Consider the following 57,671-nt stretch of genomic DNA (forward strand, 5'->3'; position numbering starts at 1 on the left):
GCCGCGGGCCGGATGGGGGACAAGGTCTTCGCCGCCATCTGCCTGGGCGCCGGCATCCTCATCCTCCTCGTCCTCGCCGGGGTGGCGGCGTTCCTGGTCCGTGACGCCGCACCGGCGATCCTGGCCTCGCCGGACGAGCTGGGACGGGACACCACCTTCTGGGGCTACGTCTGGCCGCTGGTGGTGGGCACGCTGATCGCCTCCGGCATCGCCATCGTGGTGGCCACCCCGGTGGCGATCGGGATCGCGCTGTTCATCTCCCACTTCGCCCCCAAGCGGCTGTCGCAGCCGCTGGGCTACATGATCGACCTGCTGGCCGCCATCCCTTCGGTGGTCTACGGCCTGTGGGGGGCCACCTTCTTCGGCCCGCTGCTGGTGCCGCTGTACGCGTGGCTGTCCGAGAACGCCTCCTTCATCCCGATCTTCGGGCCCACCTACTCCGCGGCCGGACGCACGCTGCTGACGGCGAGCCTGGTGCTGGCCGTGATGATCCTGCCGATCGTCACCTCGCTGAGTCGGGAGCTGTTCCTGCAGACCCCGAAGCTGCACGAGGAGGCCGCGCTGGCCCTCGGCGCCACCCGCTGGGAGATGATCAAGGCGGCGGTGTTCCCCTTCGCCCGCGCCGGCGTCATCTCGGCCATCATGCTCGGCCTGGGCCGGGCGCTCGGGGAGACCATGGCGGTCACGCTGGTGCTCTCGCAGGGCCCGCTGACGGCCAACCTGCTCAATGCCGGCAACTCCACCATCCCGGCCGAGATCGCGCTGAACTTCCCCGAGGCGTTCGGGCTGCGCCAGAGCGAGCTGATCGCCGCCGGTCTGGTCCTCTTCGTCATCACCCTGGTCGTCAACATGCTGGCCCGGGCCATCGTCTCGCGCTACAAGGAATTCTCGGGAGCCAACTGATGACCACCACCTCCGTGGACGAGATCATCCCGTCCAAGAGCTCCCTCACCGCAGGCCAGCTGCCCCGGTGGACCCCGTTGGCCGTCGGCGGCGGCGCGCTCGCCGTGTCCGCCCTGGTGATGCTGCTGATCGGCTTCAACCTGCCCGGCTGGATCGTCATCGCCTGGCTGCTGTTCGTGCCGAGCATGTTCGTCGCGACCCGGGCCGTCGAGGGCCACCAGGCCGGCGTCGACCGGCTGTGGACCGTCCTCGTCTACTCGGCCTTCGCCCTCGCGCTGCTGCCACTGGTCTCGATCGTGGTGGAGGTGCTCACCCAGGGCCTCCCCGGCGTGGTCGACCCCGGCTTCTTCACCAACACCATGCAGTACGCCACCTCGCTGACCGACCAGCAGGCGGTGGAGGCCGGCACCGACATCAAGGGCGGCATCCTGCACGCCATCGTCGGCTCGCTGCTGGTCACCCTGGCCGCCACCGTCATCTCGGTGCCGGTCGGGCTGCTCACGTCGATCTACCTGGTCGAGTACGGCCGCGACGGCTGGCTCTCGCGCGCCATCGTCTTCTTCGTCGACGTGATGACGGGCATCCCCTCGATCGTGGCCGGTCTGTTCGGGGCCGCGCTGCTGCTCACCCTCGTGGGCCCGCAGGACAACCTGATGGGCTTCACCGCCGCCTGCGCCCTCTCGGTGCTGATGATCCCGGTGGTGGTGCGCTCGACCACCGAGATGCTGCGGGTGGTGCCGAACGAGCTCCGGGAGGCCTCCTACGCCCTCGGGGTGCGCAAGTCGCTGACGATCCTCAAGGTCGTCATCCCGACCGCCATCTCCGGCATCGCCTCCGGCGTCACGCTGGCCATCGCGCGCGTCATCGGTGAGACCGCCCCGATCCTGGTCACCGCCGGTGTGGCCACCCGCCTGAACGCCAACCTGTTCAGCGACTGGATGATGACCCTGCCGGTCTTCATCTACCGCCAGCTGCAGAACCCGACCGCTCCGGCCGCTCCCGGCCCGTCGCTGGAGCGGGCCTGGGGTGCGGCCCTCGTGCTGATCGTCATCGTCATGGTGCTCAACCTGGCGTCCCGGATGATCGCCAGGGCGTTCGCCCCCAAGAAGACCGGACGCTGAGCGTCACGCCCACTCGGAGAATCGAAGGAACCATGTCCAAGAGCATCGAAGCGATCGACCTCAACGTCTACTACGGCGACTTCCTCGCGGTCGAGGGCGTCAACGTCAAGATCGAGCCGCGCACCGTGGTCGCCTTCATCGGCCCGTCCGGCTGCGGCAAGACCACCTTCCTGCGCACCATGAACCGGATGCACGAGGTGCTGCCCGGGGCCACGGTGAAGGGCCAGCTGCTGCTCGACCAGGAGAACATCTACGGCTCGGCGGTCGACCCGGTGCGGGTGCGCTCCAAGGTCGGCATGGTCTTCCAGCGCCCCAACCCCTTCCCCACCATGACGATCCGGGACAACGTGCTCGCCGGGTTCAAGCTCAACGGCGTCCGGATGGGCCGCAAGCAGGCCGACGAGATCGTCGAGCGCTCGCTCAAGGGCGCCAACCTGTGGAACGAGGTCAAGGACCGTCTGGAGAAGCCCGGGTCGGGTCTGTCGGGTGGTCAGCAGCAGCGGCTGTGCATCGCCCGCACCATCGCGGTGCAGCCCGAGGTCATCCTCATGGACGAGCCCTGCTCGGCCCTGGACCCGATCTCGACGCTGGCCGTGGAGGACCTCATCGGCGAGCTCAAGGAGCACTTCACGATCGTCATCGTCACCCACAACATGCAGCAGGCGTCCCGGGTGTCGGACAAGACCGCGTTCTTCAACATCGCCGGCACCGGCAAGCCCGGCAAGCTGATCGAGTTCGACTACACCGACAAGATCTTCTCCAACCCGACCGAGAAGGCGACCGAGGACTACATCACCGGCCGCTTCGGCTGATCCTCCGCACCGGCCCCGGCACCCGCGAGGTGCCGGGGCCGTCTGCTGCCCGCAGGACGTCGGGGAGGTGGCCCGCCTGCTCATAGACTCGCGCCGTGGCGAATCCTGCGGCTGGTTGGTACCCCGATCCGGGCGGTCAGCCCGGCATGTTCCGCTACTGGGACGGCGCGGCCTGGTCGGCGGCGCTCTCCCCCACCCCGCACGCCGCCCCGCCCGCCCAGGGGCTGGTGCAGGGCGCGAGCGGGGCCGGCACCGGCCACGGCAGGCAGCCCGCGGCCGGCGCGGTGGCGGCCACCCCCGGCGGACGCAGCTCGAAGGGCTGGGTGGTCGCGCTGGTGGCGATCGGCCTGGTCGTCGTGGTGCTGGTGGGGCTGGGCGTCCGGGCGCTGTCGAGCGCGGTCGACCCCGGGAACAACCCGGGCCCGGGCAACCAGCCGACCTCCCAGGTGTGCCCCGACCAGCGGCCGCAGACCGCCTCGCCCGAGCCCGACCCGGCGGATGGTCGGGTGCACGGCGGCGCGCTGTCGTTCCCCCTGCTGCCCGAGCCGTTCGGCCCGCCGGAGCCGGACAACCGGGTGCCGTTCGGCCGCGACGTGCAGGTGCAGTCGGCCTTCGTCGAGGACTACAGCGAGGGCTCCTGGGTGGCCAGCGTGATGGTGGCCGAGCTGATCGCCGGCGACGGGTTCTTCACCCCCGAGCAGGGCTCGGAGATCGTGGTGAAGTGCGTGCTCGGCGAGTTCTACGGATCGAACACCGAGGTGCACCGCGAGGACCTGGTCAACGAGGCGCGGACGCTCGACGGCAAGGACGCCTGGCTGGTCGAGTCCCACCTGACCTTCGACATCCCCGGTCTGGAGACCAAGGGCGAGACGCTGATCCTCATGATCGTCGCCACCGGCGAGGCCACCTCGAGCCTGTTCTACGCCTCGATCCCCGACACCAGCCCGCAGTTCATGGCCCCGGCGCGGGAGGCGATGGAGAACCTGCGGGTGGACGCCTGACCCCCGCCTCCCCGCCGCGCGCGGGGCGGAGCGCCGGGTCTCAGTCGTCGGTGAGCAGGTCGAGCAGCTCGACGGTGCGCCGCAGGCTGGCCACGGCGTAGGCCTGGTGGCCGGCGGCGACCGACCGCCGGTGGCGGTGCTCCCAGCCGCTGAGGAAGACCAGCAGCGCCTGCGCCACCTGGTGCCGCCACGGCAGCGCGTCGACCCGCACCATCGCCGCGCGCACCGGGTCGGGCGGGACGAGCTCGGGCAGCAGGGCGCGGGGGTCGGGTGTGGTGCGCAGCACCTTGCCGACGTCGTGGCCGAGCAGCCGTTCGCGGGCGAGCTCCCAGTCGACCAGCCCGAGCCGGCCGTCGGGCATCCGCAGCAGGTTGCTCAGCGTCGGGTCGCCGTGCGTCGGGCCCACGGTGACCGGGCGGGTGCTGGCGAGCAGCCGGTCCACCCGGGCGCCGAGCGAGGCCTCGGGCACGCCGTGGGCCCAGGTGCCGGCCGGCGCCCGCTCGAGCAGCGCCGCGAACGCGGTCCGGGCCCGCTCGCGCACGCGGGAGGGCAGCGGGCGGTGCCGCAGCGACAGCCGGGTCCAGGTGGCGGCGAGCAGGTGCAACGCCTCCGCGGCGGCGTCCTGGCGCTCGGCGACGGCGACGGGTCGTCCGGGGAGCATGTCCTCGACCACCCAGTCCAGCACCCGGTCCTCCCGACGGCAGCTGCCCTGGTCACGGCAGCGCGGGACGACGAAGGCACCCACCTCGCGGAAGCGGCGCTGCACCTCGGGGCCGTCCACCATCGTGGTGGCCGTCGTGGGGTCGGGCCGCTCAACGCCGGCCACCGCCAGCGGGGACCGTCCGGTCAGACCGAGGCGGAAGGCGCGGAAGCGGGTGCGCTCCCGGTTGCGCCGCACCCCGGGGAGCAGAACGTCGACCGGCGCGCGGGAGCGCAGCGGGTCGGTCCGGTCACCGGTCAGCAGCGAGTCCCCGGTCCAGCGGTGGCGCAGCAGCGCCCCCAGCGGCCCGTCGCGACGCTCCAGGCGTCCCACCCAGGCGACGGAGTCGTCACCGAAGAAGGTGCGGGTGCGCGGCACCGGTGCCCGCAGCGCCCGGGTCTGGCGGCCGATCAGCTCGAGCCACTCGAGCCCGTCGACGAGATGGTCGCGGAGGTGTCGCCCAGTGTTCACCCGCGCATCGTCGACACGCGGGATGAGGCCCCGATGAGGCCGGCGTGAGACCTCCGCCAGACACCGGCGCCTGCGCCGGCTCCGTCAGCGCTCGCTGAGCCGCACCTGACGCAGGTAGCTGGAGTAGGGGCTCTTGCCGTAGCTGTCGGCGGCTCGCTCGAGCCCGGCGTCGTCGAGGTAGCCCATCCGCCAGCCGATCTCCTCGGGGCAGCCGATGGACAGCCCCTGACGGTGCTGGATGGTGCGGACGAACTCGCCGGCCTCGTGCATCGTGTCGAAGGTGCCGGTGTCCAGCCAGGCGGTGCCCCGCGGCAGCAGCTCGACCCGCAGCCGGCCCCGCTCGAGGTAGTGGCGGTTGACGTCGGTGATCTCGTACTCCCCACGCGCCGACGGCTTCAGCCCGCGCGCGATCTCGACCACCTCGTTGTCGTAGAAGTACAGGCCCGGGACGGCCCAGGAGCTCTTCGGCTGCGCCGGCTTCTCCTCGATCGACAGCACCCGGCCGCTGTCGTCGAACTCGACCACGCCGTAGGCCGACGGGTCGGAGACCCGGTAGCCGAAGACCGCCCCGCCCTCCAGACCCTCGAAGCGGCGCAGCCGGGTGCCCAGACCGGGGCCGTAGAAGATGTTGTCGCCCAGCACCAGCGCCACGGAGTCGTCGCCGATGTGGTCCGCGCCGAGGGTGAAGGCCTGGGCCAGGCCGTCCGGGCTCGGCTGGACCACCCAGCTGAGCGAGATGCCGAACTGGGAGCCGTCGCCGAGCAGCCGCTGGAAGGCCTCCTGGTCGTGCGGGGTGGTGATCATGAGGATGTCGCGGATACCGGCCAGCATCAGCGTCGACAGCGGGTAGTAGATCATCGGCTTGTCGTAGACCGGGATCAGCTGCTTGCTCACCCCCAGGGTGATCGGCCGCAACCGGGTCCCCGACCCACCCGCCAAGATGATGCCCTTCATCGCGACTCCCCTGTCGTGCGCGCTCCTCGCCACCGCGAGGTCCTAGGGTGGCGTCGTGCAGAGGGTACTGGTCACCGGCGGCGCCGGGTTCATCGGCGCGAACTTCGTCAACCACCTGGTCGCCCACACCGACCTGCAGGTCACGGTGCTGGACGCCCTCACCTATGCCGGTCACCGGGAGGCGGTCGACGGCTTCCCGTCCGACCGGGTCGCCTTCGTGCACGGCGACATCACCGACGCCGAGGTGGTGGACCGGGTGGTGGGCGAGTCGGACGCGGTCGTGCACTTCGCCGCGGAGAGCCACAACGACAACTCGCTGCACGACCCGCGGCCGTTCCTCGACACCAACGTCATCGGCACCTACACCCTGATCGAGGCCGCCCGCCGCCACGGCACCCGGTTCCACCACGTCTCCACCGACGAGGTGTACGGCGACCTCGAGCTGGACGACCCGGCGCGCTTCACCGAGCAGACCCCCTACAACCCGTCCAGCCCCTACTCCTCGACCAAGGCCGCCTCCGACCTGCTGGTGCGGGCCTGGGTGCGCTCGTTCGGGCTGCAGGCCACGCTGTCGAACTGCTCGAACAACTACGGGCCCTGGCAGCACATCGAGAAGTTCATCCCGCGCCAGATCACCAACCTGCTGGACGGCCGCCGCCCGCGGCTCTACGGCGAGGGCAAGAACGTGCGGGACTGGATCCACGTCGACGACCACAACAGCGCGGTGCTGGCGGTCCTGCAGCGCGGCCGCATCGGCGAGACCTACCTCATCGGCGCCGACGGCGAGCGCAGCAACAAGCAGGTGGTCGAGCAGCTGCTCACCACCATGGGACGCCCGAGCGAGGACTACGACCTGGTGGCCGACCGGCCCGGGCACGACCTGCGCTACGCCATCGACGCCACCAAGCTGAGCACCGAGCTGGGCTGGACGCCGCGCTACGACTTCGACTCCGGGCTGGCCGCGACCGTCGAGTGGTACCGCCAGCACGAGGACTGGTGGCGCCCGGTCAAGGAGGCCACCGAGGCCCGCTACGCGAAGTCGGGTCAGTGATGGCCGAGCTCGCCGTCGAGACCACCGCGATCGACGGGCTGCTGGTGCTCCGGCTGCCCGTCCACGGCGACGCCCGCGGCTGGTTCAAGGAGAGCTGGCAGCGGGAGAAGATGGTCGCCCTCGGCCTGCCCGACTTCGCACCCGTGCAGAACAACGTCTCGTTCAACGCCGAGGTCGGGGTCACCCGCGGCATCCACGCCGAGCCGTGGGACAAGCTCGTCACCGTCACCACCGGCCGGGTCTTCGGCGCCTGGGTCGACCTGCGCGCCGGGGACGGCTTCGGTCGCTCGGTCACCCTCGAGATCGATCCCGGCACCGCGGTCTACGTGCCCCGCGGCGTCGGCAACGGCTTCCAGACCCTCGAACCCGCCACCGCCTACTCCTACCTGGTCAACGACCACTGGAGCGCCGCCGCGCAGGACCGCTACACCTTCCTCGACCTCGCCGACGAGACCGTCGCCCTGCCCTGGCCGGTGCCGCCGGAGCAGCGCATCGTCTCCGACAAGGACCGCACCCACCCGCCGCTCTCGGCCGTCACCCCGGTCGAACCGCTGCAGACCGTCGTGCTCGGCGGCAACGGCCAGCTCGGGCGCGCGCTGGCCGCCCGACTGCCCGGGGCCCGCGTGCTGACCCGCGCCGAGCTCGACCTCGCCGAACCCCAGGCGGTGACCCGGCTCGACCTCACCGGCGTCGGCACCGTCATCAACGCCGCCGCGATGACCGACGTCGACGGCGCCGAGACCCCGCAGGGACGCCGGCTGGCCTGGCAGGTCAACGCCACCGCCGTGGCCGACCTCGCCGCGGCCTGCCGACGCCACCGGGCCACCCTGGTCCACGTCTCCACCGACTACGTCTTCGACGGCACCACCGCGGTCGCCGACGAGACCACCCCGGTCGCCCCGCTCGGCGTGTACGGCCAGTCCAAGGCCGCCGGCGAGCTCGCGGTCGGCGCCCTCGACCGGCACTACCTGGTCCGCACCAGCTGGGTGGTCGGCGAGGGGCGCAACTTCGTCGCCACCATGGAGTCCCTGGCCGCCCGCGGGATCAGCCCCTCGGTGGTCGACGACCAGCGGGGCCGGCTCACCCACACCACCACCCTCGCCGCCGGCATCCTGCACCTGCTCGACACCTCAGCGCCCTACGGCACCTACCACCTGACCGACGGCGGCGAACCCGTCACCTGGGCCGACGTCGCCCGCGCCGTGTTCGTCCGCTGCGGCCGCGACGCCGACGACGTCACCCCGGTCAGCACCGCCACCTACTTCGGCGACAAACCGCACGCCCCCCGACCGGCGAGCAGCGTCCTCGACCTCACCAAGATCCGCGGCACCGGCTTCTCCCCGCCGGTCGTCGCCCCCTGACCGGTCCCGTCCGCGGCCGCTGGGCCCGCACGTCGCCCGGGCCGCGCCAGACACACCACGGGTCGTCGCGGAACATTCTGCGTGCTGGCTCGTTGGGAGGGGTGGTGCGTCGAGACGCGACCAGCTTCCCCCGACCGCGAACCGTGAAGGTGGCCCCCGACCGTGCAGAACGCCCTCCGACGACTCGGGACCGTCAGCTACGCCGCCGTGATGTTCCTGGTGGTCAGCGTGCTGATGGGCCTGCTCGCCGCCCTGCTGGTGGTGCCGTTCGCGGCCGCGGCCGGCGCCGGCTCGCGGGTCACCGCCGACTCCCTGGAGGAGCTGCCGGAGGACCTGCAGACGACCCCGTCCCCGGAGCGCACCCGGGTGCTGGCCGCCGACGGCTCGGTGCTGGCCTACTTCTTCGAGGACAACCGCACCTACGTCGAGCTGGACGACATCGCGCCGATCATGCAGCAGGCGCAGATCGCCATCGAGGACCACCGCTTCTACGAGCACGGCGCGCTCGACCTGACCGCCACGCTGCGAGCGTTCCTGCAGAACAGCGCGGGCGGGTCGACCCAGGGCGGGTCCAGCATCACCCAGCAGTACGTGAAGATGGTGCAGGTCGAGCAGGCCCGGCTGGCCGGCGACGAGGCGGGGGTGCGGGCCGCCCAGGAGCAGACCTATGCGCGCAAGATCCAGGAGATGCGCCACGCCATCGCGCTGGAGGAGCGGCTGAGCAAGGACGAGATCCTCGAGCGCTACCTCAACATCGCCTACTTCGGTGACGGCGCCTACGGCGTGGAGCAGGCCGCCCGGCACTTCTTCGACACCTCCGCCGCCGATCTCGACCTGGCGCAGGCGGCGATGCTGGCCGGGCTGGTGCAGAACCCGGCCGCGACCGATCCGCGCCGGTTCCCCGAGGCCGCGGTCGAGCGGCGCAACGTGGTGCTGGACCGGCTGGCCGACCCGGAGGTCGCCGTGATCTCCCCCGAGCAGGCCGCCGAGGCCAAGCAGGTCGAGTGGGACCCTGACGGCATCGAGCCGGTGGCCAACGGCTGCGCCAGCGCGGAGTTCCCGTTCCTGTGCGACTACGTCCGGCGCAGCCTGCTGCAGTCGGAGGCGCTGGGCGCGACGGTGGCCGAGCGCGAGCAGACGCTGCTCCGCGGCGGACTCACCATCCGCACCGAGATCGACCGGGAGTCCCAGCGGGCCGCGGAGGAGGCGATCGCCGACGTGGTCGACCCCGAGGACCCGGTGATCTCCACCATGACGATGATCGAGCCGGGCACCGGCCTGGTGGTGGCGATGGCGCAGTCGCGCCCGGAGATGGGCGAGGAGGACGGCCAGACCTTCTACAACTACGCCGCCCCCACCAGCCTGGGTGGGGCGGAGGGCTTCCAGGCCGGGTCGACGTTCAAGCCCTACGTGGCCGCGGCCGCACTGGAGGAGGGCATCCCGATCGACCGCCGCTACGACTCGCCGGAGCGGATGGACTTCTCCGACGAGCCGTTCCAGACCTGCGACGGACGGGGCCGGGTGCCGGAAGGCTACGAGCCGGAGAACTCCACGCGTTCCGGCGACGACATGCCGATGGACTACGCGATGGAGTGGTCGGTCAACACCTACTTCCTCCAGCTCGCCCAGGACACCGGCATGTGCGACGTCACCGACATGATGGAGCGGCTGGGCGTGGAGCTGTCCAACGGCCAGCCGCTGAGCGAGGTGTCACACATCTTCTCGCTCCCCCTGGGCTCGGTGGACGTCACGCCGCTGTCGATGGCGGAGGCCTACGCCACCCTGGCCGCGGACGGGATCCACTGCGAACCGCGCATCATCGCCTCGGTGACCGACGGTGAAGGCCAGGAGCTCGACCTGCAGCAGCCCGGCTGCGAGCGGGTGATGGAGGTCGACGTGGCCCGCGGCGTCACCCAGCTGCTGGAGGGCGTGATGGGCGCCACCGGCCGCCCGGCACGGCTCGGCAACGGCCACGACGTCGCCGGCAAGACCGGCACCACCGACAGCACCGAGGCGGTCTGGTTCTGCGGCTACAGCCCCGAGCTGGCCGGCTGCTCCTCCATCGCCGCGGACAAGACCTCCGACTTCTGGGACGGCCGCCGACGCTCGCTGGCCGGGCTGCGGCTGCCCGAGAGCGGCAGCTACCTCAACGGCTCCGGCGGCGGCGACGCCGGCGCGCAGATCTGGCGCCCGGCGATGCGGGAGGCGCTGGAGGACCGCCCGCGCACCGGCTTCCGCAACCCGTCCCGCGACCTCCGCGGGGACGACGAGGACTGAGCGAGCCCGGGCCCCGGTATTCGGTGGGGCTCAGCCCTCGCAGTCCGCCAGCCCGTAGCGGGCCTTCATCGTCAGGACCCGCTCGACGTGCTCGGGCAGGGACGCGGCGAGCGCCTCGTCGTCCTCGGCCTGGTCGAGCACCCCCTGCACCATCGCGTCGACGGTCAGCGGGTCGGCGGTGATGGCCAGGTCTCCTCCCGCCTCGAGGAACTCCACCAGCCGGTCCTCGACGGGGGTGCTCGCCACCGCGGCGGCGACCCCCATGTCGTCGCTCACCACCACGCCGTCGAAGCCGAGGTCGCCGCGCAGCAGGTCGGTGATGACGTCGTCGGAGAAGACCGCCTGCTCGTCCTCGTCGATCCGGGTGTAGGTGACGGTGGAGACCATCACCGAGTCGGCGCCGGCGTCGACGGCGTCCTGGAACGGCCGCAGATCACCGCCGGCCACGGTGGTCTCGTCGTCGACCACGTCGGCGGTGAAGTCGGTGTTGCCGCGGACCCGGCCGATGCCGGGGAAGTGCTTGACGCTGGTGGCGACCCCGCCGGCCTGCAGCCCCTCGACCACCGCCTGCACCTTCTCCGCGACCACCTCGGGATCGCTGCCGTAGCCGCGGTCGAGCTTGCCGATCGGCTCGTTGACCTGCACCAACCCTTCCGGGACGACGTCGGCCACCGGCGCGAGGTCCATGTCGACGCCGGCGTCGGAGAGCTCCTCGCCCCACCCCTCGGCCGCCGAGCGGAGCTCGTCGGTGCCCAGCTCGGCCTGCTCGGCCGCGGACGGGATGGGCGTGAACCCCGGCCCCTGCAGCCGCTGCACCAGCCCGCCCTCCTGGTCGGCCGCGACCAGGGTGTCGATGCCCTCGGGGGTGTCGAGCTGCTGGCGCACCGCGTCGGTGAGCTCCTTGACCGCCTCCAGGCCCACGGTGGTGTTCTCCAGCAGCAGGATCGAGCTGATGGAGGAGCCCTCGACCTGCTCGACCAGGCCGTCCGACGGCGGCTGGTTGGCCGAGATGCCCACCATCAGCAGCTGGCCGACCTGCTCCTCGCGGGTGAGCGAGGCGGCCAGGTCGGCGCAGCTGGTCGCCGTCGGGGACGGGCTGGACGACGGCGGAGGCGACGCCCCGGCCGGCCCCTGCGTCGAGGTGGTCGGCGACGGCGGCGCGCTGCTCGGCGGCGGGGTCGCCTGCTCGGGCGCGCAGGCCGTGAGCACGGCGGCCACCGCCAGCCCGGCGGTGAGGCCGGGCAGCGGGCGACGACTCATGCGCTGCTCGGCTTCTTCCACAGGTTGATGCCGCCCTCGTTGGCGTGGCGGTCGATCTCGGCGAGCTCCTCCTCGCTGAACTCGAGGTTGCTGCGCGCGGCCAGGCTGTCCTCCAGCTGGGCGACGCTGGAGGCGCCGATCAGCGCCGAGGTGACCCGCGGGTCGCGCAGCACCCAGGAGATCGCCATCTGCGCCAGGGTCTGCCCGCGCCGCTGGGCGATCTCGTTCAGCGCGCGGATGTGGCCGAGGTTCTCCTCGGTGAGCAGCTCGGGGTCGAGCGACTTGCCCGCCGCGGCCCGGGAGTCGGCGGGGACGCCGTCGAGGTAGCGGGTGGTGAGCATGCCCTGGGCGAGTGGGGAGAAGGCGATGATGCCCATCCCCTCCTCGTCGCAGGCCTCGACCAGGTCGGGCTCGATCCAGCGGTTGAGCATCGAGTACGACGGCTGGTGGATGAGCAGCGGCGTCCCGAGGTCGCGGGCGATCGCGGCCGCCTCCCGGGTGCGCTCGGCGGAGTAGGAGGAGATGCCGACGTAGCGGGCCTTGCCCTGCCGCACCGCGGTGTCGAGGGCGCCCATCGTCTCGGTCAGCGGGGTGTCGGGGTCGAAGCGGTGGTGGTAGAAGATGTCGACGTGGTCCAGGCCCATCCGGGCCAGCGAGGCGTCGAGGGAGTCGAGCAGGTACTTGCGCGAGCCGAGATCGCCGTAGGGGCCGGGCCAGTAGTCCCAGCCGGCCTTGGTCGAGATCACCAGCTGCTCGCGCAGGCTCCTGAAGTCCTCGCGGAAGATCCGGCCGAAGTTGATCTCGGCCGAGCCGTAGGGCGGGCCGTAGTTGTTGGCCAGGTCGAAGTGGGTGACACCGAGGTCGAAGGCCCGGCGCAGCATGTCCCGCATCCCCTGCAGCGGCTTGTCGTCGCCGAAGTTGTGCCACAGCCCCAGCGACACCGCCGGGAGGTGCAGACCGCTCCGCCCGACCCGTCGGTAGGGCATCTGGTCGTAGCGGTCGGCGGCGGGCACGTAGGTGTCGAGGATCGGCATGGGCCCGAGTCTAGGGAGCGGCACCGACGGCACCGCACGGCCCTCGGGGCGCCCGCGGAACCCCACTAGACTGGCGCGGGCCCGCCGCACGCGGCGTCCGGACCGACCGAGCACGACACCGGGGAGACACGTGGGACGCCGACGGACGAGCACGGCCGCGCTCGCGGTGCTCACCGCCCTCTCCCTCACCCTGCTGGTCGGCTGCACCCCCTGGGACGGCCTCCAGCCCGACGGCCCCCCGCCCACCGGCGGGGAGGCAGGGCAGAGCACCGGACCCCTGCCCGAGCCGGAACCCGTCGACGCCCCGGTCGAGGTCTTCGTCGCCCCGCGTGGCCAGTGCGACCCCGACGCCTCCGGACGCAGCGCCGACGCGGCGGTCTGCGACCTGGAGGGCGCCCACCGGGTGGTCGAACGGCTGCACGAGCAGGGCCGGGCCCGCGGTGACCTCACCATCCGCTTCGCCGGTGGCCGCTACGACATGGGCACCTACTACTGGCGCACCTGGGCCCAGCCCGGGCACACCCTGCGCTTCGTCCCCGACTGGTGGGAGCCCGGTACGGAGGAGCCTGCCGGCCCGCTGCCGGAGTTCCACGGCGAGCCGACGTCGAGCCACTGGCTGTCGGTCGTGCGGGACGCGAGCTCCCCGCAGCCGGTCGGCACGGTGCAGATCGCCCACCTGGCCGTCACCGGCTACAGGAACGGCATCATGGTCAACGGCGGCCTGATCCTCGGCGGGTCCCCCGAGGAGCGGGCCGAGGCGATCGACCCGCCCGTGCCCTACGTCTCGGTCCACCGCGTGGTCATCGAGGACCTGGGCAACCGCCACGTCCCCGACGCCGCGCCGGCGGAGTGGGCGCTCGCGCTGCGCAACGTCGTCAGCGGCAGCGTCCGCGACTCCCGCTTCGAGTGGATCGCCAACGCCGAGGACGACGAGAAGTACGCCCACGCCGTCTACGCGATGGAGTCGGAGGGGGTCTCGATCACCGGCAACCTGTTCCACCGCATCTCCGGTGACCCGGTGCGGCTGCGCAACGACAACCGCGACTTCCTCGTGCTGCGCAACCACTTCGTCCGCTCCGGGACCCGGGCCGCGGTCTCGGACTGGCACGTCGACCGCGAGGCCGCGAAGGAGCGCGACCAGGGTTGGGAGGTCAGCAGCGAGGAGCCCGAGATGCGCGGCAACCGCGTCTACGACGGCGGCTACCGCGGCGGCCGCGTGGTGGAGTGGCGCCCCTCGGAGGAGGTCCGCTAGCGCGGCTCCGGCCGTGCCGCCGCGGGGGTTGCTAGCGTGCTGCGGTGCCCGTTGACGAGGACGTCCAGCTGAGCCACCACCCGGCGCTCCGCGAGGCCGACATCACCCCCAGCCCCGACCAGCGGCACCTGCTCTACGCCCGCGGCTACCTGCTCACCCGGACGCCGGTCGACCTCGACCTGGGTGAGCACTGGGGCCGGCTGCGGCTCGGCGACCGCCACCTCACCTGGGACCGGCGCACCCCGCTCGTGCTCGCCGAGCACCAGCAGGTGACGGTGCTCCTGCTCGGGCGCGTGGTGCACCCCCGCCGCGGCACCGCCGACCCCGCGGTGGTCGCCGAGCACCTGGTCCGCGCCCGGGCACGGGGACGCGAGGCGTACGCCCGCGAGCTCGACGAGGTGGTCGGACGCTACGTCGTCCTCGACCGCGGCCCCGAGGGCACCACCCTGCAGACCGACGCCGCCGCGATGCGCAGCTGCTACCACGACGAGACCGCCTCCGTGCTGGCCAGCCACTCCCGGCTGGCCGCCGAGACCGTCGGTGACCCGCGGCCGTCCCACTTCCCGGTCGACTGGCTGCGCCGCGCCCGGGCGCTGACCTACCCCGGCCGCTACACCGACTTCGCCGGCATCCACCTGCTGACGCCGAGCACCGAGCTCCGGCTGGAGGACGCCCGGATCTCCCGCACCGGCCCGCTGCCGGTGACCGAGCTCGTCTCCGCGTCCCTGGCGGCCAAGCGGCTGCTGCCCCGGCTGCAGGACCAGCTCACCCTGCTCGCCGAGGCCGCGCCGCCGCTGATCTCGCTGACCGGCGGGCTGGACAGCCGCACCACGCTGGCGCTCAGCCGTCCGATCGCCGACCGTGCGGAGTACTTCACCTTCGTCCGGCCCTACCTGGGTGCCGACGACGACTCCGTCGCCGACCTGCGCACCGCCCGCGAGCTGGCCGCCGCCTTCGGCCTGCACCACACCACCGTGCCGGTCGAGGGACCGCTGGTGCCCGGGCCGCTGGCCTCGGTGATGGCCCGCAACATCGCCCGCCAGCACGGCCGCAGCGTCGCAGCGGCCTACCGCGAGGTGCTGCCCCCCGACCGGGTGCACGTCCGCTCCAACCTCTACGAGGTCGGCCGGGCGGTCTACCTGCGCCGCGGCTACCGCGGCGAGCTGACCCCGCAGGTGATGGCCGAGACGCTGGTCGCCCGCGGCAGCGAGCCGCCGGAGCCGGCGGTGGTGGAGGCCTTCGAGGAGTGGGTGGAGGTGACGTCCTTCGCCGCGCCGGAGGGGGTGGACGCCTACGACATGTTCTACTGGGAGCACCGGATGGCGGCGTGGCTGAACTCCCACCTGACCGAGAGCGACATCGCCCACGACACCCACATCCTGGTCAACAGCCGGGCGATCTTCCGCCACCTGCTGTCGGTCTCGCAGGGTCAGCGCCGCTGGGGCAAGGTCTTCGACCACCTGGTCCGGCTGAGCTGGCCCGAGGTCTACGACCTCCCAGTCAACGGGCGGGACCGCGCCGTCCCGGAGGAGCCGACCCGTCCGGCCGCCGGTGCGGTGGGCGGGTCGGCCGCCGGCTGAGCCGGGTCAGCGACCGACGCCGCGGTAGGTCCAGCCGGCCTCGCGCCACTGCGCGGGGTCCAGCACGTTGCGGCCGTCGAAGATCGCCTTGCCCGCCACCTTCCCGTCCAGGTCGGCCGGGGTGAGGGCTCGGAACTCGGCCCACTCGGTCAGCAGCAGCACGACCTCCGCACCGTCGACGGCGGCGTCGAGGGAGTCGGCGTAGCCGAGCGCCGGGTAGGCCAGGGCCGCGCGGTGCATGGCCTTGGGGTCGTAGACGCGGACGTCGGCGCCGTGCACGTGCAGCCCGGCGGCGATGTCGAGGGCCGGGGAGTCGCGGACGTCGTCGCTGTCGGGCTTGAACGCAGCGCCGAGCACCGCCACCCGGCGCCCGCTCACCTGGCCGCCGAGCAGCTCGCCGGCCGCGTCGACCGCACCGGTGCGGCGGCGCAGGTTGATGCTGTCGATCTCGGTGAGGAAGGTGACCGCCTGGTCGACGCCGATCTCGCCGGCGCGGGCCATGAAGGCGCGGATGTCCTTGGGCAGGCAGCCGCCACCGAAGCCGACGCCGGCGTTGAGGAAGCGGCGTCCGATCCGCGCGTCGTGGCCGATCGCGTCGGCCAGCACGGTGACGTCGCCACCGGCGGCCTCGCAGACCTCGGCCATCGCGTTGATGAAGGAGATCTTGGTGGCCAGGAAGGCGTTGGCCGCGGTCTTGACCAGCTCGGCGGTCGGGAAGTCGGTGACCACCACCGGGGTGCCCTCGGCGATCGGCCGGGCGTACACCTCGCGCAGCCGCTGCTCGGTCTCGGAGCTCTCGGTGCCGAGCACGATCCGGTCCGGGTGCAGGGTGTCCTTGACCGCGAAGCCCTCACGCAGGAACTCGGGGTTCCAGGCCAGCTGCATGCCATCGCCGGCCGGTGAGACGCGGGTGATGAGCTCCTGCAGCCGGGCGGCCGTCCCGACCGGGACGGTCGACTTGCCGACCAGCAGCGCCGGACGCTGCGATGCCTCGGCGATCGCGGAGAACGCCGAGTCGACGTAGCTCATGTCGGCGGCGTAGGAGCCGGAGCGCTGCGGGGTGCCGACGCAGATGAAGTGCAGGTCGGCGAAGTCGGCGGCCTCGGCGTAGGAGTCGCTGAAGCGGAGCCGGCCGCTGGCGACGTGCTTGGCGAGCAGCTCCTCCAGCCCGGGCTCGAAGAACGGGGTCCGGCCCTCGCGCAGGGCGGCGAGCTGGGCGGGGTTGTTGTCGACGCCGAGCACCTCGTGGCCCAGCTCGGCCATCGCCGCGGCGTGGGTGGCTCCGAGGTAACCCGTGCCGATCACGGTCATCTTCGTCACCCGGGCATCCTAGGGGTGCGCGCGCCGGGAGGCCGTCGACGCTCCGGACGCCGCCCGCTCACTCCTGCCAGAGCGCGGCCGAGTGGTGTTCCGCGCGGACCCCGACCGACGTCAGCCGCTCCAGGTACTCCGCGACGGCGCGGTCGGCACCGTCCGGGGCCGCCGCGGTGCCGTCGACCTCCTCCTGCTCCGCGGCCAGCTCGACCAGCACGTCGCGGGCCTGCTCGGGGGTGGCGTAGCTGGCGGCGTCGCCGAAGGCGCGGGCGTAGCAGGGCGAGAGCACCAGCGCCGCCCCCCGGCCCAGCGCCTCGCGCGCCTGCTCCTCGATCCTCGGCTCGACCTGGTCGGAGAAGGCCACCCAGGCGTCCAGCGCACCGAGGTCGTCCGGCTCGGCGTCCACCTCGTCGGCGCCGAACACCCCGGCCACGACCAGGGCGGGCCCGGCCGGCCCGTCGGCGTCCCGCCCGTCGAGGGCCTGCTGCATCCACCCCTCGGTGACCTCGTTGCGGAAGCCGCCCACGAGGAAGCGGCCGGTGCCCGTCGCCGCGGCGGCCAGGGGTAGCGGTCCGACGTCCGGCACGGACTCCCACAGTCCCGGCCGCAGCTGGTCGCGCAGCAGCAGCGGCTGCAGCGCGTCGCGGATCGGCCCCTCGGTCGCCGCCCAGGTCGGGTCCACGCCGAAGATCCCCTGGACGCGGCGGGAGACGGTGGCGGCCTCGTAGGCCTGCCGGCGGCGCTGGGAGGGGGCCTCGTCGGCGACCACGACGACGGCGGACGGCCGGAGCCGGGCCGGCGCGTCGCGGCACACCTGCAGCAGCGTCGGCGGGCGGACCAGCAGCAGGTCGGTGGTGGCGTCGGAGGCGAGGGCCAGCCGGGTCACCGCGCCGGAGCGCACCAGCGCGGCGAGCCCGGGGTCGAACGCCAGCCGGGGGCGCTTGGTGGAGAGGAAGTTCTCCGCCGTGACGACACCGACCCGCAGTCCGGCCCGGACGGCGGCGGACACCTCCCGGAGCACCTGGCGGTCCCGCGCGGCCGGGGCGTCCAGCTCGACGAGGTGGACGACGTCGAAGTGCTCACCGGTCCGGCGGTCGGGCAGGAAGCTCTGCGGGGCCGGGAACGGCCGCTGGTCGGGGTGCCGCTCGAGGCGGACGCTGCGCCCGGCGGCGAGCTCCTTGTGCCAGGACAGGTAGGCCTGGCGGTAGGCGCCGCGGTCCTCGTGCTCGTAGCCGAGGCCGAGGTCGGTGGAGGTGAGGTTGGACTCCCCCATCAGGGAGAACGTCAGCGGGGTCGGCTCGGTGGGGTTGAGCCGGAAGCCGTAGGCCTGCTGCAGGCGGAACCGGAACTCGTTGTCGGCGCCCTTGCGCACGGTGTCCCAGTAGCCCAGGCGCTGCTTCACCTCGGCGTGGCGGAACATGATCGAGGCGAAGCTGGGGTGGACGACGCGGTCGGGGCCCCAGCGGACGAGGAAGCGGAGCACCGGGCTGACCCGGACCCAGTTGGTGAGGTTGGCCACCCGGGCGGGGTGGGCCTGCAGGTCGCGGACCTGCCACTCGATCTGCTGCGGGTGGTGCCAGTCGTCCTTGTCGGCGATGGTGACGAACTCGCCCCGGGCCTCGTCGTAGGCCTGGTTGCGCACGTAGTAGGCGCCGTGGTTCTCCTCGTTCAGGTGCAGCCGGATCCGCTCGTCGCGGGCGGCCCAGCCGCGCAGCTGGTCGGCGTAGGGGGTGGGCCGTCCGGCCTCGTCCACCCGGGGCGAGCCGTCGTCGACGATGATCAGCTCGAGGTTGCGCCAGCTCTGGGCGAGGATCGAGGCAATGGCCTTGTCGGTGGCGGCGTTGGGCTCGTAGATCGGCATCAGCACGCTGACCAGCGGGCCGTCGGTGACGGGCTGGGCGGAGTCGCAGGCGAGCCGGTAGAACGGCTCCTCGGGTCCGTCGGTGAGGGTGAGCGGCTCGAACCCGCCGCCGACCAGCAGCGCGTTCACCTGCTCCAGCCACCGCTGCTCGTCGGCGGCCGGGTTCTGCAGGTAGGGGTTGGCGGCGTTCGCGGCGAAGAGGGCGTGCGCGGCGACCCGGGCCGGGGTGTCGGCCGGACGTTCGCGCAGGATCTCGGTGGCCCGCTCGAAGCGGCCCTGGTCCACGCACAGGTCGGCGTAGTGGGAGCGGTCGATGTCAGTCAGCCGCCCGGTGCCGGCCAGCCGGACCAGGACGTCGTAGAGCAGCAGCGAGTCGAGCAGGTCGCGCTCGGAGCCGCGCTGGGAGTACAGCAGCCGGGCCAGGGTGCGCAGGGCGGGCGTCCACAAGCCCTTCAGCTCCTCCCGCGGCACCTGCTCCACGCCCTGGGCGCGCCAGCTCTCCATCACCGCGGCGAGGTCGTCGTAGCGGTAGCGGCCGCGGCTGGCGGCATGGGCGAGGACGTCGCGGGCCGAGCTGGAGCGGGTCCGCTTGGCCCGGTCCAGGAAGAGCTCCTGGCCGGCCGAGGTGGCGAGCAGGGTGCGCGACCAGTGCTCCAGCGCCGGCAGCCGTCCCGGCTCCGCGGCCCCGCCGTCGGCGGCCGGTGCCCACCCCGGGCCGCCCGCGAGCGGGGCCTTGCCGAGCTGGCGGGTGAGCACGGAGGTGTGGTGGTTGAGGCGGGCCGACAGCAGCCGGCTGGTGTAGAGCACCAGCGCGACGACGGCCAGCAGCAGCGCCACGCCGAGCGTCCAGGCCAGCCACCAGGTGTCGAGCACCGCCGCGACCACCGCGGCGACGCCGACCAGCCCGGTGACGGCGAGCACCGCCGCCTGCGACCGCGTCGGGAGCAGCCTGCGTAGCCTCATGGGGTTCCTCTCTGTCACCGCCCCACGGGGAGCGGCCTCCGGTGTCGGGCGCAGAGCCGGTCGGGGCCTGACTGTAGCGGCAGCGCCAGACCGCGGGGTCGCGCTGCGCCGGAGCGCTCAGCCGCAGTCGCAGCTCGCCGAGACCCGCACGATGGTCCGCAGGTACACCTGGGCTGCCGTCACGGTGGCGCACCCGGACCAGGCGGGCAGCCGCTCGTCGGTCCCGTTGGCTCGCCACCCACGCATCGGGTCCTCCGTGCCGCGGTACCAGCGGTAGGGGGCCTCGCACTCCAGCACGCAGTGCACCTCGCCGTCGCAGAAGGTGGCGTCGTCGAGCCTCTCGAACTCGGGCGCGAGGTGCAGCCAGAAGGAGAAGGAGCGGAACCGAGGGGAGGTGAGGCGGTCGTAGAGGACGAGGCGCTGCCCCGGCTTCCACGACAGCACCCGCTCGTGCCTCCAGTCCATCGAGACGTGGTCGACGGCGGCGCGCACCCGCACCTCGTCGGGTCGGGTCTCGACGTCCTGGATGCTCGACCCGTAGGCGTCGGTGCCGTCGCGCGGGTGGGACATCGCGTCGACCTCCACGGTGTTGTGCGCCGCCGTCGACAGGAAGTACGCCCGCGCCGACCCGACTCCGTACCCCTCGGCGCCGGAGTCGACGAGAATCCGCCGGCCACGGTCGAACAGCTCGAAGCTGAGGTCGTCCGCGTGCTTGTGCGCGCGGGAGTGGTAGCTGCCCTGGACGAAGAGCTGGCCGTCAGCGCTGCGCGCGACGGCGTACCCGCCTTTGCGGAACCACCGCATCTGGTAGCGGTCGTTGGCGAAGTCGGGCGTCGACACGGTGGCGGGCGGCCAGCCTCGGAACGACGCGGTATCACCGATCCGCACGACCCCGCCGTCGGGTTCGAGGAACCAGCCTCGGACCTCCTCGGCCCGCTCGAGCACCGCGGCGACGTCGAGGGCGTGCCAGCCCGACGCGGCGATGTCGGAGAGCTCTCCCATCATCCACTCGTGGTACTTGGGGCTGTGCTCAAGGTGCACACCCTCGTCGTTGAACTGCCGCCCGACCAGGTACTGCATCGTCTCGCGCGCGTAGTCGAGCGCGGGACGGGCGTCGGGGAGCGCCCAGAAGCACTGCGCCAGGACGGCGAGCCCGTGCATCTGGAAGATGCCGTGGTTGCCGTGGGAGAGGGTGTCCGGACGGACCAACTCCCTCAGGTGCGCCTCCGCCGAGGCCACCAGCACCCGCTGCTCGTCGACCGACGGCTCGAGGTCGCCCTCGAGCACCGCCGACAGCAGGAACGCCGTCTTGGTGGCCCGATAGCCGACCGGCATGTCGTACCACGACATGTAGGCCCGTTGGCGCTGCTGCAGGTGGTAGTCGCACCAGCTGAAGTAGATGTCGGCGGCCGGACGCAACCACCGCCGCTCGCCGGCCCGGAAGGCGAGCACGTAGGCGTCCATCGGCTGCAGGCACATCAGCCGGTTCATCCAGGCCCGGTCCCGGAACGGGTTGGCGCCCCAGTCGATCGGGATGGCCACCGGCGCGAAGCCCGGCTCGGCCCGGTACCCCTCGGCAGCCTGCACCTCGGCGGCGTCCGGTGCCTGGAGGAAGTTCGGTATCGGCCACGTGATGGGGCGCCCGTCCCGCACCGATCCCGCCTCCACGAGCTGGAACCAGATGCCGTCGGCGACACCGGGCTCGAACGACCGGACCATCGACAGGCGAGAGGTGGCGCTCCCCATGCGGCAGACCCTAGTGCAGCCCGGCGCGTCGGCCAGCACCCGGACGTGCGTCTCCGGACGACGCCGGCGATACTCTTTCGGCTTATTGTGCCCGCACCCCGCTGGGCGCGGAGGCGATGAGCCGGACAGAGGTGAGGTGCAGGATGCGAGTGGGCCTCGTCGGCTACTTCGGTTGGGGCAACTTCGGCGACGAGCTGATGTTCCAGCTGTGGCGCCAGCGACTCGGTGGGTCCGTCGACGCACACCGCGTCCACGACCTGCTGCACCGGCCCTACTTCCAGGCCTCGGCGCGCGACGCCGCCGCGCCGTTGGACGCAATCGTGATCGGCGGCGGGGACCTGATCCACCCCGACTCCATCTCGCCCCTCTACTGGAACCGGGCCTGGTTGGACAAGCCGGTCTTCGTGTCTGGTGTGGGCGTCGCCTTCGAACGCGGCGGCTTCCGGCAGGACGTACCCGGTCGGCTCACCGACTTCCTCGGCCACCCCGCGGTGCGCAGCATCGGCCTGCGGGACGCAGCCAGCGCGGAGTGGGTCGGCGCGCAGCTCGGGAGCGACCGGGTCCGCCAGTCCCCCGACCTCGCCTTCGCCTTCGAGCTGCCCCCGCCGCTGCCCCGCCACCGCGTCGTCGGGATCGCGCTGCGCAAGCGTCCCTCCGAGGACGACCGGGACACGGTCGCCCGGGTCGTCAGGTGGGCGCGGGAGAGGGGTCTGGGCACCGAGCTGCTCGTCCTGGCCACCGGGCACACGGCCCAGGACGAGCTGTCGCACCTGTCGCCGGCCTTCCCCGGCGTCTCGGTGCGCAGCGTCGGCTCGGTCGATGAGCAGTGCCAGGCCATCAGCTCCTACGCCGTCCTCTTCAGCGCCAAGTTCCACGGGTCGGTGGTCGCGCTGCGCTACGGCACCCCGACGGTCAGCCTGCGCGAGACGCACAAGATCCAGGGCCTCCGCGCCCAGCTGGGAGCGCACGCTGCCCCCGCCTTCTCCGCCGAGCTCCTCGACCGGGACGCCGAGGTCCTCCGCCCGGGCCGCCTGCCCGCTCTGACCGCCCTGGAGGCGGCGGCCGAGGAGGAGGTCGCCCACGTCAGCAGCCTGGTCGGCAGTGTCGGCGCCGCGGCGCCGAGGGCCTGAGCCGATGGCCAACTACCTCCTCGCGGTGACCGGCCCGTCGGCCGGCGGGCCGCTGGCCGAGCTTGTGGAAGAGGCGAGGGCCAGCCGACCGACCGACGTGGGATCGGTGGCGCTCACGCACGGGTGGACGCTGACCTGGATCGCCCGCCGAGCCGGTCAGGAGCTCCACCCGGACGGCGTCTTCACCGGATTCGCCTACGACGACGAGTCGCGGGCCTTCTACTTCGGCAGCCGCGGGATCCGCCGCCGCGAGCAGCAGACGGACGCCGCGCCGGACCTGCCGGGCTGCTTCTTCAGCGCCCGGTGGACCGCCGACACGCTGGACGCCAGCAGTGACCTCTACCGCTCGATGCCGATGTTCCTCACCACCGAGCCCGGGCTCACCATCGTCTCGGACTCGCCCTACGTGCTGCTGAGGTTGCGTCGCCGCCTCGGGTTACCGATCACCCTGGATCCGGTGGTCGCCCAGTCCCTGCTCTGGCGCAACGCGATGGCCGCGCAGCTACTGGGCACCCGGACCCTCGTGCAGGAGATCCGCTACCTGCCGCCGGGGCAGCGCGTGCGCCTGGCCCTGCCCGGCGGTCGGAGCAGCGCCGACGTCGTCGTGCGCCCTCTGGCCGAGCACTTCGCCTGGCAGGGGAACAGCTACGCGCAGACCATCAGGACCGCTGCCACCCGGATCGCCTCGACCATCAAGACCGTCGCCGGGCTCGGGCCGGAGAAGGCGCGTCTCTCGCTGTCGGGAGGCAAGGACTCCCGGATCTGCCTGGCGGCGACGCTGCTCAGCCCCGAGGCGAGCGCGGCGGCCCGGTTCAGCTGCCTCAACACCCACCCGTCCCACCAGCGCGACGCCGAGGTCGTCGAGCGCCTGGCCGCCGAGTTCGGCTTCCACCTCGGCTCGCGGCTCCCGCCCGAGCAGCGGCGGGCCGAGATCTGGCACGTGGCGGACCCCCTGGGGCTGTGGAGGACCGACTGCTCCCTCGCCTACTACGCACTCAAGATGCAGTCGTTCGGCTCGCGGAGCAAGGGGAACTTCGCGATCACGGGCATCGGCTCGGAGCTGTACAAGGGCAACTACGGACTGCGCAGCCTCGCCAGCGTCGTCAGCTCGGTCCGCGAGCGCACGGACGCCGACGTGGCGTCCGCCGTGGAGGAGGTCGCCGCTGAGGCGCTCGAGACGGCCGGAATCCCACGGGACCGGCACCTGAGCGCCGAGTGGCACTACCTGGCCTTCCGCAACGCCCTGCACGGAGGGCGCTTCGTGCCGGTCAGCAAGTTCGGCATCCGGCCGCTGCAGCAGCGGGAGCTCGTCGGACTGAGCAAGCTCGTCCCCGCCGAGCAGCCGGAGGGCATGGAGGGGCCGCGGAGCATCACCGACGACCTGCTCGTGGTGCTGGGCCCCGAGCTCGCGGTGCGGCCCTTCGACGACCCGCGCAAGACCATGCCGCCGGAACGCGTGGAGCAGCGACTCGCGGTCCTCGGCGGACCCGTCACCGATGAGGACTGCGACGCCTACTCGGTGCTCGGCGACCCCCGCGACGTGCATGACGGCCCGGTCCCCACCCTGACGCTGTGGGCCGAGCTGCGGCACCCGCGGAGCCGCCTCGACCGGGAGTCGGCCACCGCCGCCCTCGACGAAGCCGCCCGCAGCATCGAGCAGTCGCCGCTGGCGACGTCCTGGTCGGACCTCCTGGCGGCCGGTCGGCAGTACCTGCTCGACCCCGCCGTCCGCCTCGACCAGGCCCAGGGCCTCGCCGGGCGGGCCATCAGCCTCGCCGAGGTGCTCGAGGTGGCCTCATGACAGCCGCCAGCCCAACCGCGGGGCGAGGTCGCGGCACAGCTGCTCGCTGACCGTCTCGCTGTGCAGATGGCTGATCGACTGCAGCACGCTCTGCCGCGGCCTCGTCACGGCAGCCGCCTGGCCCGCCGCGGCCAGCGCCGAGGCGTACGCATCGGGGTCGCCGAGCTCATCCACGGGCAGCAGGGACACGTGCTCCGGGGGCAGGCTGCCGAAGGTGGGTGTCGCGCTGGCGAGCACCGGCAACCCGAAACTGAGGAACAGCAGCGCAGCCCCGGAGTTCAGCGAGCGGGTGTAGGTCACCAGCCCCAGGTCGGCGGCCTTGAGGTAGATCTGCGCCCGCTCCCCCGCGATGCGGCGTGGCTCGATCAGCACGCGCGGGTGCAGGCCGCACTCACGGACGAACCCGGCGACCGTCGCGTCGTCGTCGGGCATCCCGGCGACGACCAACCGGTAACGGGTGCCGTCGCCCTTCTCGGACAGGCGCCGGAACGCCGCCATGGTCTCCAGCAGCCCCTTGTACCGCTTCAACGCCCCGAACACCACGAAGACGACCTCGTCGTCGGCGATGCCGAGCATCCCGCGGGCCTCGGCCCGGCTCACCAGGTCCGGGTAGGCGCCGACGTAGCTGGGATGGGGTGAGACCACGACGCGGGAGCTGTCCATGGACAGGACCCCCCGCATCGCCTCGACCGTCGCCTCCGACATGACGTGCACCGCGTCGCTGCGGTCGGCGATCCCCTGCTGGAGGCTCAGCTCCTCCTCGAGGTGCACGGCGTCGTGGGGGTACACGTTGTGCACAGTCCAGACTACCTTCCCGCCGTCGTCGCGGAACCGGTCGACGCGAGCCAGGAGCCCGTTGAGCATCCGGCTGGCGGTGTCCCTGTCGGCGACATTGGCCAGCACCCAGGACAACCAGTGGAAGTGGACGGTCCGGCTGCGCGCCAACGCCCGGAACCCGCCGACCACGCGGAAGTCGTGCCCTCGCAGGATCGGGGCCACCGCCACCCCCTGTTCACTGAAGGAGCGGTAGAGCATGGACTGGTAAGGGTTCACCCGCGCCACCGGCGTGTACCCGAGGAGGTCGGCGCCGTCACGCCCGGCCGGGACCGCCCGGAGGGCCTGGTGGATCTCGGCAACGGGGCTGGCGGCGTCGGGCTTGAAGCCGGTCAGATGCGCGTACACCTCAGGAACCTCGCTGCTCGGTGACGGTGCGGAAGTACTCCCTGTAGCGGGGACCGTTGTGCAGCCACTGGCGCTCCCGCAGGATCCAGTCCGCGGCGGCCCGGACGCGCCGCTCCCGTTCTGGCGCGTCGTCGAGGACGCGGGTGACCACGTGGGCCAGGTCCTCCAGGTCGCCCTCCGCGTAGGACCAGCCCCGTACCGGCGGGTCGGCGATCTCCACCAGGGCGGGCAGCGAGCTGACCACCACGGGGACGCCCATCGCCATCGCCTCGAACGGCTTGAGGGGGGTCACGTAGGTGGAGGCGCGCTCGCCGACCCGCGGGACGACGAAGACGTCGATGAGCGAGTAGTAGTCGGGGATGCGGTCGTGGTCCACCCGACCGGTGAAGTGCACGCGTTCGGCGACGCCCAGCTGGGTCGCCAGCTGCTCCAGCGACGCCCGGCGCGGCCCGTCACCGACCAGCACGCAATGCTCGGGCCGGCCTTCGGCGTGCAGGCGGGCGCACAGCTGGACCAGCGCCTCCTGGTTCTCACGGTAGTGGTCCATGTTCGAGACGTAGCCGAACGTCGGTACGCCGGCGATGCCGTGCTGACGCGCCAGGTCCTCGTCCCGGGGGCGGGGGCTGAAGCGGCTGACGTCGACCCCGTTCGGGACGACACCGACCTTCTCCTCCGGGAGCCCGCGAGCCACCAGCTCGGACCGCATCGCGTCGCCGATGGTCAGCACCAGGTCGGCCCGCTGCATGCACTGCAGTTCCAGGTGGCGACGGGCCTCGTAGAGCTCACCGCTCGCCTCGTAGCGGAGGTCCGCTGTCCAGTTCGCCTCGAAGAACGAGCGCACCTCGTAGACGACGGGAAGGTCCAGCTTGGCACCCACTGCCAATGCCACCAGCGCGGTCTCGTATCCCCGGCGCCCGGAGCTGGCGTGGATGACCGCGGGCCGGATCTTCCGCACCCGCTCCAGCGCGAGGTCTGCGAAGAGCTGCAGGTAGCGGTCCAGCGGGAGCGCCTTGGCGTCGGCCGGACCGACATCGAGGTGGTAGTGGCCGATTCCCTCGAAACGCATCTCCCGACGTGCCTGGTCGCCCACGACGTCACGCGGGAAACCGGGCTCGGTCACCACGACAGGCTCGAGGCCCGCTTCCCGCTCGGCGAGGAAGTTGTAGTGGCTGCGCGAGGTGAACCCGTTCGACAGGTAGGGACGGCTCTCCTTGGTCAGGTGCAAGACCCTGTGCGGCGAAGCGGGTCGCACCGGTTCGACCGGTCCACCGAGGTGTGGGAACTCTCCCGTCAGCTCACGGAGCCTGCCCTCGAGGGTCGCCAGCGAGTCGTAGGACTGCTTGCCGAGCTCTGCCAGCCGCAGGCTGGTCCGCAGGGCCGCGGTCACCTCACCCCGCTTGCCCTGGTGCTGTCGGGCGAGGGTGAGGAAGCGGGGGTCGTCGCGACCCTTGTCCCACCACAGCTCGGCCAAGCGCACCCCGGCGTCGTACTCCCCCGCCTCCAGCAGCTCCGTCAGCACCGTCACGGCCGTGTCGACGGACACCGCCGACAATGCGAGGTCGTCGAACGGTGTGCGGGCTGCCGACCCGTGCGCGGATGTCACGACCCCGACGCAGCCTTGTAGGAGGGGCGGAAGTCCGCGTTGAGCTTCCCGACGAGGGTGCGGACGGCCGCGTTGGCCTCCACCTCGAGCTGGCGGACCGCTGCCGACGAGACGGGGGCCGCCGCGAGCTCCACCTTGCGCAGCATGTCGGGGTCCTCGTTGGTGGACAGGAGGTGCTCCCGGCTCAGCCGGCGGTACAGGTTGCGGCTCTTCGTCGTCGACGACAGCACCACCGACGACACGCCATACATCGTGGCGACCACGGTGCCGTGGAACTTGTTGGAGACGAGGACGTCAAGGCCGCCCAGGTAGGAGCTCAGCTCCGCGGTGTCCTCCGACTCCAGGATCACCTGCCGATCGAAGGGAAACGCGCGCGCCACCTCGAGGTCGGTGGTCCTGGTCCGGCCGGTGCCGAGGACGATGTTGACGACGTCGTACCCGCGGTCGGCGTAGGTCTGGCAGACCTTCACGAGCGCGGCGGGATCCGAGCCGGCGCGGTGCGAGCGCAGGTTGATGCCGATCGTCGGTCGGTCGAACTTGACCGCCGGCGGCAGCAGCAGGTTGAAGGCGAGGTCGGCGTGGGCCTCGACCGGCACCTTGGGCGCCAGTTCCCGACGCACCCAGTGCGCGCTCTCCTGGTCCCGGACGCCGATGTGGCGGACGTTCTCATGCTGGAAGAAGTTCCGCAGCCGCTCCATGACGTCTGGGGCCTGGTGCTTGATCCAGGTCGGGACTCCGACGCCGCTGATGTAGATCGGCTTGGCCAGCCAGGCGCGGTTCCAGTACAGCGGCGAGATCTTGTTGGGGATGACGAGGTCTCCACCGCCGATGACGAGGGCGTCGAAGTCCTTGACCACCTCGACCGCGGGGCGGGAGAAATAGGGCTGGGAGAGCATGTCGTGCACCACCTCGACCTCGTGGTGGAGGCCGATGGTGGCCCGCCAGTTCTCGAGGAAGAGCTCATCGCCGTAGTTGCCCCAGCCGAAGAAGCCCACGAGGCCGATACGCGCCATATCCGTCCGTTCTGGAGTCGGGGGCGCCGCGTGCTGACCCGCGGCGCGTGTCCTGCCTGCTATCCGCCGCATGCTAGCGGCTCGGCAGATGCGCGGCCGGGACGCGGCTCAGACCGTGACGTGCGGCACCGGGTCGCCGAACAGCTCGAGCCGCGCCGCACGGCTGAGCAGGTCGTAGTCGCTGATCGGCCAGGTGTGGGTGTCGGCCGCGGTGTGGCGGATGGAGACGAAGCTGAACCGGTCGGCGGACCAGACCCGGCCCCCCTGGCGGCGCAGCGCCTCGAGGAAGGTGGTGTCGACCGCCCGGGGCACGTCGGCGAAGGGGACGTCGGCGAGCACCTCCCGCGGGGTCAGGAGCGTGCCGCCCTGCACGAACGGGCTCCAGGCCAGCTCCCGGTCCGCGAAGCGCAGCATGGTCGCCCGCGGACCGGTCAGGTGGACGTAGTGCGCGCCCTTGCCGACCGTCTCGGCCCCGGTCTGCCGGGCGTGCGCGACCAGGTCGGAGAGGTAGTGGGGCCCGTAGTGGTTGTCGTCGTCCATCTTCGCGACCAGGTCGCCGGCGGCGGCGGCGACGCCGAGGCGCAGGCAGGCACCGAGGGTGAGGGACGCGTCGGCGTGCCGGACGACGAGGTGCTCGACCCCGCGCTCGGCCCGCCAGCGCCGCAGGTCGCCCTCGTCGGGGGTGAACCCGTGCGTGACCAGCACCAGCTCGACCGAGGGGTGCCGCTGTGCGCCGATGGTGGCCAGCACGTGCTCGAGCTGGTGCGGACGCATGGTGGGCACCACGGCGCTGACCGACGGCGTGGCCCCGGCCTCCTGGGACCCACCCGTCCCGGCGCCCTGAGCCTGTCGGAGGGCCCGCCACTGCTGGTGCGCACGCCGGTCCCGCAGCAGCGGCTGGGCGGCGAGCGCCCGGGCTTCGGCGAGCAGGGACGTCCGGTCGCCCGCGGGTGCCTGGCCGAGCACGGCCCGGACGTCGGCGTCCGCGCTGACGACAGGCACCCGCCGACCGGCCAGGTCGAGCAGCGCGTCGGTGCCAGACGGTCCATCGGCCAGGTGCAGCAAGACGTCCACCCGCGTCCGACCGCCGGGACGCCAGTGCCGCAGCCGGATCGCAAGGGGCAGCTCACGCTCCAGCGCGCGGACCTCGTCGGGGTGCAGGCCCGTGTGGCCGAGGAGCGTCTGCCGACCCGTCGCCCCCGCGCCGGAGGTCAGCAGGCCCTGCAGCTGCGGCACGGCGGCCGCCCGGCGCGCCAGCCGGCGCAGCAGCAGCGCGTCGCGGGCGCCGCTCACACGGTCACCCTGTCGACCAGGATCCGGGCGATCCGCTCGCCGCTGTGGCCGTCCCACAGCGGTGGCACCGGCCAGGTGTCGGAACGCCCGGCCGCGAGCGCCGCACGCACTTCGGGCAGCAGGCTCGACCGGCTGACCAGCCGGTTGGTGCCGTGGCTGATGGTGACCGGCCGCTCGGTGGAGTCGCGGAGCGTCAGGCACGGCACGCCGAGCACCGTCGTCTCCTCCTGCACCCCGCCGGAGTCGGTGACCACCAGCGCGCAGCGGCGCACCAGGGCGAGGAACTCCCGGTAGCCCAGCGGCTCGGTGAGGTGCACCCGCGGGTGACGGGCCAGGAGGGGGGCGAGGTGCTGGCGGCTGCGCGGGTGCACCGGCAGCACCACGTCGACGTCGTCGGCGACGGCCTGGACACAGCGGGTGAGCTCGACGGCGTCCTCGTGGCGGTCGACGTTGCTGGGCCGGTGCAGGGTGGCGACGACGAACGGCTCGGGCAGGTCGTCCAGAGGCAGCGGGGTGGCCTCGACCTCGGGCAGCTGGTCGAGCAGGGTGTCGATCATCGGGTTGCCGACGAGGTGGATGTCGTCGTCGGCGATGCCCTCGGCGCGCAGGTTGTCCACCGCGTCGGCACTGGGGGCGAGCAGGGTGCCGGCGAGGCGGTCGACCACCAGCCGGTTGACCTCCTCCGGCATGGCCCGGTCGAAGCTGCGCAGCCCGGCCTCGACGTGGGCCACCGGGATGTGCAGCTTCACCGCGGCGAGGGTGGCGGCCAGGGTGGAGTTGACGTCGCCGTAGACCACCACGACGTCGGGCTCGTGCTCCATCAGCACGGCCTCCATCTTCACCAGCACGGCCGCGGTCTGGGCGCCGTGCTGCCCTGCGCCCACCGCCAGGTTGAGGTCGGGCGGCGGCATGCCGAGCTGGCGGAAGAAGATGCCCGACAGGGAGTCGTCATAGTGCTGCCCGGTGTGCACGACGAGCTGCTCGACCGGGTGCTCCTGCAGCGCCCGCAGCACCGGCGCCAGCTTCGGGAAGTTGGGTCGAGCTCCCGCGACGTGCAGCAGCAGCGGGGCCATGGAGTCCCTTCGTCGTGGTGGAGCACTACGGTAGCGCCCGACCGCTCGTCGCATCGGCGTCGGCGAGCCGACGGGAGGACGGCGGTGCTGGGGTTCCGACGGTGGCCGTCCCGGCCGCGATTGAAGCACGGTGCCGATCACCCCCTCAACAGCGACGCGCCCCGGCGACCACACCTGGTCCTGGCCCTCAGCATCGTGGCCCGCCACCTCGGGCAGGGGTGGGCGAAAGCGGTGCACAGCGGTTGGCGGCTGCTGCCCCGCCGGCCGCGTGCGGTGCTGCTCCGGCTGCTGACCGGGCGTCTCCCGGTGGTGGCGGCGCTCGGCCTGCACGCGACGGGTCAGCGCGACCGTGCCCGAGCGCAGCTGCGCCGAGGTCACCGGGGCCGCGCCGTCGAGGCGGCCACGGCCTGCGGTGAGCTGGAGCTGGCCCGGGAGCTGGTGTCCGCCGGCGCCGTGCCGCCGGTCACCGAGGCCCGGTTGCTGCGCGCCGAGGGACACCTGGAGCAGGCGCTGGCGGTGGCGCGGCGGGGCGGACCGGGGACGCCTGCGTTGGTCGCCGAGCTCACCGGCGAGCTGGGTGCCCTGAGTCCCGACCGCCGGCTGGGCACGGCCCGGACCCCAGGTCCGCCGTGGCCGCGGCCCGGTGGGTCGGCAGCGCCGCTGCGGGTGCTGCACCTGGTGAGCAACGCCCTGCCGGAGGTGCAGGCGGGCTACACCCTGCGGACGGCCGGCATCGTCGCGGCGCAGCGCGAGCTCGGGCTGCAGCCGCACGTGGTGACCCGCCTCGGCTTCCCGGTCGACACCGGCCGGGTGCTGGCCGCCGACCGGGTCGAGATCGGCGGCGTCCCGCACCACCGGCTGCTGCCCGGGGTGCTGCCGCGCCGGCACGACGAGGCGCTGCAGCGGGCCGCCGACGAGCTGGCCGCGCTGGTCGACGAGCTGCGTCCCGACCTGCTGCACGCCCACAGCAAGCACGACAACGCCCAGGTGGCGCTCGCGGTGGGGGCCCGTCGCGGGCTGCCGGTGGTCTACGAGGTGCGCGGGATGCTCGAGGAGACCTGGCGCAGCCGCGGTGGTGATCCGGCCAGCGATCTGTACCGGCTGTCGCGGGAGGCCGAGACCTGGTGCATGCGCTCGGCCGCGCGGGTGCTCACCCTCGGCCCGGCGATGGCCGCGGAGATCACCGGCCGCGGTGTCCCCACCGAGCGGGTCGTCGTCACGCCCAACGCGGTGGACCGCTCCTTCCTCACCGGAGCCGACGGCGGTGCCGTGCGCGCCCGGCTCGGGATCGGCGCCGACGAGGTGGTCGTCGGCGTGGTCGGCACCCTCAACGACTACGAGGGCCTGGACGTCCTGGTGCGCGCCGCGGCCGCCGCCGGGGTGCGGCTGCTGGTGGTCGGCGACGGACCCGCCCGGTCGGAGCTGCAGCAGCTGGCCGCCGCGACCGGTGCCCGGGCCCTGCTGCCGGGACGGGTGCCGCACGCGGACGTCCCCGCGCACCTGGCCGCGCTCGACCTGTTCGCGGTGCCGCGGCGGCCCACGCCCGTGACCTCGCTGGTCTCGCCGCTCAAGCCGGTGGAGGCGATGGCCGCCGGGTTGCCGCTGCTGGTCAGCGACCTGCCGCCGCTGACCGAGCTGCTCGAGGGCGACGCCCACGGGTGGTCGGCCCCGGCCGGCGACGTCGACGGCTGGACCGCCGTCCTGACCCGTCTCACCGCCGACCGCGACGAGCTGCGCCGGCGCGGCCGGGCCGCCGCCAGCTGGATCGAGCACTCCCGCACCTGGGACCACCTCGCCCACCAGCACGCCACCCTCTACACCGAGGTCGTCGCCGAGGCCGCCCGCTGACCCGGGTCGAACGCCCCTGAGCCCGTCGAAGGAGCGCGGACCGCACCCGCACACCTGCCCCCCAGCGCCCTGAGCCTGTCGAAGGGCGATCCGCCCGGTGGCCGGACGCGCTCAGCGGCCCAGTGGTCCAGCTGTTCCAGCGCCCGCAGAACTTGCCGTCGCCGAACCACCGCCCGATACGGTGAGCCGGTCGGGCGGGCAGCGCCCGAGAATCAGCGGGCGCCGGCTCCGCTCTCGAAACCTGAGGAGGACCGATGCGCCCCCGCATCATGACCGTCTACGGCACCCGTCCCGAGGCCATCAAGGTGGCCCCGCTGGTCAAGGCGCTGAGGGCCAGCGACCAGTTCGAGTCGGTGACCGTGGTGACCGGCCAGCACCGCGAGATGCTCGACCAGGTCAACGAGATCTTCGACATCGTCCCCGACCACGACCTCGACGTCTTCGCCCACGGCCAGACGCTCAACGCCCTGATGGCCAAGGTGTTCGAGCGCCTCGACCCGGTGCTGGTCGAGGAGCAGCCGGACGCCGTGCTGGTGCAGGGCGACACCTCGACCGTCGCCGCGGCTTCGCTGGCGGCGTTCTACCGCCAGATCCCCGTGGTGCACCTGGAGGCCGGTCTGCGCAGCGGCGACATCAGCTCCCCCTTCCCCGAGGAGGCCAACCGCAAGGTCACCTCGCAGGTCACCGCCCTGCACCTGGCCCCGACCGAGACGTCGCGCGACAACCTCGTCCGCGAGGCGGTCGACCCGGCGACGGTCGTCGTCACCGGCAACACGGTGATCGACGCCCTGCTGCACACCGTCGGGCAGAAGCTGCCCTTCACCGACGAGCGGCTGCAGCAGGCCGAGGACGCCGGCCGCCCGGTGCTGCTGGTGACGACGCACCGTCGCGAGAACTGGGGCGGCGCGATGGAGGGTGTGGGACGGGCCCTGCGGACGCTGGCCGAGCGCTACCCCGACCACCTGGTCGTGCTGCCGGCCCACCGCAACCCGATCGTGCGCGAGGCCGTGCTGCCGCACCTGCAGGGTCTGGAGAACGTGCTGGTCACCGAACCGCTGGCCTACGGCGAGTTCACCCGGCTGCTGGCGCTGGCCACCATCGTGCTGACCGACTCCGGCGGCGTGCAGGAGGAGGCGCCGTCGCTGGGAAAGCCGGTGCTGGTGATGCGGGAGAACACCGAGCGTCCCGAGGCGGTGGAGGCCGGCACGGTGAAGCTGATCGGCGCCGACGAGCAGCGCATCGTCACCGAGGTCAGCCGGCTGGTCGACGACCCCGAGCACTACGCCACCATGTCGAACGCGGTGAACCCCTACGGCGACGGCCGCGCGATCGAGCGCTGCCTGGCCGCCCTGGCCCACCACTTCGGCATCGGTGAGCGGCTTCCCGACTTCGTCGGCCGCTGAACGCAGGACGGCCCGCCGCCCCTCGCGGGGTGGCGGGCCGGTCGGCGTCGGGCAGCCGGTCAGGCGCTGGCCCTCCTGGCCCCGAGGTCTTCGTAGATCTCGCTGATGCCGCGCGCCAGCACGTCCCAGCGCCGGTGCTGCACCACCCAGTCGCGGGCCTGGCTGGAGAGACGTCCACGCAGTTCCGCGTCGTCGAGCAGGGTGCGCAGCTTCGACGTCAGTGACACCACGTCGCCCTTGGTGAACAGCATCCCGTTGCTGCCGTCCTCGACGATCTCCGCGAGCGCGGCGACGTCCGAGGCGACCACCACCTTGCCCATGGCCATCGCCTCGAACGGCTTGAGCGGGGAGACCATCTCGCACACCGGCAGCGGGAGCCGGGGCAGTGGGCAGAGATCGATGACCGAGTAGTAGCTCTCGACCTCGTCGTGCGGCACGCGGCCAGCGAACTGCACCACCCCGCCAAGCCGCGCCTTGTCGACCTGGTCACGCAGACGCGCCGAGTCCGGGCCGTCGCCGACCACCAGGACCGCGAAGTCGTCCCGTTCCCGCTGGAGCTCGGCTGCCGCCTGCACCAGCAGGTCGAGACCCTCGTACTCGAGGAGCGACCCTACGTAGCCGATGACGACCTTGCCTTCGAGCCCGAGACGGCGGGCCAGTGCCTCGTCGCGCGGCACCGGGAGGAACCGCTCGGTGTCCACCCCGTTCGGCACCACGTCGATCTTCTCCGCCGGGATCCCGCGCCGCACCATCTCGTCCTTGAGCGCGTTGGTGATGGCCATGACGCGGGTGGCGCCGGCGGCCGCGTCGAGCTCGAGGCGGGAGGTCAGCTTGAACTTGTCCCCTTCGCTCCAGAAGGGGTCGCGGGAGACCCGCGTGATCTCCCACAGCCCGCGCACCTCGTAGATGCTGGGGATGCCGAGCCGCCGGCCGGTGACCACCGCAGCCAAGCCGTTGCGGTAGTTGGTGGCCGCGTGCAGGACGGCGGGCCGTCGGTCGTCGGCCAGCCGCTCCAGGGCGGAGCTGTAGCGCTCGATGTAGGCGCTGACGGGGTGCTTGGGCTCACGGTCAGGCGTCGTGGTCAGCCTGCGGTAGGTGACGCCGTCGACCTGGTCGACCGCGGGGATCTCCGACTCCGGCTTGCGACCCGCCATGTCGAAGGGGTAGCCGAGCCGGGTCACCCCCTCGACGTCCCAGCCAGCACGCCGGAGTGCCGACAGGACACCGTGGGTGCGGGCGGCGTACCCGGCCGAGTGGTACGGCAGTGAGGCGTGCACGTTGTAGAAGATGCGCTCCGGTCGCTTGGTGTAGGGCGCCGGCCGGCGACCGGTCGGAAACTGGAACCCCTTCTCGAGGATGCGCTGGCCCTCCTCGTCGCTGACCTCCGTCTCGAGCAGCTTCCGCTTGGCCCAGGCGTCATCGGGACGCGCGCGACGGTAGTGGCGCAGCAGGGTCTGCGCGCGACCGTTCTGCCCCTTCCGGAGCGCCTTGCGCAGTGCCAGCCGGACCGAGAAGACGGGGATCAGGTCGTTGGGCACTCCCTCGAGGGCTATCCCGGCCTTGTTGATGCCTCCGCGCGCCAGCAGGACGAAGACCTGCGCCATGGTGAACGTGCCGGTCTCGGCGTCTGTCGCGAGGCGTGGCCACTCCTCCTGCGGTGCGCCGTTCAGACGCAGGGCGAGCTTGACCACCGGGTCCTGACTGCTCGCCAGCGCAGCGAGGCCCTTCTGATGGTCCGACTGGATGAACAGCGACAACGCGTCACGGTGGATCTCCGTACGCCCCGGGACAGCCGCCGCCAAGCGGTCCAACGCCTGCTTCATGTCCACCCGGCCGGACTTCGCGCCCTTCCGGTCGGCCATGTTCTGCAGGAGCTCGAGGGATTCGGTGCGGGTGGGATCCAGCTCGACCGCGTTCTTGAAGGCCTCCAGGGCGACGTCCGGGCGCCGGGTCTGCAGCATCCGCGAGCCGTAGACGTGCCACGTCGTCGCATCGTGCCCGTGCTGCAGCAGCGCCCGGCGAAGCACCTCCAACGACGCCTCCCGCTTGCCCGCCTTCCACAGCCGGGTGGCCTCCCGGCGCGCCTGCTTGTTCGGGTCCTTGACCAGCTGGGTGACCGCGGCCCGGTTCCGGGAGGCGGACCGGAGCGCCCGGGAGGCGATCCGCCGCAGGCGTCTCGTCACCGTGGGACCGCCGGGCGCGGCAGTGGGACGGGGGGACTTCTCGGTCACGTCTGGGGCCTCCGGGCAGATGTCTCGTCGCTGGCGAGCAGCGCGCTCACGCTATCCAGCCCGGCGCGGCCGTGCCAGCGACCACGCCAGCCAGCGGGCTCAAGGACGGTGACGCCAGGCGCCCCGGGTGTCGATCCGCCGCTGCGGGAGCTGGAGGTCAGGACGAAGGAAGTCGTCGTGGTCGACCAGCAGGACGGCGAGGTCCGCCTGGGCCAGCGCGTCGTCCAGCGCGGCCAGCCGCACGTTCGCGCGCTGCGCGAGCTCCGGCGGCAGCGCCTCGACGTGCGGCTCCACCACGAGCAGCGTCGCGTCCGCGTGCTCATCGGCCAGCTGGCCCACGATCCGGCGGGCCGGGGACTCGCGGAGGTCGTCGATGTTGGCCTTGAACGCCAGTCCGAGCAGGGCGATGGTCGGCGCCTCCACGTCGGCGACGGCCTCCCGCACCTTGCCGATCACCCACTCCGGCTTGCCGTCGTTGACCTCGCGCGCCGTCCGGATGACTCGGGCGTCCTCGGGTGCGGCGTCGACGATGAACCACGGGTCGACGGCGATGCAGTGGCCGCCGACACCGGGGCCGGGCTGCAGGATGTTCACCCTCGGGTGGTGGTTGGCGAGCTCGATGAGTTCCCAGACGTCGATGCCCAGACGGTCGCTGATCAGCGACAGCTCGTTCGCGAAGGCGATGTTGACGTCGCGGAACGAGTTCTCGACCAGCTTGGCCATCTCGGCCGTGGTCGAGTCGGTGAGCAGGATCTCACCCTGGCAGAAGATCTGGTAGAGGTCCCGGGCGCGCTCCGCCGCCTCGGGCGTGAGGCCGCCCACGATGCGGTCGTTGGTGACCAGTTCGATCATCACCCGTCCCGGCAGCACGCGCTCGGGGCAGTGGGCGATGTGGAGCAGCGGGCGTCCGTCGCTGCCGTCGAGGCTGAGATCGGGCCGGGCCGCGAGGATCCACTCAGCCATCGCCTTGGTGGCGCCGGGCGGGGAGGTCGACTCGAGGATGACGAGCTCACCACCGCTCAGCACCGGGGCGACGGCCTCCGCCGCGGCCCGGACGTAGCTGAGGTCGGGAGCGTTGCCCTCGAGGAACGGTGTCGGCACCGCGATGATGTAGGCGTCGGCCGGGGGTGGGGTGTCGGTCGCGACCAGGTAGCCCTGCTTCACCGCACCGGCGACGTAGGTGGCCAGGTCGGGCTCTACGAACGGGACGTCTCCCCGGTTGACCGCGTTCACAGTGGTGGCGTTGACGTCCACGCCGGTCACGTTGACGTGGTCCGAGGCCAGGATGGCTGCGGTCGGCAGACCGATGTAGCCCAGACCGACGACGGCGACGTGCTTGAACTGCAACGTGCGCTCCTCCTCAAATGGCGTGCGGTGGCGCTCTGCACCGTGCTGCACGGCTGCTCTGGCCCGCGGGTGTTGGAGTGCGGGGTGCCACCCCCTCGGCAACGCGCACAGATCGCACGGCACCTTAGCAGCAGCTCACCTCGGGCGGAGGGCTACTGCGCAACTAGCGCTTTGGGGGTCTGCGGCGCGGACGGGCTCCAGGCCGCCGGCCCCACCCGTCCCTCTGATCGCGGTCGCGCGCCGGTAGGCCGCCGCCGCCTACACTGCTGCCCGCACCGCCCCCCGGAGAGGATGCACCTTGCACGACGACGAACGGCGCGACGAGGTCGAGCTCGAGCGCCTGCTCCTGGCCGAGTTCGTGCGCGATCCCCAGGCTCTGCGGCGGAAGTACCAGGGTCTGCTGGAGCGTGACAAGCAGCACCGCGCCCGGCTCGAGGCGCTGGAGGAGCAGCTGGCGGCGGCCGAGGACCGCGCGCGGAAGCTGAAGAAGAAGCGGGCTTCGCTGGAGCAGGAGAACAGCCAGGCTGCTGCCCAGCTCGAGGTGTTCAGGTCCGAGTTCGGCTGGCTGGAGACGCAGCTGGACGCGCTGCGGAGCTCCCGGGCCGTCCGGCTGGCCCGCGCGCTGCGCCGGCTCAGGCGATCACTGCGGAGGTTGCGGAAGCGGCTAACCGGTCGCTCCTCGGCCGGTAGCCGGCCCGGGACGAGGAAGGCGTCGGGGGCGTCGACCGGACGCCGGTCCGGCAGCGGCCGCCGTGCGGAGGGCGCACCCGAGGTCCGGGACGCCTCACCGCGCCGTGCGAGCGAGAAGTCGCTGGAGGAGCTGTTCGCCCTGTTCCACGCCGGGCCGAGCCCCGCCCGTCTCGGTGACGTGCTGAACCGGGCCTGGTACCAGCACGGGATGCTCGCTGAGCCCGCCGAACTGGTCGAGCAGCACCCGGAGCTGGTGGCCGAGCTCGCCCCGCGGGCGGGCGCCCTGGCTCGGCGGGTCCTCGGGGCGCGGCGTCTGGCCGGGTCGACCTTCCCGCTGCCCGCCCGGGGTGGCGGGCCCGCCTACGTGCCCGAGGTGGGGCGGGTCATGTACTGCGCACACTCGACGCCGGTGTTCGAGTCCAACGGCTACGCCATGCGGACCCGTGGGATCGCGTCGGGGCTCGCGGCCGCCGGCACAGACGTCGTCGTGGTCGGCCGTTCCGGCTACCCCTGGGACGCGAAGTCCCAGGTGGAGAAGCCGGCGCTGCGCCGCCACGTGGAGAACCTCGACGGCGTCGACTACGTGCACCTGCCCGGCCACTCGCTGGCGACCACGCCACTCGACCACTACATCCAGGAGTGCGCCGACGCCTTCGTCCGCGAGGCCCGGCTGCAACGACCTAGCATCATCCACGCCGCCTCGAACTACCAGCTCGGGCTGGCCGCGCTGACGGCAGCCCGCCGGCTCGGGCTCCCTTTCGTCTACGAGGTCCGCGGGCTGTGGGAGTACACCGAAGCGGTCGGGAAGCCCGACTGGAAGGACACCGAGCGGTTCGCGCTCCACGTGGAGCTCGAGACGCTGGTGGCGCGAGAGGCCGATCGCGTCCTCGCCATCACCGCGCAGACCCGGGACGAGCTGATCCGCCGTGGCGTGGCTGCGGAGAAGATCCACCTCGCGGAGAACTGCGTCGACCCGCGGGCTTTCCTCCCGCTCCCGCAGGATGGAGCCTTCGCCACCTCCCACGACATCGACCTCGGTGTCCCGGTCATCGGCTACGCCGGCAGCATGGTGCCCTACGAGGGTCTGCACCTGCTGCTCCAGGCAGCCGCCTCGCTCCGCGGGCGCGGCGCCCGGTTCCAGGTCGTCCTGGCGGGCTCCGGCTCCGCGGAGGAGGAGCTGCGAGAGCTCGCGGAGGAGCTGGATCTCGGGGAGACCGTCACCTTCCTCGGTCGACTCCCCGCCGAGGAGATGCCGCGGCTGATGAGCGTGCTGGACGTCGTGGTGTGCCCGCGTCTGTCCGTCGCGGTGACCGAGCTCGTCGCCCCGCTGAAGCCGCTGGAGGCGATGAGTGCGGGCAAGGCCGTCGTGCTGTCGGACCTGGCGCCCCACCGTGACATCGCCGGCGGCGCCGGGGACCGCGCCGTCCTGTTCGAGGCCGGGAACGCCGACGCGCTGGCCGACGTCCTGGCCGACCTCGTCGATCAGCCCGAGACCCGCGCCGACCTGGGGCGGACGGCCCGGTTGTGGTGCGTCGACGAGCGCAGCTGGTCCGACCTCGCCACGACCTTGCAGCACCACCACCAGCAGGTGCTCGCGGCACCGACGACCTCCGACCTCCCGTCGGTGGGCTCGTTGCGGGTCGGGCTGGTGGCCGACGAGTTCACCACGGCGACGCTGAGGGGCACGGTCGACGTCGTGCCACTCGACCGGGGAGCCTGGCGCGAGCAGCTTGCCGGCCTCGATCTGGTGTTCATCGAGTCGGCGTGGAACGGCAACGGCGGGCAGTGGCACCGCGGGGTGGGCTACTACTCGCCCGAGGAGCACCGCGATCTGGCCGAGCTGCTGGAGCAGGCCCGCCGCGACGAGATCCCGTCGATCTTCTGGAACAAGGAGGACCCGGTCCACTTCAACCGGTTCGTGCGCACCGCTGCGATGTGCGACCACGTGTTCACCACCGATGCCGACCGGGTCGTGCCCTACCTGGAGGCGAGCCAGGCTGTCGGTGTCGTCCGCACGGCGTCCTCGCTACCCTTCTACGCCCAACCGGCCATCCACAACCCGCTGCCGTCCTCCCGGCCCTTCGAGACGACCGTCGCCTACGCCGGGACGTACTACGGCGACCGCTACCCGGAGCGCTCGAAGCAGCTGGTGAAGCTGCTCGAGGCGGCCGAGCCCATTGGGCTGGCCATCTACGACCGGCAGGCGGCGATCCCCGACTCGCCGTACCACTTCCCGGCCGACCTGCGGCCGGCGGTGCGGGGCGCGCTGCCCTACGACGAGGTCCTCGACTCCTACAAATCCCACCTCGCCAACCTCAACGTCAACTCGGTCACGGGCTCTCCGTCGATGTTCTCCCGGCGCGTCGTGGAGGTCGCGGCCAGTGGTGGCGTCGTCCTGTCCGGCCCGGGTCGCGGCATCACGGAGACCTTCGGGACCGCGATCGCCAGCGGCGATGACTCCGCCTTCGCCCGCGCCCACCTCCGCCACTGGGCAGAGTCCCCGATCGCGCGGCAGCGCGAGGCATGGCTGCAGATGCGGGCCGTGCTGAGGGCACACACCGTGGAGACGGCGATGATCATCCTCGCCCGCACGGCGGGCATCGCTGTCGAGGGCCGGAGCCTGCCCGCCTACGGGGTGCTGCTGCCCGAGGCCCGCAGCGACCTCGTCGCGTCACTGACCGCCCAGTCGGTTCCTCCTGCGGAGGTCTGGGCCGGCACATTGTCGGAGCAAGACGCCGCCCGCCTGACTGCCCGCGGGGTTCGCGTGCACGTTGCAGCCACCCTCTCCGACGCCGACCCGGGCACGGCCTTCCTGGCGGAGGTCCGGGAACCCGTCGACCGGACCTACTTCGAGGACCTGCTCCTCGCCACCGAGTTCGGCGACTGGGACCGCATCGTCGACCTCCCCGACCACGACGTCACGCACGGCGAGCCGCTCGCCGAGCCTGTCGCCGAACCGCCCTCGGGCCGGGGTCTGGTCGCCCGGAGCCTGCTGGGCGGGACCAGCGACCTGGCCGCCGCGCTCCACGCGCCCGCCGAGCGCGGCTTGCTGCTGCGGCGACCGGGCGCCGCTCACCCGGCGCCCACCGCTTCCGCCGACCAGACGTCGGAACCCTCCCACGCCTCCGCGCGGTCGGCCCTGAAGGTCGTCGTCGCCGGCCACGACCTCAAGTTCGCCGCGGCTCTGCTGGGACGGCTCGAGGAGGACGGGGCGGAGCTGCGGATCGACCAGTGGCAGTCCCACACCGTTCACGACCCCGAGCAGTCCGAGGCACTCCTCAGCGGCGCCGACGTCGTCTTCTGCGAGTGGGGTCTGGGCAACGCGGTCTGGTACTCCCAGCACGTCGGCAGCGACCAGCGGCTGGTGGTGCGGGTGCACTCCCAGGAGCTGCGGACACCTCACCTCAGGGCTATCGACCACGACAGGGTCGACGCCTACATCTTCGTCGGCGAGCTGGTGCTCGAGGCGGCGGTCCGCAGCCACGGCCTGCCGCGCGAGAAGTGCCACGTCGTGCCGAACGCCGTCGACTGCGCCGCGCTCGCGCTCGAGAAGCACCCGGACGCGACCCACACGATCGGGCTGGTGGGCATCGTCCCGGCCTCGAAGCGTCTCGACCTCGCCCTCGACGTCCTCGAGGGGCTGCTTGCCGACGGCTCCGACTACCGGCTCCGGCTCAAGGGCAAGCGTCCGGAGGACTACCCCTGGATGCGCAACCGCCCGCAGGAGATGGCGTACTACGACCGCCAGCTCGAGCGGATCGAGCGTATCAACGCCGCGCACCCTTCGGCCGTCCTGCTCGACGGGCACGGACCGGACATGGCGAACTGGTACCGCCACATCGGCGTCGCGCTCTCGGTCAGCGACTTCGAGTCCTTCCACCTGACGATCGCCGACGGCGCCGCCTCGGGCGCGATGCCGGCGCTGCTGGCCTGGCCCGGCTCGGACCTGATCTACCCCCGCCAGTGGATCTCCCCGACGGTGCCGGCGCTCGTCGAGCGGATCCGCAGCGCGCCGCGGGATCCGCGGGCGTGGCAGGCGGTGGCCCAGGAGCGGTTCGCGGCGGACCGGGTGCTCGACGACCTGGCGGCGCGGGTGACGGGCGGACAGCACCAGAGGTGAGCACCACGAACCTGCGGGTCTTCGTGTACGGCGGCTGCGTCTCCCGCGACACCTTCACCCACCTGGACGGCGAGAACGAGCTGCTGGGCTACGTAGCCCGGCAGTCGTTGATGAGCATCGACCGGCCCGCCGAGGGCGTCCGGGAGAAGCTGCACATGCCGACGTCCGCCTTCCAGCAGCGGATGATCGAGGGCGACATCGCCGGAAACGCCCTCGAGCGCATCGAAGCCGTGGGCGACGCGATCGACGTGCTCGTCTTCGACGTCCTCGCCGAGCGGGTGGGTGTCCTGGAAGCTGGTCATGGCGTCGTCACCAAGCTTCCGGAACTCATGCAGGCAGGGGGTGCTGAGGCCACTCGCGGCGCTCGGTTCGTCAGGTTCGGGTCCGACGAGCACCATGCGCAGTGGTCGGTGGCGGCGAGGCGGTTCAGGGACCGCCTCCACGCCCGCGGCCTGCTGGAGAAGTCGCTGCTGCTCAAGACGCCGTGGGCGACCGAGCTCGCCGAGGGTGGCGAGGTGCCGGTCCCCTCCTGGATGACGCACCCTCACGAGGCGAACAGGGCCTACGCGCGCTACTTCGACCGCCTTCGAGAGCTCGGCTTCTCGGTCCTCGACCTGCCGGACCACCTGACGAGGTCGACTGCCAGTCACCGGTGGGGGCCGAGCCCTTTCCACTACTTCGACGACGCCTACCGCTACTTCGCCGCACAAGTCGCCGCCTTCGGGCGCCGTGCGCCGCAGCTTCGAACCGCGGCGGCTCCAGATCCCTCCGGTCCGAGCACTGGCGCCGGTGTAGCGACATCCTCGGCCGCTGAGACACTGACCCTGGTGGTCACAGCGACGGTGTCAACATCGGCGGTGACGGCCTCAGTCTCGGTCGGGGATTTCACACACTTCGCAGCGCGCCTGTTCCGGAGCGGCAGCCAGGTCGGCGAGGCGCCATACACACGATCACGAACGATCACCTTCGACGCGCTACCACCGGGCCGCTACCGCGTTCGGGTCTTCGGGCGCAAAGACGGCGGGCCGCCCACCGCCACGACGACAGCGTGGGTCACCGTCGACTGACTACGCACCGACGAAATCTGATGGTTCGCTGAGAAACTCGCTAGTGCGGCAGACGCTTGCTTAGGGTGCCTGGCAGATTGATCAACGCAGCGACACGCCGAAGCAAGGCAGGGGGAGGGAGCGTCGTGCCGGACCGACCACTGCTGCTGGAACGCGTGACCGACCTCGAGCCGCCGTTCCGGGCCCTGGTGGTCACGGTCGTCCACGACCCCCGCGATGCCCGCATCTGGTTCCGTCAGATCCGCGCGCTGCTGCAGGCCGGCTGGCAGGTCACCTACGCGGCCCCGTTCACCGAGAAGGCCCAGGTGTCGACCGCCGGGCTCTCCCCCGCCGAGCGCGACCGGCTGCGGCTGGTCGACCTCCCGCGCGCCTACCAGCGCGTCCGGATCCGTGCCGACCTGCGCGCGCGTGCGGTGATGCGCCGCCACGCCCCCGGCCACGACGTCGTCCTGGTGCACGACCCCGAGCTGCTGCTCGCCACCGCCGGCATGGACGTCCCGGGTCTGGTGTGGGACGTCCACGAGGACCCGGCGGGCGCGTTCGCGACCAAGGACTGGATCCCGCGGCAGCTCCGCGGGATGGTCTCCCGCGAGTGGCGGCGGATGGAGTCCGTGGTCGAGGACCGGCACCCGCTGATCCTGGCCGAGTGGGCCTACCGCGACCGGTTCGAGCACCCGCACCCGGTGGTGCCGAACGCGGTCAACGTGCCCGACACCCGGGAACCGAACGGCACCGACCGGGTGGTCTGCCTCGGTTCGGTCACCCGGGCCCGTGGCGGGCACATGCTGGCCGAGATCGGGCAGCGGCTGCACGACGAGACCGAGGGCGCCACCACCCTGGAGGTGATCGGGCCCTGCCACGACCACGGCATCCGCTCCGACCTCGAGCGGGCCCAGGAGGCCGGCCACCTCGTCTGGCGCGGGTTCATGCCGAGCAACGAGGCGCTCGCCCGCCTGCGGGGTGCGCTGGCCGGTCTGGTGCTGCTGCACGACTCCCCCAACTACCGGGTGAGCATGCCGACCAAGCTGATGGAGTACTGCGCCCACGGCGTCCCGGTGATCACCACACCGCTGGCGCTGGCGGCCAAGCAGGTCCGCACCCACCGCACCGGTGTGGTGGTGCCCTACGACGACGCCGAGACCACCGTGGACGCCATCGTCGGTCTGGCCGAGGCACCGGAGGTGGTCGACGAGATGGCCGCCAACGGCTACGAGCTCGCCCGCCGCGAGTACGACTGGCAGCGCTGGGCGCCGACCTTCGTCGAGCTGATGGAGGAGCACGCCCGGGCCCGTCGGGGCCAGGACGTCCGCGCCCTCGCGAGCGCCGCCGCGTCCTGAACTGCGCCGCCGCCCGGGGCAGCTTGAAAGGCGACGCCCCACCCGGAGCAGCCAGGTGGGGCGTCGGCGCCGACAACACGACGACGGCGTCGGCGGGGCTGGAGCTCCGAGGGTACAACTGCGGTACCCGATCTCGACACCCTGGTCCGACCCTCCCCGCTGGCGCGCCTGGCTAGCCTCGACCGCGTCACCCCGACGCGCCAGGAGGCATCATCAGCACCACCGTGCCCGCCCGTCCCGCTGCCCGTCCCCGCCGCTCCCGGGGTGGTCGGGTGCTGCTCGTCCTGGTGCTGCTGCTCGGCGTCGTCGGGGTCGTCTTCGCCGGACTGGTCGGTCTGCCGCGGATCGACCGGCCGTCCCCGGTCGACGCCGTCCTGGTGCTCGGACCGTCCGACGACCGGCTGGAGGACGCCGAGGAGCTGATGGCCGAGCAGGACGGCGCCGCCCTGGTGGTCAGCCTGCCCGAACCCTTCGACGAGTCGCCGGCAACCGTGGACTTCTGCGAGGCCGACCACGACCACCCGGTGCACTGCATCCACCCCGAGCCCTCCACCACCCAGGGCGAGGCGCAGGCGTTCGCCGCGCTGGCCGCCGAGGAGGGCTGGGAGTCGGTCGGAGTCCTCACCCACCGCTCCCACCTCACCCGCGCCGGCATCCTCGTCGGTCGCTGCTTCGACGGCGAGATCCAGCAGTGGCGCACCACCGAGGACTACGGCACCCGGATGTGGATCTACCGGCTGGTCTACGAGGCCGGGGCCTGGGTGAAGATGGGCCTCACCCCGGGGTGTGAGGACGAGCTCGGGTGGTGGCCCGACTACGTGCCGGGGCCGTGACTCCGCGAGGACGTCAGACTGCGGTGTAGCCGCCGTCGACCAGGTGGTAGCTGCCAGTGATGAAGCTGGCCTCGTCGGAGAGCAGGAAGCGCACCAGCGGCGCGACCTCGTCGGCCTCCCCCAGCCGGCCCAGCGGGTGCTTGCCCCGCAGCGCCTCCAGAGCGCCCTCGGGCAGGTTCTCCAGCAGCGGCGTGCGGATGTAGCCCGGGCCCACGGCGTTCACCCGGACGCCCTGCTGGCCGTACTCGGCGGCGGCGTTCTTGGTCAGCCCCACCACGCCGTGCTTGGTGGCGGTGTAGGCGCCGTTGCCGGGTGCGGCCACCGAGCCGTGGATGGAGGCCATGTTGACGATCGAGCCGCCACCGGCCTGCAGCATCGCCGGGATCTGCGCCCGCATCCCGTACAGCACGCCGTTGAGGTTGATCTCGATGACCCTGCGCCAGTCGTCGAGGTCGACCTCGCCCGCCGGCGCCTGGCGTCCACCGATGCCGGCGTTGTTGACGGCCAGGTGCAGCGCGCCGTGCTCCTGCACCGCCTGCCGGACCACCTGCTCGGCGGCCCCGGCGTCGGTGGTGTCGTAGGTCGCCGCGGACGCCTTCCCGCCGGCGGAGCGGATCTCCTCGGCCACCCGCTCGGCCGCGTCGGTGGCGATGTCGGTGACGAGCACGGTCGCGCCGTGCCGGGCCAGGTCGAGGCTGACCGCCCGCCCGATCCCCGATCCGCCGCCGGTGACCAGGGCGACCTTCTCCTCGAGCTGTGCCATGGTGCTGCTCCCTCTTGAGACGGTGTCGCGTTCCTCCGTGCACTACCCGGAGGCCCGCGCCCCGTCACATGATCCGGGCCCCGGATCACGCCTGCTCACACGTCGAGGGCCAGCAGCGCGTTCTCCACCAGCTCGGTCATCGCCGGGTGGATCCAGTACTGCCCGCGCGCCATCTCCGCGGCCGGCAGCCCGAACGACATCGCCTGGATCAGCGGCTGGATCAGCACCGAGGCCTCCGGCCCCATGATGTGCGCGCCGAGGATCCTCCCCGTCCCCCGCTCGGCCACGATCTTGGCGAAGTGCTCGTCGTCCTCCATCGCCCAGCCGTAGGCGATCGAGCCGTAGTCCTGCTTGGCCACGGTGATGTCGTAGCCGGCCGCCCGCGCCTGGTGCTCGGTCAGCCCGACCGCGGCGACCTGCGGCTCGGAGAACACCGCGTACGGCACGAACCGGTGGTCGCTGCTGCGCGGCTGCTCCGGGTGCAGGAGGTTGTGCTTGACGACCTTCGCCTCGTGGTTGGCCACGTGCTTGAGCTGCCACGGGTTGCAGACGTCGCCGAGGGCCCAGATGTGCTCGGCGGTGGTGCGCTGGTGCGGGTCGACCACCACGTAGCCCTCCCGGTCGGTCTCGACCCCGGCGGCCGGCAGGTTGAGCGTGTCGCCGTTGGGACGCCGCCCGGTCGCGAAGAGCACCACGTCGGCCCGGTGCTCCGAGCCGTCGCTGGCCAGCACCCGCGCCGTGCCGTCGCCCTCGGTGGCAATCTCGGTGGGCACCACCCCGGTGAGCAGCCGGACCCGGCGCGCCATCGAGCGGGTGAACGCCTCGGAGATCTCGGCGTCCTGCTCGCGCAGCATCCCCTGCGAGCGCACCATGATCGTCACGTCGCTGCCGAAGGAGGCGAAGACGTGGGCGAACTCCGAGGCCACGTAGCCGCCGCCGACGATGACCACCCGGCCCGGCAGGTCGTCGGTGCGCATCACCGTGTCCGACGTGTGGGCCCAGGCCGGACGCTCGTCGCGGCGCTCGTCCCACCACTGCGGGTCGACGCCGGCCACCGGCGGCACGACCGCCCGGCTGCCGGCGGCGATGACGAACCGGTCCGCGCTGAACTCCTCCCCGCCCGCGGCGAAGGTGTGCGGCCCGGTGAAGTGGCCCTTGGCCCGGTACAGGGTGACGTTGGGCGCCTGCGCCCGCCAGTCCTCCCCGCCCTCGGAGATGGCGTCGATGCGGGTGAAGATGCGGTCGCGGATGCCCGGCCAGTCGACCTTGTCACGGGTCAGCTGGACGCCGAGGCGCGCCGAGCGCTCCGGCGCGGAGGCCAGGTCGGCGGGGTGGACGAACATCTTGGTCGGGATGCAGCCGACGTTGAGGCAGGTGCCGCCGAAGATCCCCTTCTCCACCAGCGCGACCGACTGGTCGTCCAGCTGCTCGTCGATGAGGGAGTTGCCCGAACCGGACCCGATGATGCACAGATCGAAGTGACGCACGCCGACATGCTGCCACCCCGGACCCAGTCCCCGCTGCCGTCGTCGCCGGGGCCACCGGTCAGCCGAGCGCGGTGATCTCCAGCTCGGCCGCGGCCGCCCGCGCCACCTCGGGGTCGAGGACGCCCGGACCGGGCACCTGGGCGTTGGCGGTGGCCGTCCCCGCCGCCAGCCGGACCGCGTCACCCAGGCCCAGCCCGGCCTCCAGACCGGCCAGCAGCCCACCGAGGTAGCTGTCGCCGCTGCCCACCGAGTGCTGCCCGCGCCGGGTGCTCGCGGCCACCAGCCAGCGGCCCGTCCCGTCGTGCAGCATCGAGCCGCGGGCACCGTCGGTGACCACCACCGGCGCCCCGGCCCGGGCCGCCACCGCGGTGGTGAGCTCGCCCAGGTCGGCGGTGGCGGCGTCCACCCCGAGCAGCTCGGCCGCCTCCACCCGGTTGATCTTGACCAGGTCGACCCCGCCCTCCAGCAGCAGCGGCAGCACCGGGCCGTAGCAGTCGACCGCCAGCCGCACCCCGCGCTCGCGGTGGCGGGTGAGCACCGCGACCACCTCGGCCGGGTCGGCGCCCGCCGGCAGCCCACCGTTGAGCACCAGCCAGCCCGGTTCCACCACGTCGTCGAGCACCTGGCCGACCTCCGCCAGCACCCCGGCGCCCAGCGGCGTCCCGCGCTGGTAGATCTCGGTCATCTCCTCACCGGCGACCGAGACGCAGATCCGGGTCTCGTCGGTGTTGCGCACGACCGTGGCGGGCAACCCCTCCTCCGCCAGCAGCGCGGCGAGCAGGACGCCGACCGGCCCGCCCAGCACCGGCACCGCGTGCACCGGCGCGCCCATCCGGGAGGCGGCGCGGACCATGTTGAGACCCTTGCCGCCCGCGCACCGGGTGACCGCGTTCGGCCGGTGGATCTGGCCGACCACGAGGTGGTCGACGTCGTAGCTGATGTCGAGGGCCGGTGCCAGCACCACCGCGGTGATCACGCGAGCAGTCCTGTCGCCTCGACTGCGCGGCCGGCGCCCAGCGCCTGGCGGTCTCCGGTCAGCGGGATGGCGGGCATGCCCGGAACCTACCGCCCCTGCGACGGACGGCCGTGCCGTCTCTGCTCGGCAGACGGACGTCCTCGCTCGCCGGCTGTGGGCGTCCCGGTGTTCCGCGGGCCGGTCGAGCGACGATCCCGCCACACCCGGCCGCCGTCCGAGCTGGGGCGGACGACGTCCTCAGAACCGGGTCAGATGCCCGCGTAGGAGTGCAGGCCGGAGACCAGCAGGTTGATCCCGATGAAGTTGAACCAGTACGCGGCCACGCCCACCAGCGCGATCACCGCGGCCCCGGTGCCCCGCCAGCCGGCGGTCGCCCGGGCGTGCAGGTAGACCGCGTAGAGCACCCAGGTGACCAGGCTCATCGTCTCCTTGGGGTCCCAGCCCCAGAACCGGCCCCAGGCGAACTGGGCCCAGATCGCCCCGGCGGCGATGGTGAAGGTCCACAGCGGGAAGGCGAAGGCGTGCGCCCGGTAGGCCAGCAGGTCGATCGCCTTGGCCGAGGGCAGCCTGGCCAGGTAGCCGCGGACGTCGCCGCGCCGCTCGGCCCGGGCCTTGACGAGGTAGAGGACCGAGGCCAGGGCGCCGACGTTGAACGCCGCACCGGAGATGGCGGCGGCGACGATGTGGAAGAGGAACCAGGTCGAGTGCAGCGAGGGCACCAGCGGGGCGACGTCGACGTAGAAGACGGTCACCGCCAGCCCCAGGCCGACGGTGGCGAGCATGGTGGCGAGCAGCCCCAGCCAGCGCTGGCCGGCCCGCAGCACCAGCACCAGGTGCACCGCCACCACGAACAGCAGCGAGGTGCTGACGAACTCGTACATGTTGCCCCAGGGGAACCGGTCGGCGGCCAGCCCGCGGGTCACCACCGCCAGGGCGTGCACCGCGAAGGCGACCACCGTGAGCGCGACACCGCTGCGACCGAGCTTCTCCACCCGCAGCCAGGCGCGCTCGACCCGCGGGTCCGGCGCTTCCGGCTGCTCGACCGTCCCGGGTCCGCCGGCACCGACCAGCTCCTGGGCCGGGGACGTCCGCCGCTCGCGCTGGTCCAGGCCCCGCGCGGCCGACCACTCACCGGCGTGCGCGATCGCGGCGAACAGGTAGACCACGGCCGCCATCACCATGGCGGTGTTCGACACCTCTGCGAAGTCCATCAGTCCCGCTCTCCTCCGTCGTCGCGGCCCCCATCATGCCCCTCGGCCCGTCGCGGGGACGACCCGTCGTCGTTCGCCCCGCGACCGGCGTCCTGGGCCGGCGCGGAGGCCTCGTCCTCGCGCGTCCCGAGCGTCTGGGCGAGCTCGTCGACCTGCTCGTCCAGACCGGTGCGGGCGTCGGCGCGGTCCAGGCCGCCCACCTCGACCAGGGTGCCCCCGTCCTCGCGGCGGGCCCGCACCCAGATCCGGCGCGGCCGCACGAACAGCGACAGGCACAGCCCGGTCACCGCGGCGACCACCGCGCCGAGGGTGAGCCCCAGCCCGGGCGTCCGGCTGATCTGCAGCTTCACCCAGCGCTCCCAGCCGTCCATGGTGATGCTGCCGCGGCCGTCGGGCAGCTCGACCGTCTGCCCCGGCTCCAGCCGGATCCGGAACGGGTCGCCGTCGGCGCTGGTGATCTGGGTCAGCCCGGTGACGTCGAGGGAGTACACGTTCTCGGGGACGCCGTTCTCCTCCCGCGGCGGGCCGTACCAGGCGTTGAGGAACAGCTGCGGCTCGAAGGCGTCGGGGAACACCGAGCGCGGGCCCAGCTCGTCCACCACCGCGGTCGGCAGGAAGAAGCCCTGGAAGGCCAGCTGCTCCGGACGGGAGTCCCAGGCCTTGATCGCCCCGGCGGAGGTGAAGTTGCCGTCCTGGGGCAGGAACGGCACCACCCCGGAGAAGGAGACGTTGCCGTCGCCGTCGGTGACCGTCACCCGCGGCGCGTAGCCGTGCTGGATGAGGTGCACGTCGGTGCCCCCCACCGCCAGCGGCTTGTTGACCTCCAGCCGGTACGGGTACGGCGCGGCGCCCGGCTCCTCGGTGACGGTGAGATCGGCCTCGAACACGCGGGCCGCGCCCTGCTGCACCGGACCGGTCTCGAACTCTGCGGTGAACCGGTCGACGGTGAGCGCGAACGGCGCCAGCGACTCCGGGTCGAAACGGCCGCCGGAGGTGATGTCGTCGTAGGAGGTGATGGTGTTGGCGAAGCCCTGCCCCACCGGCACCACCACGTTGGCCCGGTAGCCGGCCAGCGCGCCCCAGGCCAGCCCGACCAGCAGCACCACCAGGCTGAGGTGGAAGACGAGGTTCCCGGCCTCGCGCAGGTACCCCCGCTCGGCGGCCACCGAGTCGTCGCGGACGTCCACCCGGAACCGCTGGCGGCGCAGCTCGACCCGGGCCCGCTCCAGCACGTCGGCGACGGCCTCGTCGGCGGTGGCGGTGGCGGAGGCGGGCAGCCGGCCGAGGTTGCGCGGGGTGCGCGGCGGGCGGGCCCGCAGCGCCCGCAGGTAGACGCGGGTGCGCGGGACGATGCAGCCGATCAGAGAGAGGAACAGCAGCAGGTAGATCGCGGCGAACCAGGGCGCGCTGTAGACGTCGAAGAAGCCGATCGAGTCGTAGAAGCGGCCCAGCGTCGGGTTCTGCTCGATCCAGGAGCTGACCTCGAACGGCTGGGTGGGCCGCTGCGGCAGCAGCGCGCCGGGCACGGCCGCGATCGCGAGCAGCAGCAGCAGCGCCAGCGCGGTGCGCATGGAGGTGAGGTTGGTCCACAGCCAGCGCAGCCACTCCAGCGGGCGCAGCGCCCGCGCGCCGGTGGGCGCCGGGTCGCCCTGCTGGGGGGCGCTGACGCCGCCGACGACGTCCGGCTCGACGGCGTCGGTGGTGTCGGTGCTGTCCACGGGTGCGGCGGTGTCGCGGCTCACAGCGGCGCCCCGATGCTGGCCGCCCACTGCCGGATGCCGGCCATCAGGGCGTCCCACAAACCGGTCACCAGCAGCAGCCCGGTGACCACCATCAGCACGCCGCCGACGCCCATCACCACCCGCTGGTGCCGCTTGAGGAAGGTGACCGCCCGGTTCATCCGGGTCCAGGCCAGCCCGGCCAGCACGAAGGGGACGCCCAGCCCGAGGGAGTAGACGAGCGCCAAGAGCGCACCGCGGGTGGCCGTCGCCTCGTTGTAGGCCAGCGTCAGCACCGCCCCCAGGGTCGGCCCGAGGCAGGGCGTCCAGCCGAAGCCGAAGACCACCCCCAGCAGCGGCGCGAACGCCACCCCGGCGCGGGGCACCCGGTTGAGCCGCAGGCTGCCGCGTCCCAGCGGGACGACGCCGAGGAAGACCAGCCCGAGCAGGATCGACAGCACCCCGGCCACCGGCGTCAGCCAGGGACGGGCCCCCGCCAGCGCCTGCCCGGCCGCGCCGAAGACCACCCCGGTCAGCACGAAGACGACCGAGAAGCCCAGCACGAACAGCGACGCCCCGAGCAGCATCCGGCCCTTGGGCCCGCGGCCCTCGAGCACCTCGGCTGCACCCAGGCCGGTGGCGTAGGAGAGGTAGCCCGGCAGCAGGGGCACCACGCACGGGCTGAAGAAGGAGACCACACCGACCAGCAGGGCCACCGGGACGGCGAGCAGCATCGAGCCGGAGACGGCCTCGCTGGCCCAGGCGGCGACGTCCATCGGCACCATCAGCGGCCCTCGGCCACGTCGGTGACCAGGTCGACCAGGGTGGTCTCGGTGACCGGGCCGAGCACGCGGGCGGCGACCCGGCCCTCGGCGTCGATGACGAGGGTGCTGGGGATGGCCGCGGGCGGCAGCGTGTCGGCGAAGGCCAGCTGGATCTGCCCCGTCGGGTCGTCGAGGTTGGGGTAGGTGACCTCCATGACACGCAGGAAGGCCTCCTCCGCGGCCGGGTTCTCCTCCTTGACGTTGATGCCGACGAACTGGGCGACGTCGGAGGTCCGCTCCGCGGCGCGCACCAGGTCGGGTGCCTCGGCCCGGCAGGGGGCGCACCAGGACGCCCACACGTTGAGCACGACCACCCGGCCGCGGTAGCTGGCCAGGTCGAGCTGCTCCCCGCCGCCGACCGTGGCGCCGGAGACCGCCGGCGCGGGCTCGCGCTCGTCGGGGGCCACCGCCGTGATCTGGCCGTCGCCGGAGACGAAGCCGTCCTCACCGCCGTCGGCGTTCGCGCCGGGGGTGGTGCAGGCGCCCAGCGCACCGGCCAGCAGCACCGCCAGCGCGGCCGCCGACCTCCGGCGGGCCGGACGGCGTCCGGGCACGGTGGGCTGGCCGCTCCGCCGGTGCCGGCCGGGCGCAGGGGTGGCCGCACCGGTCGGAGGGGTGCGGCGTGCCTGTCGGCTCACGCGTTCCTCCTTCGTCCGGACGGCAGCGAGACTGCCACCTCCCACAAACTACTACTGTGCGTAGTGGATTGCGATCCGCTCAGGCGCCGGCGACGAAGCGGCGGGAGCGGACCTTGGCCGGCAGCAGGTCCTTGGCCGGCTCGGCGTAGTCGACGCGGGTGGTGCGGCCGTCCACCACGGTGAAGGTGGTGACGCTGGCCAGCGTGCACTCCCGGCGGCGCGGGTCGTGCACCAGGGGACGTCCGACCGCGTCGCAGCGGGCCATCCAGATCGGCAGCTGGTGGGAGACCACGACGGCCTGCCCGCCGTCGGCGGCGACGGCGGCGTCCACGATCGCCGTGCGCATCCGCGCCACCACGGCCTTGTACGCCTCGCCCCAGGACGGCCGCAGCGGGTTGCGCAGCAGCCACCACACCCTCGGGTCGCGCAGCGCGGACTGCTTGGCCGACAGGATGCGTCCCTGCAGCAGGTTGGTCGACTCGAGCACCCGCTCGTCCAGCTGCACCTCCAGGTGGGGGTGGCGGGCGGCGATCGGGGCCATCGTCTCCTGGGCCCGCTCCAGCGGCGAGGAGCGCAGGTGGGTCAGCTCGACGTCGGCGAAGTGCTCGCCCAGCCGCTCGGCCATCCGCTGCCCCACCTCGGAGAGGTGGAAGTCCGGCAGGCGCCCGTAGAGCACCCCGGTGGGGTTGAACACCTCGCCGTGGCGGACCAGGTGGACGAGCGCGCGGCCACGGTGCGGACGGTCCTGGCGGGGCTCGGCGCTGAAGGGCCGGGCGTCGCTCGGCGGGGGCGTCGGGGAGTCGGTCACTGCGCTCTCACTTGATCGGTCGGCCGGCCGGCCGGGTGTGCGTGGTGGTCGGGGGGCGGTAAGGCGATCCTAGCGGCCGGCGCCGGAGCGTCCGCCCGGCAAACCCGCCTGCCGCACTCCCGGCTCCCTGCTCCCCGGTTCGAGGGCCGCGCACACCGGAGCGTCCGCCATCACCTCGAACCGCGGCACGGGGTGGGGGTCAGTGGGACTCGGCGGTGGCGGCCGCGGCGGCGGCGCGGGCGGCGGCGGGCAGCGCCTCGACCACGGTGCTCAGGGCCTGCTCGTCGTGGGCGGTGGACAGGAACCAGGCCTCGTAGGCGCTCGGCGGCAGGTAGACGCCGGCATCCAGCATGGCGTGGAAGAAGGCGGCGTGGGCGACGGTGTCCTGGCGCTGGGCGGTTGCGTAGTCGGGCACCGCGGTGACGTCGGCCGGGGTGAAGAAGACGCTGAACATCGAGCCGGCGCTCTGGGTGACGTGCGGCAGCCCGGCGGCGGCGAACGCGTCCGCGACGGCGCTCCGCAGGGTGTCAGCCGACCGGCCCAGCCGGGTGTAGACGTCCTCGTCGAGCAGACGCAGCGTGGTGGCGCCGGCGGCGGAGGCCACCGGGTTCCCCGACAGCGTGCCGGCCTGGTACACCGAGCCGACCGGGGAGAGCAGCTGCATCAGCTCGGCCCGCCCGCCGAAGGCCGCGGCCGGGAACCCCCCACCCATCACCTTGCCGAAGGTCATCAGGTCGGGCTGCACGCCGTCGACGCCGTACTGCCCCGAGCGCGACACCCGGAACCCGGTCATCACCTCATCGGAGACGAACAGCGCACCGTGCTCGCGGCAGACCCGCGCCAGGAAGGCGTTGAAGTGCTCGCCGTCCTCGACCCCGGGCTCGACCACACCCATGTTGCCGGGGGCGGCCTCGGTGACCAGGCAGGCGATCTGGTCGCCGAGCTCGGCGAAGGCCTGCCGGACGGCCTCGCGGTCGTTGTAGGGCAGCACGATCGTCTGCGCGGTGGTGGCTCCGGGGACGCCCGGGCTGGAGGGGGTGGCCAGCGCGGCGTCGTCCGCGGCCCGGCGGGCACCCTCCGCGCCCAGCCCGGACAAGGTGGCGACCCCGGATCCGGCCGAGGCCAGCAGGGCGTCCACGTGGCCGTGGTAGCAGCCGGCGAACTTCACCACGAGGTCGCGGCCGGTGGCGGCGCGGGCCAGCCGGAGCACGCTCATGGTCGCCTCGGTGCCGCTGCTGACCAGCCGCACCTGCTCGACCGGGGTCCGCTCGACGATCAGCTCGGCCAGCTCGATCTCGGCCCGGGTCGGCGCCCCGTAGGAGGTGCCGCGTCCGGCGGCGGCGGTGACGGCGCCGAGCACCTCGGGGTGGGCGTGGCCGAGGATCATCGGGCCCCAGGAGCAGACCAGGTCGACCAGCCGGTCGCCGTCGGCGTCGACCAGGTACGGCCCCTCGGCCGAGGCGATGAACCGCGGCGTCCCGCCCACGGCGCGGAAGGCGCGCACCGGGGAGTTCACGCCTCCGGGGATGACCTGCTGGGCGCGCTCGAACAGCTCGCGGGACGTCTGGTCGGTCACTCGGGTTCCTCCTGTGGTGCGCCGTCTTCGCCCTTCGACAGGCTCAGGGCGTTGTGGCTGGGGCAGCGGGATCGGCGTGGGCGTCAGCGGCGTCCGAGCTTCTGGGCGTACTCCAGCGCCCAGTAGCTGAGGATGACGTCGGCGCCGGCGCGGCGGATGGAGAGCAGGGTCTCGGCGATGGCGCGGTCGCGGTCGATCCAGCCGCGCTCGGCGGCGGCCTCGACCATGGCGTACTCCCCCGACACGTTGTAGGCGGCCACCGGCACGTCGACCGTCCGGGCGGTCTCGTTGATGATGTCGAGGTACCCCAAGGCGGGCTTCACCATCACCAGGTCCGCGCCCTGCTCGACGTCCAGACGCACCTCGCGCAGGGCCTCGCGGGCGTTGGCCGGGTCCTGCTGGTAGGTCTTGCGGTCTCCGGTGAGGGAGGACGCGACGGCTTCGCGGAACGGTCCGTAGAAGGCGGAGGCGTACTTCGCGGCGTAGGCCATGACCACCGTGTCGACATGACCGGCGAGGTCGAGGGCGGTGCGCAGCGCCGACACCTGGCCGTCCATCATCCCGCTGGGGGCGACCACGTGGGCCCCGCACCCGGCGTGCATCACCGCCATCCGCGCGTACACGTCGACGGTCGCGTCGTTGTCGACCGTGCCGTCGGCGCCGAGCAGGCCGCAGTGGCCGTGGTCGGTGAACTCGTCCAGGCAGACGTCGCTCATCACCAGCAGGTCGTCGCCCACCTCCGCGCGGACCGCCCGCAGCGCCACGTTGAGGATGCCGTCCTCGGCCAGCGCCCCGGACCCCTCGGCGTCCTGGTGCTCGGGGACGCCGAAGATCATCACCCCGGCGAGCCCTGCCTCGGCGGCCTCGGCCGCGGTGCGGCGCAGGGTGTCGAGGGTGTGCTGGACGACCCCGGGCATCGAGGAGATCGGCCGCGGCTCGCTGGCCCCCTCGGCGACGAAGACCGGCAGCACCAGCTGGCGCGGCGCCACCTCGTGCTCGGCCACCATCGCCCGCATCACGGGCGACTGCCGCAACCTGCGCGGACGCACCACCGGTCCCTGCTCGCTCACGTCCCCAACCTATGCCGGGCAGCCAGGGCGGTCCCAATCCGGGCGACCCCTGGTGGGTACCCCGAGGAGGACGCCGGGAGGTGTCGCCTCCCGACGACAACACCGACGCACCTGGACGGATGTCCGGCGGGAGCAGCCTCCGTAGCGTCTCGGCCATGACCACACGACCGGCCTCCCCGTCCGCCTCCGCGGCGCCGTCCGCGCCGTCGACCGCCTCCGCGGCGACCGCGCCCGACCCGCACCGCCTGGGGCTGCCCGTCGTCGCCATCGCCGGCCTGGCCCTGCTGGGCGCGCCACGCGTCGTCCTGCACGACCTCGGCGTGCTCTCCGAGGGCACGGCGCTGAACGCGGTGTTCGTCCTCGCACCGCCCCTGGTGTGGGTGCTGGTGGTGCTGCTCGCCCGGGTGACCATCCCGTTCCGGGCCCTGCTCGCGGTCGGTGCCGGCTACGGCGTCCTGCTCGCCGTGATCCACCAGCTGCTGTGGACCCACGCCTTCGGCGGCGCACCGCCCCAGCTCGGCGGCACCCTCGCCGACCTGGACCCGACCGCGCAGGAGGCCCTCCTGCGGGGCAACGCCGTCGTCTCCAGCCTGGTCACCGGTCTGGTGGTCGGTGCGCTCACCGGCCTGGTCGCCCTGGCCCTGACCGTCCTCCTCCGCCGCGCCCGCCGCTGACCCGCCCCGTCCACCCCCACCTCAGCCCGCGAGTGTGGCGAAAGCGTCGTCTGGCGGCGACGCTTTCCACCGCTTCTCCCACACTCGCGCCCGGGGACGTCCCGGCATCCGGCTGGCACGGGACGTCCAGACGTCCGGCCGGCATCCGGCGCCGTCCCGGCGGCGAGTGTGGCGGAACCGTCGTCAGGCTGGGGTGCGGACCGACGGATCGGGCACCGTCGCGGTCCTCGCGGGCGTCGTGAAGAGCGGACCCGGGCCCAGTAGGCACCGCTGTGCACAGACGGCGGCCGGCTG

Annotated in this window: 42 protein-coding genes (1 of these 42 cut by a window edge); 18 read left to right on the forward strand and 24 right to left on the reverse strand. The window is 72.8% G+C overall.

Annotation, left to right across the window (positions count from 1 at the left end; translation table 11 throughout):
- From pstC to DT076_RS12305, 4 genes are all read left to right on the forward strand, one after another.
- Positions 1–903, forward strand: partial view of a phosphate ABC transporter permease subunit PstC gene (gene pstC, locus DT076_RS12290; protein WP_233493914.1) — the 3' portion only. The gene continues 90 nt to the left of window position 1, outside the view; only the last 903 of its 993 coding nucleotides appear in the window; its start codon lies off the left edge, out of view; it ends in the stop codon at positions 901–903.
- A complete protein-coding gene (pstA, locus tag DT076_RS12295; RefSeq protein WP_114126975.1) occupies positions 903–2,024 on the forward strand; it encodes a phosphate ABC transporter permease PstA in 1,122 nt (373 codons plus the stop codon). Before pstC ends, pstA begins: the two co-directional genes overlap by 1 nt.
- Positions 2,025–2,056: 32 nt before the next feature.
- The gene (pstB, locus tag DT076_RS12300; RefSeq protein ID WP_114126976.1) at positions 2,057–2,836 is read left to right on the forward strand and encodes a phosphate ABC transporter ATP-binding protein PstB; all 780 of its coding nucleotides are present in this window, start codon (positions 2,057–2,059) and stop codon (positions 2,834–2,836) included.
- 95 nt (positions 2,837–2,931) lie between these two features.
- The gene (locus DT076_RS12305) at positions 2,932–3,837 is read left to right on the forward strand and encodes a DUF2510 domain-containing protein (protein WP_114126977.1); all 906 of its coding nucleotides are present in this window, start codon (positions 2,932–2,934) and stop codon (positions 3,835–3,837) included.
- Between the two features lie 40 nt (positions 3,838–3,877).
- Here the strand turns inward: DT076_RS12305 and DT076_RS12310 are convergent, their stop codons facing one another.
- Positions 3,878–5,008, reverse strand: coding sequence for an aminoglycoside phosphotransferase family protein (locus tag DT076_RS12310; protein WP_114126978.1), 1,131 nt, complete (start codon positions 5,006–5,008; stop codon positions 3,878–3,880).
- 84 nt (positions 5,009–5,092) lie between these two features.
- On the reverse strand, positions 5,093–5,962 hold the full coding sequence (gene rfbA, locus DT076_RS12315; RefSeq protein WP_114126979.1) for a glucose-1-phosphate thymidylyltransferase RfbA: 870 nt from the start codon (positions 5,960–5,962) through the stop codon (positions 5,093–5,095).
- A 55-nt stretch (positions 5,963–6,017) separates the two neighbouring features.
- Here rfbA and rfbB point away from each other — a divergent pair, with 55 nt between their 5' ends.
- The 3 genes from rfbB (at position 6,018) to DT076_RS12330 (ending at position 10,651) form a co-directional block, all read left to right on the forward strand.
- A complete protein-coding gene (gene rfbB / locus DT076_RS12320; protein ID WP_114126980.1) occupies positions 6,018–7,013 on the forward strand; it encodes a dTDP-glucose 4,6-dehydratase in 996 nt (331 codons plus the stop codon).
- A complete protein-coding gene (locus DT076_RS12325) occupies positions 7,013–8,374 on the forward strand; it encodes a sugar nucleotide-binding protein (protein WP_114127124.1) in 1,362 nt (453 codons plus the stop codon). Before rfbB ends, DT076_RS12325 begins: the two co-directional genes overlap by 1 nt.
- A 162-nt stretch (positions 8,375–8,536) precedes the next feature.
- The gene (locus DT076_RS12330; RefSeq protein ID WP_114126981.1) at positions 8,537–10,651 is read left to right on the forward strand and encodes a transglycosylase domain-containing protein; all 2,115 of its coding nucleotides are present in this window, start codon (positions 8,537–8,539) and stop codon (positions 10,649–10,651) included.
- A 30-nt stretch (positions 10,652–10,681) separates the two neighbouring features.
- Here the strand turns inward: DT076_RS12330 and DT076_RS12335 are convergent, their stop codons facing one another.
- The gene (locus DT076_RS12335; protein ID WP_114126982.1) at positions 10,682–11,911 is read right to left on the reverse strand and encodes a glycoside hydrolase family 3 N-terminal domain-containing protein; all 1,230 of its coding nucleotides are present in this window, start codon (positions 11,909–11,911) and stop codon (positions 10,682–10,684) included.
- Positions 11,908–12,945: an L-glyceraldehyde 3-phosphate reductase gene (gene mgrA, locus DT076_RS12340; protein WP_114126983.1), complete on the reverse strand. Its 1,038-nt coding sequence runs from the start codon at positions 12,943–12,945 to the stop codon at positions 11,908–11,910. Before mgrA ends, DT076_RS12335 begins: the two co-directional genes overlap by 4 nt.
- Before the next feature lie 130 nt (positions 12,946–13,075).
- Here mgrA and DT076_RS12345 point away from each other — a divergent pair, with 130 nt between their 5' ends.
- Both DT076_RS12345 and DT076_RS12350 read left to right on the forward strand, forming a co-directional pair.
- The gene (locus DT076_RS12345; RefSeq protein WP_114126984.1) at positions 13,076–14,197 is read left to right on the forward strand and encodes a hypothetical protein; all 1,122 of its coding nucleotides are present in this window, start codon (positions 13,076–13,078) and stop codon (positions 14,195–14,197) included.
- 44 nt (positions 14,198–14,241) lie between these two features.
- On the forward strand, positions 14,242–15,777 hold the full coding sequence (locus tag DT076_RS12350; RefSeq protein ID WP_114126985.1) for a hypothetical protein: 1,536 nt from the start codon (positions 14,242–14,244) through the stop codon (positions 15,775–15,777).
- Between the two features lie 6 nt (positions 15,778–15,783).
- On the opposite strand, the gene DT076_RS12355 is transcribed toward DT076_RS12350, so the two are convergent.
- The 3 genes from DT076_RS12355 to DT076_RS12365 all read right to left on the reverse strand — a co-directional run bounded on the left by DT076_RS12355 (position 15,784) and on the right by DT076_RS12365 (position 21,661).
- Complete coding sequence (locus DT076_RS12355; protein WP_114127125.1) at positions 15,784–17,088, reverse strand: UDP-glucose dehydrogenase family protein; 1,305 nt, start codon at positions 17,086–17,088, stop codon at positions 15,784–15,786.
- Positions 17,089–17,155: 67 nt separating this feature from the next.
- Entirely contained in the window at positions 17,156–19,915 is a 2,760-nt protein-coding gene (locus tag DT076_RS12360; RefSeq protein WP_114126986.1) for a glycosyltransferase family A protein, read from the reverse strand.
- Between the two features lie 117 nt (positions 19,916–20,032).
- Positions 20,033–21,661, reverse strand: a complete 1,629-nt coding sequence (locus DT076_RS12365) for a heparinase II/III family protein (protein ID WP_114126987.1) — start codon at positions 21,659–21,661, stop codon at positions 20,033–20,035.
- Positions 21,662–21,804: 143 nt separating this feature from the next.
- Here DT076_RS12365 and DT076_RS12370 point away from each other — a divergent pair, with 143 nt between their 5' ends.
- The gene (locus DT076_RS12370) at positions 21,805–22,791 is read left to right on the forward strand and encodes a polysaccharide pyruvyl transferase family protein (RefSeq protein WP_158548118.1); all 987 of its coding nucleotides are present in this window, start codon (positions 21,805–21,807) and stop codon (positions 22,789–22,791) included.
- Positions 22,792–22,795: 4 nt separating this feature from the next.
- On the forward strand, positions 22,796–24,592 hold the full coding sequence (locus DT076_RS12375) for a hypothetical protein (RefSeq protein ID WP_147264141.1): 1,797 nt from the start codon (positions 22,796–22,798) through the stop codon (positions 24,590–24,592).
- On the opposite strand, the gene DT076_RS12380 is transcribed toward DT076_RS12375, so the two are convergent.
- The 5 genes from DT076_RS12380 to wecB (DT076_RS12400) form a co-directional block, all read right to left on the reverse strand.
- On the reverse strand, positions 24,587–25,774 hold the full coding sequence (locus DT076_RS12380; protein ID WP_114126990.1) for a glycosyltransferase: 1,188 nt from the start codon (positions 25,772–25,774) through the stop codon (positions 24,587–24,589). The two genes, DT076_RS12375 and DT076_RS12380, sit on opposite strands and share 6 nt — an antisense overlap.
- Position 25,775: 1 nt before the next feature.
- Complete coding sequence (locus tag DT076_RS12385) at positions 25,776–27,317, reverse strand: glycosyltransferase family 4 protein (RefSeq protein WP_158548119.1); 1,542 nt, start codon at positions 27,315–27,317, stop codon at positions 25,776–25,778.
- Between the two features lie 56 nt (positions 27,318–27,373).
- Positions 27,374–28,390, reverse strand: a complete 1,017-nt coding sequence (locus DT076_RS12390; protein WP_158548120.1) for a polysaccharide pyruvyl transferase family protein — start codon at positions 28,388–28,390, stop codon at positions 27,374–27,376.
- A 108-nt stretch (positions 28,391–28,498) separates the two neighbouring features.
- Positions 28,499–29,683: a glycosyltransferase family 2 protein gene (locus DT076_RS12395; RefSeq protein WP_114126993.1), complete on the reverse strand. Its 1,185-nt coding sequence runs from the start codon at positions 29,681–29,683 to the stop codon at positions 28,499–28,501.
- Positions 29,680–30,756: a non-hydrolyzing UDP-N-acetylglucosamine 2-epimerase gene (wecB, locus tag DT076_RS12400; RefSeq protein ID WP_114126994.1), complete on the reverse strand. Its 1,077-nt coding sequence runs from the start codon at positions 30,754–30,756 to the stop codon at positions 29,680–29,682. The genes DT076_RS12395 and wecB (DT076_RS12400) overlap by 4 nt, the downstream gene beginning before the upstream one ends.
- 231 nt (positions 30,757–30,987) lie before the next feature.
- Here wecB (DT076_RS12400) and DT076_RS12405 point away from each other — a divergent pair, with 231 nt between their 5' ends.
- Both DT076_RS12405 and wecB (DT076_RS12410) read left to right on the forward strand, forming a co-directional pair.
- Positions 30,988–32,604, forward strand: a complete 1,617-nt coding sequence (locus tag DT076_RS12405) for a glycosyltransferase family 4 protein (protein WP_114126995.1) — start codon at positions 30,988–30,990, stop codon at positions 32,602–32,604.
- A 254-nt stretch (positions 32,605–32,858) separates the two neighbouring features.
- The gene (wecB, locus tag DT076_RS12410; RefSeq protein WP_114126996.1) at positions 32,859–34,007 is read left to right on the forward strand and encodes a non-hydrolyzing UDP-N-acetylglucosamine 2-epimerase; all 1,149 of its coding nucleotides are present in this window, start codon (positions 32,859–32,861) and stop codon (positions 34,005–34,007) included.
- Between the two features lie 59 nt (positions 34,008–34,066).
- Here the strand turns inward: wecB (DT076_RS12410) and DT076_RS12415 are convergent, their stop codons facing one another.
- Together DT076_RS12415 and wecC are read right to left on the reverse strand one after the other, a co-directional pair.
- Entirely contained in the window at positions 34,067–36,190 is a 2,124-nt protein-coding gene (locus DT076_RS12415) for a glycosyltransferase family 4 protein (protein ID WP_114126997.1), read from the reverse strand.
- Positions 36,191–36,337: 147 nt separating this feature from the next.
- Complete coding sequence (wecC, locus tag DT076_RS12420; RefSeq protein ID WP_114126998.1) at positions 36,338–37,585, reverse strand: UDP-N-acetyl-D-mannosamine dehydrogenase; 1,248 nt, start codon at positions 37,583–37,585, stop codon at positions 36,338–36,340.
- Positions 37,586–37,883: 298 nt separating this feature from the next.
- On the opposite strand from wecC, the gene DT076_RS12425 reads away from it, so the two are divergent.
- The 4 genes from DT076_RS12425 to DT076_RS12440 all read left to right on the forward strand — a co-directional run bounded on the left by DT076_RS12425 (position 37,884) and on the right by DT076_RS12440 (position 45,632).
- The gene (locus tag DT076_RS12425; RefSeq protein WP_114126999.1) at positions 37,884–42,395 is read left to right on the forward strand and encodes a glycosyltransferase; all 4,512 of its coding nucleotides are present in this window, start codon (positions 37,884–37,886) and stop codon (positions 42,393–42,395) included.
- On the forward strand, positions 42,392–43,462 hold the full coding sequence (locus DT076_RS12430; RefSeq protein ID WP_114127000.1) for a DUF6270 domain-containing protein: 1,071 nt from the start codon (positions 42,392–42,394) through the stop codon (positions 43,460–43,462). The genes DT076_RS12425 and DT076_RS12430 overlap by 4 nt, the downstream gene beginning before the upstream one ends.
- Positions 43,463–43,587: 125 nt before the next feature.
- Positions 43,588–44,799: a glycosyltransferase family 4 protein gene (locus DT076_RS12435; protein WP_114127001.1), complete on the forward strand. Its 1,212-nt coding sequence runs from the start codon at positions 43,588–43,590 to the stop codon at positions 44,797–44,799.
- A 272-nt stretch (positions 44,800–45,071) separates the two neighbouring features.
- The gene (locus DT076_RS12440; protein ID WP_158548121.1) at positions 45,072–45,632 is read left to right on the forward strand and encodes an ElyC/SanA/YdcF family protein; all 561 of its coding nucleotides are present in this window, start codon (positions 45,072–45,074) and stop codon (positions 45,630–45,632) included.
- 13 nt (positions 45,633–45,645) lie between these two features.
- Here DT076_RS12440 and DT076_RS12445 read toward each other — a convergent pair whose 3' ends face one another.
- The 10 genes from DT076_RS12445 to hemB form a co-directional block, all read right to left on the reverse strand.
- Complete coding sequence (locus tag DT076_RS12445; protein ID WP_114127003.1) at positions 45,646–46,395, reverse strand: SDR family NAD(P)-dependent oxidoreductase; 750 nt, start codon at positions 46,393–46,395, stop codon at positions 45,646–45,648.
- 95 nt (positions 46,396–46,490) lie between these two features.
- Positions 46,491–47,882: a mycothione reductase gene (locus DT076_RS12450; RefSeq protein WP_114127004.1), complete on the reverse strand. Its 1,392-nt coding sequence runs from the start codon at positions 47,880–47,882 to the stop codon at positions 46,491–46,493.
- Between the two features lie 58 nt (positions 47,883–47,940).
- Positions 47,941–48,858: a 1-phosphofructokinase family hexose kinase gene (locus DT076_RS12455; protein ID WP_158548122.1), complete on the reverse strand. Its 918-nt coding sequence runs from the start codon at positions 48,856–48,858 to the stop codon at positions 47,941–47,943.
- A gap of 248 nt (positions 48,859–49,106) precedes the next feature.
- Positions 49,107–50,069 carry a c-type cytochrome biogenesis protein CcsB gene (ccsB, locus tag DT076_RS12460; protein WP_114127006.1) on the reverse strand — a complete coding sequence of 321 codons (963 nt, stop codon included), beginning with the start codon at positions 50,067–50,069 and terminating at the stop codon, positions 49,107–49,109.
- Positions 50,069–51,640: a cytochrome c biogenesis protein ResB gene (gene resB / locus DT076_RS12465; RefSeq protein WP_114127126.1), complete on the reverse strand. Its 1,572-nt coding sequence runs from the start codon at positions 51,638–51,640 to the stop codon at positions 50,069–50,071. The genes ccsB and resB overlap by 1 nt, the downstream gene beginning before the upstream one ends.
- Before the next feature lie 167 nt (positions 51,641–51,807).
- On the reverse strand, positions 51,808–52,572 hold the full coding sequence (locus DT076_RS12470; protein WP_114127007.1) for a cytochrome c biogenesis CcdA family protein: 765 nt from the start codon (positions 52,570–52,572) through the stop codon (positions 51,808–51,810).
- On the reverse strand, positions 52,572–53,249 hold the full coding sequence (locus DT076_RS12475) for a TlpA family protein disulfide reductase (RefSeq protein WP_233493918.1): 678 nt from the start codon (positions 53,247–53,249) through the stop codon (positions 52,572–52,574). The genes DT076_RS12470 and DT076_RS12475 overlap by 1 nt, the downstream gene beginning before the upstream one ends.
- A gap of 79 nt (positions 53,250–53,328) precedes the next feature.
- On the reverse strand, positions 53,329–53,961 hold the full coding sequence (locus DT076_RS12480) for a histidine phosphatase family protein (RefSeq protein ID WP_233493938.1): 633 nt from the start codon (positions 53,959–53,961) through the stop codon (positions 53,329–53,331).
- A 295-nt stretch (positions 53,962–54,256) separates the two neighbouring features.
- Positions 54,257–55,633 carry a glutamate-1-semialdehyde 2,1-aminomutase gene (gene hemL / locus DT076_RS12485; RefSeq protein WP_114127009.1) on the reverse strand — a complete coding sequence of 459 codons (1,377 nt, stop codon included), beginning with the start codon at positions 55,631–55,633 and terminating at the stop codon, positions 54,257–54,259.
- Positions 55,634–55,716: 83 nt separating this feature from the next.
- The gene (gene hemB, locus DT076_RS12490) at positions 55,717–56,703 is read right to left on the reverse strand and encodes a porphobilinogen synthase (protein WP_199539151.1); all 987 of its coding nucleotides are present in this window, start codon (positions 56,701–56,703) and stop codon (positions 55,717–55,719) included.
- A gap of 155 nt (positions 56,704–56,858) precedes the next feature.
- Here hemB and DT076_RS12495 point away from each other — a divergent pair, with 155 nt between their 5' ends.
- Positions 56,859–57,377: a hypothetical protein gene (locus tag DT076_RS12495; RefSeq protein WP_233493919.1), complete on the forward strand. Its 519-nt coding sequence runs from the start codon at positions 56,859–56,861 to the stop codon at positions 57,375–57,377.
- Positions 57,378–57,671: the final 294 nt, after the last annotated feature.

Origin of the sequence: Desertihabitans brevis (assembly GCF_003327535.1) — a bacterium.
GTDB lineage: Bacteria > Actinomycetota > Actinomycetes > Propionibacteriales > Propionibacteriaceae > Desertihabitans > Desertihabitans brevis.

Bases quoted from the DNA above. Each gene is read 5' to 3' on its own strand.
- pstA (WP_114126975.1), top strand. From the start codon at position 903: ATGACCACCACCTCCGTGGACGAGATCATCCCGTCCAAGAGCTCCCTC.
- pstB (WP_114126976.1), top strand. From the start codon at position 2,057: ATGTCCAAGAGCATCGAAGCGATCGACCTCAACGTCTACTACGGCGAC.
- rfbA (WP_114126979.1), bottom strand. From the start codon at position 5,962: ATGAAGGGCATCATCTTGGCGGGTGGGTCGGGGACCCGGTTGCGGCCG.
- DT076_RS12325 (WP_114127124.1), top strand. From the start codon at position 7,013: ATGGCCGAGCTCGCCGTCGAGACCACCGCGATCGACGGGCTGCTGGTG.
- DT076_RS12335 (WP_114126982.1), bottom strand. From the start codon at position 11,911: ATGAGTCGTCGCCCGCTGCCCGGCCTCACCGCCGGGCTGGCGGTGGCC.
- mgrA (WP_114126983.1), bottom strand. From the start codon at position 12,945: ATGCCGATCCTCGACACCTACGTGCCCGCCGCCGACCGCTACGACCAG.
- DT076_RS12355 (WP_114127125.1), bottom strand. From the start codon at position 17,088: ATGACCGTGATCGGCACGGGTTACCTCGGAGCCACCCACGCCGCGGCG.
- DT076_RS12360 (WP_114126986.1), bottom strand. From the start codon at position 19,915: ATGAGGCTACGCAGGCTGCTCCCGACGCGGTCGCAGGCGGCGGTGCTC.
- DT076_RS12365 (WP_114126987.1), bottom strand. From the start codon at position 21,661: ATGGGGAGCGCCACCTCTCGCCTGTCGATGGTCCGGTCGTTCGAGCCC.
- DT076_RS12370 (WP_158548118.1), top strand. From the start codon at position 21,805: ATGCGAGTGGGCCTCGTCGGCTACTTCGGTTGGGGCAACTTCGGCGAC.
- DT076_RS12375 (WP_147264141.1), top strand. From the start codon at position 22,796: ATGGCCAACTACCTCCTCGCGGTGACCGGCCCGTCGGCCGGCGGGCCG.
- DT076_RS12390 (WP_158548120.1), bottom strand. From the start codon at position 28,390: ATGGCGCGTATCGGCCTCGTGGGCTTCTTCGGCTGGGGCAACTACGGC.
- wecB (WP_114126994.1), bottom strand. From the start codon at position 30,756: ATGGCCCCGCTGCTGCTGCACGTCGCGGGAGCTCGACCCAACTTCCCG.
- wecB (WP_114126996.1), top strand. From the start codon at position 32,859: ATGCGCCCCCGCATCATGACCGTCTACGGCACCCGTCCCGAGGCCATC.
- DT076_RS12445 (WP_114127003.1), bottom strand. From the start codon at position 46,395: ATGGCACAGCTCGAGGAGAAGGTCGCCCTGGTCACCGGCGGCGGATCG.
- ccsB (WP_114127006.1), bottom strand. From the start codon at position 50,069: ATGGACTTCGCAGAGGTGTCGAACACCGCCATGGTGATGGCGGCCGTG.
- resB (WP_114127126.1), bottom strand. From the start codon at position 51,640: ATGCGCACCGCGCTGGCGCTGCTGCTGCTGCTCGCGATCGCGGCCGTG.
- DT076_RS12470 (WP_114127007.1), bottom strand. From the start codon at position 52,572: ATGGTGCCGATGGACGTCGCCGCCTGGGCCAGCGAGGCCGTCTCCGGC.
- DT076_RS12495 (WP_233493919.1), top strand. From the start codon at position 56,859: ATGACCACACGACCGGCCTCCCCGTCCGCCTCCGCGGCGCCGTCCGCG.